Source organism: Streptomyces sp. NPDC031064 (assembly GCF_055570965.1).
On sequence record NZ_JBVIGF010000001.1, the window covers coordinates 1,148,838 to 1,206,508 of the forward strand.

The 57,671-nt window shown below is 72.1% G+C and carries 45 protein-coding genes (2 of these 45 cut by a window edge); 21 read left to right on the top strand and 24 right to left on the bottom strand.

The window, feature by feature from the left end; all coding sequences use genetic code 11:
• A protein-coding gene (locus tag ACZ46W_RS04910) for an NAD-binding protein (protein WP_468331360.1) crosses the window boundary here: on the bottom strand, window positions 1–1,542 show its 5' portion. The gene continues 417 nt to the left of window position 1, outside the view; only the first 1,542 of its 1,959 coding nucleotides appear in the window; the start codon lies at window positions 1,540–1,542; its stop codon lies beyond the left edge, outside the window.
• A gap of 121 nt (window positions 1,543–1,663) precedes the next feature.
• A complete protein-coding gene (locus tag ACZ46W_RS04915) occupies window positions 1,664–2,854 on the bottom strand; it encodes a PucR family transcriptional regulator (RefSeq protein WP_468331363.1) in 1,191 nt (396 codons plus the stop codon).
• A 350-nt stretch (window positions 2,855–3,204) separates the two neighbouring features.
• Between ACZ46W_RS04915 and nhaA the strand changes: the two genes are divergently transcribed.
• Complete coding sequence (nhaA, locus tag ACZ46W_RS04920; RefSeq protein WP_468331366.1) at window positions 3,205–4,464, top strand: Na+/H+ antiporter NhaA; 1,260 nt, start codon at window positions 3,205–3,207, stop codon at window positions 4,462–4,464.
• A gap of 99 nt (window positions 4,465–4,563) precedes the next feature.
• On the opposite strand, the gene ACZ46W_RS04925 is transcribed toward nhaA, so the two are convergent.
• Both ACZ46W_RS04925 and ACZ46W_RS04930 read right to left on the bottom strand, forming a co-directional pair.
• Window positions 4,564–5,106 carry an SMI1/KNR4 family protein gene (locus ACZ46W_RS04925; protein ID WP_468331369.1) on the bottom strand — a complete coding sequence of 181 codons (543 nt, stop codon included), beginning with the start codon at window positions 5,104–5,106 and terminating at the stop codon, window positions 4,564–4,566.
• A 34-nt stretch (window positions 5,107–5,140) separates the two neighbouring features.
• Window positions 5,141–13,774, bottom strand: a complete 8,634-nt coding sequence (locus tag ACZ46W_RS04930) for a golvesin C-terminal-like domain-containing protein (protein WP_468331372.1) — start codon at window positions 13,772–13,774, stop codon at window positions 5,141–5,143.
• Between the two features lie 502 nt (window positions 13,775–14,276).
• Between ACZ46W_RS04930 and ACZ46W_RS04935 the strand changes: the two genes are divergently transcribed.
• Window positions 14,277–14,495 carry a hypothetical protein gene (locus tag ACZ46W_RS04935; protein WP_468331374.1) on the top strand — a complete coding sequence of 73 codons (219 nt, stop codon included), beginning with the start codon at window positions 14,277–14,279 and terminating at the stop codon, window positions 14,493–14,495.
• A gap of 36 nt (window positions 14,496–14,531) precedes the next feature.
• Here the strand turns inward: ACZ46W_RS04935 and ACZ46W_RS04940 are convergent, their stop codons facing one another.
• Complete coding sequence (locus tag ACZ46W_RS04940) at window positions 14,532–15,197, bottom strand: response regulator (RefSeq protein ID WP_468332455.1); 666 nt, start codon at window positions 15,195–15,197, stop codon at window positions 14,532–14,534.
• The gene (locus ACZ46W_RS04945) at window positions 15,182–17,110 is read right to left on the bottom strand and encodes a sensor histidine kinase (RefSeq protein WP_468331377.1); all 1,929 of its coding nucleotides are present in this window, start codon (window positions 17,108–17,110) and stop codon (window positions 15,182–15,184) included. Before ACZ46W_RS04945 ends, ACZ46W_RS04940 begins: the two co-directional genes overlap by 16 nt.
• Window positions 17,111–17,216: 106 nt before the next feature.
• On the opposite strand from ACZ46W_RS04945, the gene ACZ46W_RS04950 reads away from it, so the two are divergent.
• Window positions 17,217–18,206 (top strand): lysostaphin resistance A-like protein, encoded by a 990-nt coding sequence (locus ACZ46W_RS04950; protein ID WP_468331380.1) that lies wholly within the window; start codon window positions 17,217–17,219, stop codon window positions 18,204–18,206.
• Here ACZ46W_RS04950 and ACZ46W_RS04955 read toward each other — a convergent pair.
• A complete protein-coding gene (locus ACZ46W_RS04955) occupies window positions 18,200–18,850 on the bottom strand; it encodes an NADPH-dependent FMN reductase (RefSeq protein ID WP_468331382.1) in 651 nt (216 codons plus the stop codon). The genes ACZ46W_RS04950 and ACZ46W_RS04955 overlap by 7 nt on opposite strands.
• A 193-nt stretch (window positions 18,851–19,043) precedes the next feature.
• On the opposite strand from ACZ46W_RS04955, the gene ACZ46W_RS04960 reads away from it, so the two are divergent.
• Window positions 19,044–20,069, top strand: coding sequence for an AraC family transcriptional regulator ligand-binding domain-containing protein (locus ACZ46W_RS04960; RefSeq protein WP_468331385.1), 1,026 nt, complete (start codon window positions 19,044–19,046; stop codon window positions 20,067–20,069).
• Between the two features lie 37 nt (window positions 20,070–20,106).
• Here ACZ46W_RS04960 and msrB read toward each other — a convergent pair whose 3' ends face one another.
• The 4 genes from msrB to ACZ46W_RS04980 all read right to left on the bottom strand — a co-directional run bounded on the left by msrB (window position 20,107) and on the right by ACZ46W_RS04980 (window position 23,386).
• A complete protein-coding gene (gene msrB / locus ACZ46W_RS04965) occupies window positions 20,107–20,514 on the bottom strand; it encodes a peptide-methionine (R)-S-oxide reductase MsrB (protein ID WP_468331388.1) in 408 nt (135 codons plus the stop codon).
• Window positions 20,515–20,524: 10 nt separating this feature from the next.
• The gene (gene murC, locus ACZ46W_RS04970; RefSeq protein ID WP_468331391.1) at window positions 20,525–21,934 is read right to left on the bottom strand and encodes a UDP-N-acetylmuramate--L-alanine ligase; all 1,410 of its coding nucleotides are present in this window, start codon (window positions 21,932–21,934) and stop codon (window positions 20,525–20,527) included.
• Window positions 21,935–21,976: 42 nt separating this feature from the next.
• A complete protein-coding gene (locus tag ACZ46W_RS04975) occupies window positions 21,977–22,459 on the bottom strand; it encodes an indole-3-glycerol phosphate synthase (protein WP_468331393.1) in 483 nt (160 codons plus the stop codon).
• 144 nt (window positions 22,460–22,603) lie between these two features.
• A complete protein-coding gene (locus tag ACZ46W_RS04980; RefSeq protein WP_468331396.1) occupies window positions 22,604–23,386 on the bottom strand; it encodes a pyrimidine reductase family protein in 783 nt (260 codons plus the stop codon).
• A gap of 52 nt (window positions 23,387–23,438) precedes the next feature.
• Between ACZ46W_RS04980 and zapE the strand changes: the two genes are divergently transcribed.
• The 3 genes from zapE (at window position 23,439) to ACZ46W_RS04995 (ending at window position 26,444) form a co-directional block, all read left to right on the top strand.
• Window positions 23,439–24,494, top strand: coding sequence for a cell division protein ZapE (gene zapE, locus ACZ46W_RS04985; protein ID WP_468332458.1), 1,056 nt, complete (start codon window positions 23,439–23,441; stop codon window positions 24,492–24,494).
• 41 nt (window positions 24,495–24,535) lie between these two features.
• Window positions 24,536–24,961: an OsmC family protein gene (locus ACZ46W_RS04990; protein WP_468331399.1), complete on the top strand. Its 426-nt coding sequence runs from the start codon at window positions 24,536–24,538 to the stop codon at window positions 24,959–24,961.
• 124 nt (window positions 24,962–25,085) lie between these two features.
• Window positions 25,086–26,444, top strand: a complete 1,359-nt coding sequence (locus ACZ46W_RS04995) for an alkaline phosphatase PhoX (protein WP_468332461.1) — start codon at window positions 25,086–25,088, stop codon at window positions 26,442–26,444.
• 46 nt (window positions 26,445–26,490) lie between these two features.
• On the opposite strand, the gene ACZ46W_RS05000 is transcribed toward ACZ46W_RS04995, so the two are convergent.
• A complete protein-coding gene (locus tag ACZ46W_RS05000) occupies window positions 26,491–27,714 on the bottom strand; it encodes a cytochrome P450 (RefSeq protein WP_468331402.1) in 1,224 nt (407 codons plus the stop codon).
• Between the two features lie 122 nt (window positions 27,715–27,836).
• On the opposite strand from ACZ46W_RS05000, the gene ACZ46W_RS05005 reads away from it, so the two are divergent.
• Both ACZ46W_RS05005 and ACZ46W_RS05010 read left to right on the top strand, forming a co-directional pair.
• Window positions 27,837–28,691 (top strand): polysaccharide deacetylase family protein, encoded by an 855-nt coding sequence (locus ACZ46W_RS05005; RefSeq protein WP_468332464.1) that lies wholly within the window; start codon window positions 27,837–27,839, stop codon window positions 28,689–28,691.
• Window positions 28,692–28,779: 88 nt separating this feature from the next.
• Window positions 28,780–29,814 (top strand): aldo/keto reductase, encoded by a 1,035-nt coding sequence (locus ACZ46W_RS05010; protein ID WP_468331405.1) that lies wholly within the window; start codon window positions 28,780–28,782, stop codon window positions 29,812–29,814.
• Here the strand turns inward: ACZ46W_RS05010 and ACZ46W_RS05015 are convergent.
• The 4 genes from ACZ46W_RS05015 to ACZ46W_RS05030 are packed head-to-tail and all read right to left on the bottom strand — an operon-like array spanning window position 29,811 to window position 32,216.
• Window positions 29,811–30,014, bottom strand: a complete 204-nt coding sequence (locus tag ACZ46W_RS05015) for a hypothetical protein (RefSeq protein ID WP_468331408.1) — start codon at window positions 30,012–30,014, stop codon at window positions 29,811–29,813. The genes ACZ46W_RS05010 and ACZ46W_RS05015 overlap by 4 nt on opposite strands.
• Window positions 30,015–30,028: 14 nt before the next feature.
• On the bottom strand, window positions 30,029–30,697 hold the full coding sequence (locus ACZ46W_RS05020) for an ABC transporter (RefSeq protein WP_468331411.1): 669 nt from the start codon (window positions 30,695–30,697) through the stop codon (window positions 30,029–30,031).
• Window positions 30,694–31,494 (bottom strand): ATP-binding cassette domain-containing protein, encoded by an 801-nt coding sequence (locus tag ACZ46W_RS05025; protein WP_468331414.1) that lies wholly within the window; start codon window positions 31,492–31,494, stop codon window positions 30,694–30,696. The genes ACZ46W_RS05020 and ACZ46W_RS05025 overlap by 4 nt, the downstream gene beginning before the upstream one ends.
• 44 nt (window positions 31,495–31,538) lie before the next feature.
• Complete coding sequence (locus ACZ46W_RS05030) at window positions 31,539–32,216, bottom strand: AIM24 family protein (RefSeq protein WP_468331417.1); 678 nt, start codon at window positions 32,214–32,216, stop codon at window positions 31,539–31,541.
• Between ACZ46W_RS05030 and ACZ46W_RS05035 the strand changes: the two genes are divergently transcribed.
• From ACZ46W_RS05035 to ACZ46W_RS05055, 5 genes are all read left to right on the top strand, one after another.
• On the top strand, window positions 32,185–32,958 hold the full coding sequence (locus ACZ46W_RS05035) for a peptidyl-tRNA hydrolase (RefSeq protein ID WP_468331420.1): 774 nt from the start codon (window positions 32,185–32,187) through the stop codon (window positions 32,956–32,958). The two genes, ACZ46W_RS05030 and ACZ46W_RS05035, sit on opposite strands and share 32 nt — an antisense overlap.
• Before the next feature lie 65 nt (window positions 32,959–33,023).
• A complete protein-coding gene (locus ACZ46W_RS05040) occupies window positions 33,024–33,788 on the top strand; it encodes a DUF4142 domain-containing protein (RefSeq protein WP_468331423.1) in 765 nt (254 codons plus the stop codon).
• Between the two features lie 104 nt (window positions 33,789–33,892).
• Window positions 33,893–35,182: an MbnB/TglH/ChrH family RiPP precursor modification enzyme gene (locus ACZ46W_RS05045; RefSeq protein WP_468331426.1), complete on the top strand. Its 1,290-nt coding sequence runs from the start codon at window positions 33,893–33,895 to the stop codon at window positions 35,180–35,182.
• A 5-nt stretch (window positions 35,183–35,187) separates the two neighbouring features.
• Window positions 35,188–36,180, top strand: a complete 993-nt coding sequence (locus tag ACZ46W_RS05050) for a TIGR04222 domain-containing membrane protein (protein ID WP_468332467.1) — start codon at window positions 35,188–35,190, stop codon at window positions 36,178–36,180.
• 79 nt (window positions 36,181–36,259) lie between these two features.
• Window positions 36,260–37,015: a TIGR04222 domain-containing membrane protein gene (locus ACZ46W_RS05055; protein ID WP_468331429.1), complete on the top strand. Its 756-nt coding sequence runs from the start codon at window positions 36,260–36,262 to the stop codon at window positions 37,013–37,015.
• Between the two features lie 180 nt (window positions 37,016–37,195).
• Here ACZ46W_RS05055 and hemQ read toward each other — a convergent pair whose 3' ends face one another.
• Entirely contained in the window at window positions 37,196–37,909 is a 714-nt protein-coding gene (gene hemQ / locus ACZ46W_RS05060) for a hydrogen peroxide-dependent heme synthase (RefSeq protein WP_468331432.1), read from the bottom strand.
• A gap of 4 nt (window positions 37,910–37,913) precedes the next feature.
• Window positions 37,914–39,365: a protoporphyrinogen oxidase gene (gene hemG, locus ACZ46W_RS05065; protein WP_468331435.1), complete on the bottom strand. Its 1,452-nt coding sequence runs from the start codon at window positions 39,363–39,365 to the stop codon at window positions 37,914–37,916.
• A gap of 78 nt (window positions 39,366–39,443) precedes the next feature.
• Between hemG and ACZ46W_RS05070 the strand changes: the two genes are divergently transcribed.
• Window positions 39,444–40,838 carry an FAD-dependent oxidoreductase gene (locus tag ACZ46W_RS05070; RefSeq protein WP_468331438.1) on the top strand — a complete coding sequence of 465 codons (1,395 nt, stop codon included), beginning with the start codon at window positions 39,444–39,446 and terminating at the stop codon, window positions 40,836–40,838.
• Window positions 40,839–40,863: 25 nt separating this feature from the next.
• Window positions 40,864–41,553, top strand: a complete 690-nt coding sequence (locus tag ACZ46W_RS05075) for a DUF6882 domain-containing protein (RefSeq protein ID WP_468331441.1) — start codon at window positions 40,864–40,866, stop codon at window positions 41,551–41,553.
• A 6-nt stretch (window positions 41,554–41,559) separates the two neighbouring features.
• On the opposite strand, the gene hemE is transcribed toward ACZ46W_RS05075, so the two are convergent.
• Window positions 41,560–42,627, bottom strand: a complete 1,068-nt coding sequence (gene hemE / locus ACZ46W_RS05080; RefSeq protein ID WP_468331444.1) for a uroporphyrinogen decarboxylase — start codon at window positions 42,625–42,627, stop codon at window positions 41,560–41,562.
• Window positions 42,628–42,718: 91 nt separating this feature from the next.
• On the opposite strand from hemE, the gene ACZ46W_RS05085 reads away from it, so the two are divergent.
• From ACZ46W_RS05085 to ACZ46W_RS05095, 3 genes are all read left to right on the top strand, one after another.
• On the top strand, window positions 42,719–43,393 hold the full coding sequence (locus tag ACZ46W_RS05085; protein ID WP_468331447.1) for a DUF3000 domain-containing protein: 675 nt from the start codon (window positions 42,719–42,721) through the stop codon (window positions 43,391–43,393).
• Between the two features lie 666 nt (window positions 43,394–44,059).
• Window positions 44,060–44,722, top strand: a complete 663-nt coding sequence (locus tag ACZ46W_RS05090; protein WP_073755186.1) for a helix-turn-helix transcriptional regulator — start codon at window positions 44,060–44,062, stop codon at window positions 44,720–44,722.
• Between the two features lie 78 nt (window positions 44,723–44,800).
• Entirely contained in the window at window positions 44,801–46,096 is a 1,296-nt protein-coding gene (locus tag ACZ46W_RS05095; RefSeq protein WP_468331450.1) for an HRDC domain-containing protein, read from the top strand.
• 48 nt (window positions 46,097–46,144) lie between these two features.
• Here the strand turns inward: ACZ46W_RS05095 and ACZ46W_RS05100 are convergent, their stop codons facing one another.
• The gene (locus ACZ46W_RS05100; protein ID WP_468331453.1) at window positions 46,145–47,272 is read right to left on the bottom strand and encodes an alpha/beta fold hydrolase; all 1,128 of its coding nucleotides are present in this window, start codon (window positions 47,270–47,272) and stop codon (window positions 46,145–46,147) included.
• A 229-nt stretch (window positions 47,273–47,501) separates the two neighbouring features.
• Between ACZ46W_RS05100 and ACZ46W_RS05105 the strand changes: the two genes are divergently transcribed.
• Window positions 47,502–48,722 (top strand): thiolase family protein, encoded by a 1,221-nt coding sequence (locus tag ACZ46W_RS05105; RefSeq protein ID WP_468331456.1) that lies wholly within the window; start codon window positions 47,502–47,504, stop codon window positions 48,720–48,722.
• Window positions 48,719–50,848, top strand: a complete 2,130-nt coding sequence (locus tag ACZ46W_RS05110) for a 3-hydroxyacyl-CoA dehydrogenase NAD-binding domain-containing protein (protein ID WP_468331459.1) — start codon at window positions 48,719–48,721, stop codon at window positions 50,846–50,848. Before ACZ46W_RS05105 ends, ACZ46W_RS05110 begins: the two co-directional genes overlap by 4 nt.
• Before the next feature lie 458 nt (window positions 50,849–51,306).
• Here ACZ46W_RS05110 and recQ read toward each other — a convergent pair whose 3' ends face one another.
• The 4 genes from recQ to ACZ46W_RS05130 form a co-directional block, all read right to left on the bottom strand.
• The gene (recQ, locus tag ACZ46W_RS05115) at window positions 51,307–53,154 is read right to left on the bottom strand and encodes a DNA helicase RecQ (RefSeq protein WP_468331462.1); all 1,848 of its coding nucleotides are present in this window, start codon (window positions 53,152–53,154) and stop codon (window positions 51,307–51,309) included.
• 153 nt (window positions 53,155–53,307) lie between these two features.
• On the bottom strand, window positions 53,308–54,819 hold the full coding sequence (locus tag ACZ46W_RS05120; protein ID WP_468331465.1) for an amino acid permease: 1,512 nt from the start codon (window positions 54,817–54,819) through the stop codon (window positions 53,308–53,310).
• Between the two features lie 151 nt (window positions 54,820–54,970).
• Window positions 54,971–56,884 (bottom strand): 1-deoxy-D-xylulose-5-phosphate synthase, encoded by a 1,914-nt coding sequence (gene dxs, locus ACZ46W_RS05125; RefSeq protein WP_468331468.1) that lies wholly within the window; start codon window positions 56,882–56,884, stop codon window positions 54,971–54,973.
• A gap of 174 nt (window positions 56,885–57,058) precedes the next feature.
• Window positions 57,059–57,671: the final stretch of a sugar ABC transporter permease gene (locus ACZ46W_RS05130; RefSeq protein WP_468331471.1), read on the bottom strand. It continues 668 nt past the right edge of the window; 613 of the gene's 1,281 nt are visible here — the last part of the coding sequence; the start codon falls outside the window, past its right edge; it ends in the stop codon at window positions 57,059–57,061.

The following is a 57,671-nucleotide window of genomic DNA, read 5'->3' on the forward strand; positions in this document are numbered from 1 at the left end:
GTGGGCGGCGCGCAGGGTGCGGTACACGGCGGTGGCGAAGTCGTCGTCGTACAGCCGCAGGGCCACGCGCAGGTCCGCCTTGACCGTACGGGCGTAGAGCGCGGCCTCCAGGTTGGTGGTGTCCGAGCTGGTCACGGCGAGCAGGGCGTGGGCGCGGTGGATCTTGGCCGCCTCCAGGACGCCCTCCTGGGTGACGTCGCCGATCACGGTGGGCACCCGCAGGCGGCGGGCGAGCGCCACGCCGCGCGCCTCGGGGTCCTCCTCGACGCACACGACGGGGATGTCGAGGTCACGCAGCCTGGCCAGGACCCTGGTGCCGATCTTTCCGAGGCCGAGCAGCACGACGTGGCCGGACAGACCGCGCGGCGGGCGGCGCAGGGCGGAGGCGCTGCGGAACGCCCCCAGCGCCTCCAGCGCCCCGGCGATGAGGAGGGGCAGGAGCGCCAGTCCCACCAGTCCGGCCAGCAGTTGGAGCACCTGGCGTGCAGTGCTCTCGCCGACGGCGGGGTCGTTGATGGAGAACAGGTCCAGCAGCGTGACGTATGCGGCGTGCAGTGGATGGTCGCCCGTGGTCAGCCAGGAGGCGACGGCCAGGGCGAGCACGGCGAGCGCCGTGCCGGCGACGGCCCAGCGCAGCCGGCGGGAAAGGAGTTCGGAGAGCGGGACGCCCCGGCCGGCCAGGCGCCTGGCCGGCACCACGGGACCGGTGTGGGTGACGGCTTCGAGGACGATCGTGCCCCGCCCGGTGGTGGCGGTGACGGTGCGGGGGTCCGGCAGGAGTTGGGGCCCGGCCGTCCCGCTGCTGTCCGAACCCTCCTCGCCCGCCGGGTCGTTGGTGGTGGCCGACAGCAGGGCGAGGGTGCACAGCCCCTGATCGGTGACCTCGCCCCGGCCGGGCGGGGTGCGTTCCACGGCGCGCAGCAGCAGCCCGTCGGCGTGGACGACCTTGCTCGTGCCGGCGACCGCGGTGGCGGCCAGCGCCGGGGCGGCGGTGTCGGCGTCGGAGAGCACCGTGGTGGACGCGTCGATCGCGGCCGGGTCGAGGTCGGGCATGGCCACCCTCGCCGCCTGGTCGAGCAACTGCTCCAGGTGCTGGCCGAGCTTGCGGTTGTAGAGGCGGACCACCAGCCGGAGACCGGGGTTGAGGCGCCGGGCGGCGAGCGCGGCACGGATGTTGGTCTCGTCGTCCTCGTACACGAGCGCCAGCGCCGCGGCCCCGGTCACCCCGGCCGTCTCCAGCACCGCGTCGGTCGGCTCGGGCGCTTCGAGTACGGCGGTGGGGGCGTCGATGTCGGCGGCCGACGGGGCGGCCCGGATCATCGCCGCGGACACCCTGCCGAGCAACGCGGCGGACAGTCGTGGTCGGGGAACGGCCAGTCGCGGCCCGTGCGCCGGTCCGCCGCCGGGGCTCACCAGCGTGACGCGCTCGCGGTAGACGTCGCGGAGTTCGGCGGCGAGCCGGTGGGCGAGGGCGTCGTCACCGCACACGATCATGTGCCCGGCAGTGTCGCTCACGTGGGGCGGCATGGAGGGAAAGGACATGCCCGTAGCGTGCCTTGTCCCTCGTGCGGTCGGCACCCCGGCCACCCTTCCGCAACGGCTTGGGCCCTGCGGCGGGTTGGGGCTGCACGGAGCCTCCCCCCTCCGCATCACAGCGCGTCGATCAGTCAGCGTGCTGGAGGGGTCGGGAGGGCCAGCCGAGGAGGCGCGCTCCGAGTACGGCGGTCTGCAGGGTGTAGCGCTGGTCCGCGTCCGTGGGGTCGTAGCCGGTGAGTTGCCGGATGCGGGCGAGCCGGTAGGTGACCGCGCGGACGCTCAGTCCGAGCCGGCGGGCCGTCGCGGTGTTCACGCATCCGCTGTCGAAGTAGGTGGTGAGCGTTTCGAGCAGGGGCTGGGGGTTGCGGCGTGTGTGTTCCAGCGCCCCGAGCACGGTGGCGACGAGGTCGGTGATGGCGGCCCGGTCGCGGCCGAGCACGTGGAAGACCAGGAGATCGGAGGCGCCGACCACGGGGATGCGCAGACCGAGCTGTGCGGCCAGGCCGAGATTGCCGCGGGCCTCCTGGTAGGAGCGGACGATTCCGCTCGGTCCGGGCCGGGGCCGGCTGACGGCCACCTGGTGGTCCTCGCGGACCGCGTTGCCCACCTGCGTGGCGAAGTAGCCCGGCACCCGGTCCTCCGTGCCGGGCGACACGCAGACCAGCAGGCCGTCCTTGGTGGTGATCAGCACGTCGCGTACGCCGAATCTGGCAGTGAGCGCCTCCTCGACGTAGCGGGTGGCCCGGTCGCCGGCGCCGAAGGGGCGTCCCGCCCGCGCCACGGCGACGGTGTGCGGACCGATGAGGTGCAGGCCGAAGCGTTCCGCCCGCTCGGCGAGCCTGCCGAGGTCGGTGCGGCCCTCCAGGAGGTCGTCGACGAACTCGCGCCGCGCGGCCTCCTCACGGCGGATGGCCGCTCGGTGGGCGGTCTCGTAGCCCTCGGTCAGCGCCACTGTCGCATCACCGACGGCTCGGATGAGGGCCGACGTGACCTCCCGCAGACCCGCGACGTCATGGGCTTGGCACGTCCCGGGGAACTCCGTCCAGGCGCGGCACGTCCGGGTCAGGTACTCGGCCACCAGAGCGCGCAGAGCGGTACCGCGATCGGCCGCGGCCGCGGCCAGCTCCCGGAGGCCGTCGAGGTCCTCGTCGCACAGCTCCAGCTTGCTGACGGAGATCTCGGCGAGGCGCTCCACATGGCCGTCCAGCTTGCGCGCGAGGGTGCGGGCGTCTGGGCCGGACGTCACCGGGCCGTGCCGGGCCGTGCCGGTCTCAGGCGCCCGACGCGGCCCCCTGCCGACCGGTGCGTGTCGTCCCATGCACCTATTTTTCCGTAGTCCGGCAATATCGGCGCGCCCAAAACAGCCGTCTCCGGTCCGGTCCCCGATCCCGCCACCCGCTCTGCAGGGGTACGTCGCCACTGTCAGGTCCTCCGGAACCCGGAGAGGAGCGATCATGAACGCAGGACTCCTCGGCGTCATCATCGGCGCGGCCGCCGTTACGCGTCGTCCCTGTCGTCGACCGCGTGGTGCGGGTCTCACCGCGTACGGTCGCGCTGGACCTCCCGCCCCAGGCCGTACCGCCACGCACACAGCCCGCTACACGGTGAAGGCCCAGGTGGGGCGGGTGAGCCCCGCGTCGGTGGCTGAAGGCTGAAGGTGGACGCCGCATGCCCGACCCCGGCCGCAGACCCCGTACGTTCCTCGGCCGTCTTCCGCTGCCGGAGCGCACGTTCGTCGCGGACGCCCTGCGCGCGGAGACCGTCGGTGGCATGGTGCTGCTCATCGCCGCGGCCGTGGCTCTGGTGTGGGCCAACACCCCCCTGAGCAGCGCCTACGAGGCCGTACGGGATTTCCGGTTCGGCATCGGGGCACTGGACCTGAACCTCTCCGTGGCCCACTGGACGTCCGACGGGCTGCTGACGGTCTTCTTCTTCGTGGCCGGCGCCGAGCTCAAACGCGAGCTGGTGGCCGGTGAGCTGCGCCACCCGGGCACCGCCGTGCTCCCCGTGGTCGCGGCGATCTCCGGCATGGCCGTGCCCGCACTGGTCTACGGGCTCGTCGCCACCTCCGGAGGAGGAACCTGGAAGGGCTGGGCGGTCCCCGTCGCCACCGACATCGCCTTCGCCCTCGGCGTGCTGGCCGTGATCGGCACCCATCTGCCTTCCGCGCTGCGTGCGTTCCTGCTGACCCTGGCCGTGGTCGACGACGTGGTGGCCATCGCCATCATCGCCGTCTTCTACACCTCGACGATCCACTTCCCCGCCCTCCTCGGTGCGGTGCTCGGGCTCGGCCTCTTCTTCCACCTGCACGATCGCAGGAGGGTGCACGGCTGGTACTGGTACGTGCCCCTGGCCCTGGTGATCTGGGGGCTGACGCACGCCAGCGGCGTACACGCCACCGTCGCCGGCGTCGCCATGGGCCTGCTGCTGCGGGTGGCCAGGGACGGCGAGAGGGGCCGGCGGCCGGCGGAACACATCGCGCACCTGGTGCGCCCGCTGTCCGCCGGAGTGGCGGTCCCGCTCTTCGCGCTGTTCGCGGCGGGCGTGAACGTCTCCGGCGAGTCCCTCGGAGCCGCCCTCGGCAGTGCCGAACCGCTGGGCGTGGCCCTGGGCCTGGCCGCCGGCAAGGTCCTCGGCATCTCCGGCGGCGCCTACCTCGCCGTACGCTTCACCCGCGCCCGGCTCAACCCCGAACTCGCGTGGGCCGACGTGACGGCGGTGGCCATGCCGGCGGGCATCGGCTTCACCGTGTCGCTGCTGATCGGTGAACTCGCCTACCCCGACCCCACGGAGCTCGCACACATCAAGACGGCCGTCCTGCTGGGCTCACTCGCCTCCGCGCTGCTGGCATGCGTCCTGCTGAGACTGCGGAACAACAAGCACCGCCGACTGTACGAGGCGGAGAACGACAACGGCCCGGACGCCTGACGAACCACCGCCGCCTTCCTGACGTATGAGGTGACCACGACAGAAGGCCCGGACCGTGACCGGTCCGGGCCTTTTGTTCACCGTTTCACGGACGGCGGGCTAGCCCAGCTTCTCGAAGGCCGCCTCCCCCCGCTCCCAGAGGGTGACGTCCCCCAGGGGGCACTTGGGGAAGCCGCCCCGGAGCAGCCGGGTGAGGAACTCCGCCATCCCGCAGTCGTAGCGGCTGAACCGGATCTCGCCGCGGTTGAACACCAGGACCGGCCACGCGGACGGGTCCTCCCCGGAGGCGTCCCAGCACATGATGTCGGCGCTGGCGGCGGCCCCCCAGGCGATCAGCCGGGGGGACGTGGCCTCCAGCTCGGGGGCCTTGTACGCGTCCGCCCAGGCGTCCTCGGCGTTCCCCGTCTCCTGGACCATCCCGTCCCAGCCCGCCTCGGAGAGCGGTGCCTTCGGCTGCGGCGCGACGACCACCAGGAAGTCCTGGACGACCCCGGCCCCGTACACCTCCATGAACCGCCGGTAGTCGGGCGGGAACGGCCGGCCCCAGGACTGTTCCATCCGGCCCCAGTCGACGGCCCTGCCGCCGTCTTGCGGCGGTGGCATCAGCCGCAGCAGGGCGTCCAGGTCGGCTGCCGTGCTCATCGCTTCTCCTTTCCGCGGACCGCCATGCTGCCGGTCATGGTGTCGCTCCTGTCGGGACGGGTGAGCCGCCCGAGGACTGCATACCCAGGTTGTGGCCCGTCTGAAGGGTGTTCGGGATGAAGGTGCTCAGGTTGATCCCGACCGTGCCGTCGGGGTACACACCGTACGCCGTCAGCGTGAAGCCGGTGGCGACGGTTCTGTTGCCGTCGTACTTGGGCGTCACCGTGTACATCACATGCTGGCCGGACATGACCGCGTCGTACACCTGCTTCTCGTAGCTGTACATGTGGTCGTCGCCCTGCTCGGAGCCCCGCTGCTTGGCGTTGGCGCCGCGCGAGCAGGTGGCCAGGTTCCGCGCGTCCGTGCCGGACCCGCTCAGCTTGTTGCCGAGCAGGTGGCAGTTGTTGATGTTGGTCTGCGGGACCAGGCCCTTGCTCTTGGCGAAGTCCTGCGCCCAGCGGTAGCCGGGCGGCAGCACGCTGCTGGTCGGGGTGCCCTTGTTGTTGTTCAGGTACTCCTTGGTCAGGCACGCCTCGACGCCCTGGGCACGGTTGCCGTTGGCCTTGTCCGTGTCCTGGTAGTTGACCCAGCCCTCGCCGCAGTTGCCCTTGCTCTCGTCCGTGTCCTCGGGCAGCGGGCGCGGGCGCGGCACGGGCTTGGGGTCCGGCCTGGGCTCGTCCGCGGTTGTGGTGCTCTCGTCCTCCCGGGCCTCCTCGATCCGCTCCCGGACCTGGGTGGCCACGTACTCGACCAGCGCGAGGACCGCGACCACCGCGACGGTGATCACCACTGCCGCGATCAGTGCCGCGGCGACGAACGGGATCGCGATGGCGATGTGCCCGTCGATCTCCACGTTGCTGATGGGGTTGCCGCCGGTGAAGGCGTAGCGGTTCCCGGTGAACGGGTCGCTGCCGAGGCCCATGTCGGCGAGGGCGCCGTTGTACATGTCCCGGGTGGTGAAGCGGTTCAGACCCGGGTCGTAGTCGCGGAAGCCCATGTCGTAGGTGCCGGAGTTGGTGTCCCACCGCTTCGCGTTGTAGCGGTACGGGTTGTACTCCTCCTTCTCCGGGTTGGCCGGATCCGGCTTGTCGATGCCCGTGAACTCGGACTTGTCGGCGTTGCCGTAGGCCGTGTAGCCGTACGTGGCCCTGGTGTTGCCCTTCTCGTCGGTCAGGGTCTCGACGTCGGTGTGGCTGTTGTAGCCGTAGTAGCCGTCCTCCTTCGTTCCGTCGGCGTTGTGCTTGACCTGCGACAGGCGCTCGCCCCACGGGCTGTACTGGTAGGACTTGGTGAGCTTGCCGGCGACCTCCTCGGTCAGCACCTCCTGGGACAGGCCCAGGTAGTGGTAGTCCGTGGTCTTCCCATCGGCGGTCTTCGAGGACGTGCGGTCGAGCGGGTCGAAGGTGTACTTCGTGGACTTCATGGCGCCGTCCGCGCCGCGCTGCTGGGACTCGATGACGTGGTCGAAGCCGTCGTAGATGCTCCGTGACTGGATCTGCCCGTCGCGGGTCACCGACTCCTGCCGGCCCAGCGGGTCGTAGTTGAAGGAGGTGACGGACCCGGCCGTGGTCGAGGTCTGGAGCCGGTTGCGGTCGTAGCGGAAGTCCGTCGTGACATCGGCCACCGTCTGCTTGATGACGTTGGCGTTGTCGTCGTGGACGTAGGTCTCCGTGGTCGCGCCGTTGCCGGTCTTGACCGACTTGGCGATCCGGTCCACCGGGTCGTAGGTGTACTCGGTGGTGGATTCGAGATACGCCGAGTTGTCGTCGGCGTTCATCTTCTTCGCCACGTCCTTCGCCTTGTTGCCGTTGGCGTCGTACGTGTACGTGTGCGAGGCGACCAGCGCCCCGTCGGCCTTCTTCTCGACGGAGGCCTTGAGCGCTCCGTCGTGGAAGTAGGTGTTGGTCAGGATGTTCCCGTTGTCCTTGGTCTCCTGCTGCACCTGACCGCGGTCGGTGTAGAGGTAGTCGGAGACCTTCGGGTCCGGGTCGGTGGGCGAGGTGCCCACGGAGACCGTCTTGACCTTCTCCCTGAGGTCGTAGGTGTACGTGGAGAACTGGTCCGGATGGGTGACCGTCTCCGGCTGGTCGTTGGCGTTGTAGGTGTAGGTGGTGGACGTCTTCTCCGCGCCGACGAGGGACTCGGTGATCCGGGACACCTTGTTCACGTCGGTGTAGGCGAGGGTGTACTTGTCGACCTCCGCGCCGGGCGACAGGTCGTCGATCAGCGACAGGTTGTCGTTGAGGTCGTAGGAGTAGCGGAAGTGGTGCTTCTCCGCGTCCACCTCACCGGACAGGTCGCGCACCAGCTTGACCCCGTCCGCGACGACCGCGCCGTCCGCGCTCTGGAACAGTTCCAGCTTGGCCGAGTTCCCCTCGCTGAAGTCGTACGAGCCGAGGTTCACCCAGGCGCCCGCGCCGGCGGACTGGTCGACGGTCTTCTCGACGCTCCCGCCGCCATGGGTCAGTTGGTACTTCGCCGTCCGGCTCGCCCCGCTGACCTGCGGGAACTTCACATAGGCGGTGTATTTCCCGCTCTTCGGGATGTTCAGCGTCCAGGTGAACGAGTCCGTGCCGCTGCCCGCGGCGTGGCTCCGGTAGTCGTAGCCCTGCTGGCCGGTCTGGCTGCCCGTGCTCCAGGTGCCGGTGGAGACGGTGTGCTGGACGTCGGAGTTGTCGACGAGCGGGACCGCGGTGCCCACGGGCACGCCGTCGTCGGTCTTCTCCCTCAGCTTGCCGTTCGGGTAGTAGCTCCAGCCCATGGTGCGGCTGACGTCGCCGTCGGCCGAGGTGAGCGTGCGGGACGTCTGGAGACCGACCTCGTTGTACGCGTAGCTGGTCCTGATGTCCCACGGATCGGTCGAGGTCTTCGCCCACCCGTTGTCGTAGTACGTGTTCTCGGTGACGTTGCGGACCGTCTGGCCCTCCGACGGCGGCAGCGAGGTCCTGACGACCCGGCCCGCCGCGTCGTACACGGTCTCCGTGTAGACGTTCGGGCTGTTGTACCGGCTGTCCGCCGGGTCGTACGGCAGGAACTGCTTGACCGGCCGGTTCAGCGCGTCGTACTCGGTCCGCGAGGCGAAGTCCCGCTCGTCGGCGGTCGCCGTGCCGCGCGGTGTGACGGTCCGGGTGAGGTTGCCCACCTGGTCGTACTCGTACCGCGTGGTCCGGTATTCGATGCCGGAGCCGGAGCCGTCGTGGGGGACCTTGACCTCGGTCCGCCTGCCCCGCTCGTCGTAGCTGAACAGGCTGGTGTTGCCCAGTTGGTCGGTCTCGGAGATGGCCAGCGAGTCCTTGTCGTAGGTGCGTGAGGTCGTCTTGCCGGCCGCGTCGATGACCTTGGTGACGCGGTGGTCGAGATCGAACTCCATCTTCGACGCGAAGTCGGCGGGGTCCGCCGTGCGGTTCTTCTTCGGGTCGATGACCTTGACGTTGTTGCCGACCGAGTCGTACTCGTACGAGATCTTCTCGCCGAGCGCGTTCACCACGTCCGTGACCTGGTAGATCTCGTCGTAGTGGTTGGTCGTGGTGAAGTCGTCCGGATCGGGGGTCAGCACGCCCTTCGGCTCGGTGGTCGTCTTCAGGTGGCCGGTCTTGTCGTAGGTGTACGTGGTCCTGCGCTCGGGTGCCGTGTCCGCGTCCTTCGGCGCGACGGCCTCGGTGATCTGGTCGGCCGCGTCGTACACCGCCGTGGACACCGCCCCGTTCGGCGCGGTGGCCCTGGTGACGTTGTCATTGGCGTCGTAGACCGGGGCCGGAGTCGTGATCAGGTCGCCCTTGGCCTGGTCCCTGGGCTCGGTGCGCACCAGCGGGCGGCCGAACGTGTCGTAGGTCTGGGTGGTCCGGTGGCCCAGCGGGTCGGTGACCTCCCTGACCTTGCCGCGCTCGTCGTAGACGTACCCCGTGGTGTTCTCCAGCGCGTCCGTGATCTTCGCCGGGTATCCGGTGGGACCGAACTCACTGTTCCGGGTGGCGTGGCCGTTGGCGTCCGTCGCCTTGGACAGCAGGCCGTGCGCGTCGTACTCGTACCGCGTGGTGTAGTCGCCGTCGTCCGGGGTGGAGACGCCCTTCGGGTCGACGACCTGGGTCAGGTTGCCGAAGGCGTCGTGGTGGAAGTGCCAGGTGCGGCCCTGCGGGGACGACTTGCGGAAGAGGTCGGCCGTGTAGCCGTCGAGCCGCTTGACGTACTCGAACTGCGTGGCGTTGACCGGGTACTTGCCGGGTGCGCAGTCGCTCTGCGGCGGGACCCCGCCCTGGTTGAACTCCGCGGTGCGCTTCCACAGCGGGTAGCCGGTGAGCGCGTCGTAGCAGTACGCGGTCCTGGCCCCGTTGGCCTCCTCCATGTACGTGACGTTGTTGTCCGCGTCCCAGGCGAGCTTGGTGGTCTGGTTCTTGGCGTTGGTGGACCGCACCGGGCGGCCGTAGTCGTCGGTCACGTACGTCGTGGGGTGGCCCTCGGCGTCGGTGACCTTCGTGGAGGTGTGGCGGGTGTTGGCCGGATCCGGCGCGTAGACGAAGTCCGTCCGGCCGCCGAGGCGGTCGGTCAGGGTCTGCGTCCACCAGTGGTACTTCGGGTTGTCGCCCTCACGCGGGTAGTAGTACGCCAGGCCGGTCGCGTGGTTCCGCGGGTCGGTGACCTTGACCAGCTTGACGTTCTTGTTGCCCTGGGTGGCGTCGTACTCGAAGGCGAACGCCTTCGGCTGGGTGGAGCCCGCGCCGTCGGTGAGCTTGGTCAGCAGGCCCTTGTCGGAGTACTCGAAGGCCAGTCGCCGGCCGGAGATGTCGGTCACCGACCTCAGGTGGTCGACGATCTTCGGGTTGGAGGTGTCGGACTTCGTGAAGTAGGTGGCGGTCAGCGTCTGCCGGCCCGCCGGGTCGGTGATGTACTTGAGGAACTTGGTCGGCTTGTTGTTGGACTTGCGCTCCTCGTACGTGAACGTCTGCGTGTTGCCGTTCTTGTCCACGCTCGACGTCAGGTAGCCGTCGCAGCCGAAGAGGAAGCGCGTGCCGTCGGGCTTGGTCAGGGTCCAGGCGTCGAGGATCGGGTCCTTGTTCGGGGTGCAGTCCAGGCCCGGCTTGGCGGAGAGCCGGAAGTGCACGCCCGCGGGAGCCTTCCACGTGCCGTCGTCCTGCTTGCGGAAGACGTGCGTGGTGCCGTCGCCGTCGGGTAGCCGGATCTCCGTCGGGCGGGGGTTCGGGTGGAAGTCCAGCGGGCTGCCGAGCCGGATCGGCCCGGACGCCTGCACGGACCAGCCCGCACCCGCCACCGTGTCGGAGGTGTCCAGCGAGTTGTAGGCCAGGCGGAAGAAGGTGTTGAGCCCACGGCCCGGGTTGTTGAAGACGTTGTACTGCCAGACGGTGTTGCCGGCGGCGGTGCTGTTCATCAGGGATGAGCCCGCGCCGGTGTTGACGCCGTTGTAGGAGTAGAACTTCTCCAGGCCGAGCTGGTCGGACGTCGGGTCCTCGACGGCGACGTTCTGCCGCAGCCCGGCGATGCCGTCCGTGCCGGAGACCCAGGTGCCGGCCGCGGTGTCGCGGACGTCCCAGATCAGGGCGTAATCGGTGCGCTTGTTGCCCGAGTCGGAGTTGATCGGGGTCTTCACCTTCGCCTGGAGGACGGTGGAGTCACCGGGCAGCAGGTCGGCGGGCAGTGCCGTCTGGACCTGGTTGCCGCCGGTGGTGACGTCCGTGCCGTCGGGCAGCTCCCACCGGTAGGTCAGCACGTGGGTGCCGGCCTTCCAGGTGGCCGTGGTGGTGTTGGTGAGCGTGAGCTCGACCGTGTGGTCGGAGTTCGGGGTCATCCGCGCCGGGGTCTGCGGGGCGTAGTACGTCGAGTCCGTGGTGGAGTCGATGTACGTGACCGCGAGCCGCGGCTTCAGCCTCGGTTCCATGCCCTCGGTGGAGACGAACAGGCTGCGCTCCTGCGCACCGGATTCGTCCGCGAGCTTGACCATGACGCCGTGCTGGTTCGCCGGGTTCCTGACCCAGCCCTGCACCATCGAGGCCACGTTCCACTCGCGCGCGACGGGGTCGTTGGTGAAGCCGCCGGTACTGGCGACCGCGGCACCGGCGTCGCCGCCCACGGTGGTCCACGCCGTTGTGGAGTCGGCCTTCTGCCAGGTGGCGGTGGCCTCGTCGAAGTCACGGGTCAGCGGGCGCAGTTCGTACTGGGCTCCGGCGGTACCGGTGATGGTGGTGAAGGACCACATCTTCACCTGGGCGTCCACCACGCGGGCGGTGGACGGGATGCCGAGGGCCGGGAAGCGGGCCACGGCGCGGCTGGTGCCGTAGGTGGCGGAGCTGTTGCCGACCATCAGCCACGGGTAGGGGACACCGGCGTCCGTGATGGTGTCGTGCGGCTGCGCCGGCTGGTTCGCGGTGAGCGTGGTGTCCTGGGACGCCTCCACCAGTCTGGTGGTCCGGCCCGCCTTGGGCAGCCGGACCAACTGGGTGGGCGCGGGGACCACCTGGCCGTCACGGGTCTTGACCGCGACCATGTAGTAGTAGGCCCGGCCCATGGGTTCCGGGTCGTCCGCGCGCGTCGGCACCGCTGAGGTGTCCGTGTACGCCGTCGTCCCCGGGGCCACCGGGGCGACCATGGTGGACTGCGACGGGGTGAAGTTCTGGAACACCGAGCGGTGCACCTGGTACTCGACGAGGTCGTCGCCCTGGTCGCCGGACGGGTCCTGGTACGCCGACCAGCTCAGGTCCGCGCCGGTGGCGTGGATGGTGGCCGACGGCGCCAGGTTCACGCCCTGCCGGCCGAAGGTCAGCACCAGGCGCGGGTAGTTGGCGTGCTCGCCGCCGTAGGCGTACTCGCTGCCCTCGTACCGGGGCCCGCCCTTGGGGCCGGTCGCGGACTCGTCACCGGCCTTGATGACGAAGCCGTAGTTGGGGTGGGTGCCGTTGATCCACTGCTGGACGGTCCTGGTCACGGGGAAGGAGTGCCAGGTGTTGGACTCCTCCGGCTTCTTGGTGACCACACCGCCCTTGGTGAACCGGACCGCGTCGGCGATCACCGACGTGGTCGTGGAGGCGGGGCCGTCACCGAGGACGACCTTGCCGAGGGTGCCCGCCTTGAAGGGGTGGGTGCCCAGTGTCTTCCACACGCCCGCCGAGCCGGCCTGCTGGTTGACGGTGTAGGTCTTGCTGCCGCCGTTGTAGGTGACGGTGTAGGGGGCGCTGGTGGCACGGTCCGAGGCGGGCACGTAGTGCGCCTCGACCTGGTAGTCGCCGTCCTCGGGGAGGCTGGGCTGCCAGGTGTACGTGTCACCCGCGACCGAGTCCTTGTTGTACAGGTAGTCCTTGTTGACCGCGTACTGCGTGTACGTCGTGTTCCCGGAGGCGGGCCAGGCGCCCTTGGCGGCCGTCGTGCCCGTGTCGCCGTCGTCGACGAGGACGGAGGTACCGGACAGCTCACCGGTGAGGGCGCCGGCACTGTTCCACGTCGCGGTGGACTCGCTCCAGTCGGCGGTGGCGCGGTGGGCCTCCAGCCGCACCTCACTGGAGCTGGTGGTGTGGGTCTGGTCGAAGTAGAGCTTCAGGTCGGCGGAGTCCAGTTTGGTGCCGGACGGGATTCCCGTGACGGGGAACTTCAGCAGCGCCCGCGAGGCGCCGGTGCTGGTGTTGCCGACCGACAGCCGCCAGCTCGTGTCGTAGTTGTCCCCCGGCGCGTCCGAGGAGATCATCACGTCCTGGGACTGGGATGGTGGCGGCGCGATGGCGATCGTCGGGTCGATGGTGACGGGGTACCGCCGCTCCTTGGCGGCCAGCCACTTACCGTCCGGGGTGACGGTCACCTTCCAGTTCTTGCCGTCGCGGCTGAGCCGCTGGCTGACGGACGTGCTGTAGGAGCTGCCGTACGGGGACTCGGCGTCCTTCCTCGCGTCCGTCATGAAGGCGGGCGGGAGCTCCAGCACCGGGGCGGCGCCCTCCCCGTACAGGAGGATCGACCCGTTCTTGCCCGGCTTGGGAGTCAGCCCGCCGGTGTCGAGGGTGAAGGTGAAGGCCACCGGCCCGGCGGGGCGTTCCCGCAGGACGATGTTCTCCTTCACCCGGCCCGGGCCGACCTCGTACACCAGGTCCGCGTTCTTGACCGCGTTCCGGTAGGTCACCACGTTGCCGTCGGCCTTCGGCGCGAGCTTCCCGGCGCCTTCCAGGCCGAGGGTGACGACGTGGCCGTCGGCGGTCTCGAAGCGCACCAGCCGCCGCGGCTCCGTACCGAAGTAGCTGCGGCCGGTGTTGGTGGTGTTGGCGAAGGCATAGCCCGGCTTGCCGGCCGCCTCGACGCCCGCGTCGATGGTCTTCCAGTTCTTGCCCGACCGGTAGGCGGTCGGCACGGCCGAGACCTCGGCCTGGACGCGCCCGTCGGACATCCGCCAGTAGCGGGCGTACGGCGTGCGCTTGCCGGTGAGTTCGGCGACTCGTTCGGCTTTGGGGGCCTTGGCCCCCTTGGGGAGCTTGTCGCGGCTCGGGAGGGTCGCATCCCCGCCGGTCCTCGGTTCCTCGGGCCGGTAGTCCCTGTCGTCGCCGTCGTCGTCGGAGAACCAGCCCTTGATGGTGTCGCCTATGCCTTCGCCGTCGGTGGTCGCCGACGAGGCGGCATAAGCGGCTTGCGGTAATACGGAGACGAGGACCGCAGATGTGACGGTCAAGGCTACTGCCCGCATCGTCCCCGATTGCCGTGTTCTATGTCTCACACCCATCCCCTTTTCGCCCGCGCGCGAGCGTCCACCGCGCGTGGAGCATTCCGGCACAAAAAAAGTTCGCGGCATTAGTCGCGAACTCTGCTGATTCGGTGCATCGCAGGGCATGGGGGGTGTGAGTGCTCCCCATATTGGGGAGTACTCGCCACTAGTGCGCCGATGACGGTGAAGATTGTCAGGGGAATGTGTTGTACATGTCAACCAGCCCCCACGTGCGGGTTCTTGACGGCAATTCAGCTCGGCCGCCGGCGGATGGGGGCGCAGGGTAAGGGGATTGCGTCAGGCCGAACAAGGCGGGTTCCGGCCGTACGACCGACCTGAGGATCCCGACGGCAATACCCCGGCGTCCCTGGCAGGCCGAGAAAGGCGTCCAACCCGTGAAAATCACCGACACGTTTACCGACGCGCTCACCGGGCCCAGCGGTCGGCCTGCTGACCGGCGACGGCGGGTCTTACGATCTTCCCCATGACGGAGACCCCGCAGCACTGGACCGTGCGCCATTTCTCGCAGGCCAACCCCTCTGGTCCGGGCTGCGACAGCGTTCCGGCCCTCATGCGACGACTGGCCGATTCCATCGAGGCCTTGGGCCCCGTTGAGATACAGGACGTGGTGATCCGGTCGGAGACCACCGCGCACGGCCTCTGGTGGTCGGGAACCGTCTACTTCCACCTGCCGGAGGACTGAGACGCGCTGACAGGCAGTGGGGGCAGCACCGGCCCGCTACTGCCGGGCGCGCCGCGGGCGGGTGAGACCCGTGTCGTAGGCGAGGATCGTCGCCTGGACCCGGTCGCGCAGGCCCAGCTTGCCGAGTACCGCGTTGACGTGGGACTTCACCGTACCCGTGGTCACTCCCAGCGCGTCGGCGATCTCCGCGTTCGTGAGACCCGTCGCGACCAGGGCGAGCACCTCGCGTTCGCGGGGGGTGAGCGCCTCCAGGGGGGTGGCGTCCGGTGGGGCCGGGGCCGTGTCGGCGAAGGCGTCGATCAGGCGGCGGGTGACCGTGGGGGCGAGCATGGCGTCACCCGAGGCCACGACGCGTATGCCCGCGAGGAGTTCCTCCGGCTGGGCGTCCTTGAGCAGGAAGCCGGAGGCGCCCGCGCGGAGCGCTTCGTGGACGTACGCGTCCTGGTCGAAGGTGGTCAGTACGAGGACGCGGGGCGCGTCGGTCCGCGCTGTGAGCAGGCGGGTGGCGGTCAGGCCGTCGATGCCGGGCATGCGGATGTCCATCAGCACGACGTCCGGCACGACCTGCCCGGCGAGCTCGACGGCGCGGGCGCCGTCCCCGGCCTCGGCGACGACGTCCAGATCGGGTTCGGCGTCGATGATGGCCACGAATCCGGCGCGGATCATGGCCTGGTCGTCGACGACCATCACTCGGACGCTGATGGGGACACCTCCTTGCGCAGCGCGGCCAGCAGGTGGCGCATCGCCGCCAGGCCGGCCCTGGCCTGTTCGGCGACGCCGTCGAGGTCGCGTTCCTCGGCGCGGGCCACCACCTTGGCCGCGTGGCCCAGCACCGCTCCGCGCAGCTCCGTGGCGATGCGCTGCCTCTCCTCGTACGCCTCCACGACCGCCGCCCGAACCGCGGCCGCGAGCGCGCTGTCGTCGCGGCCCATGGCGCCCTCCCGGCGTGCGCGCACGAAGACGCCCAGGCCCCAGACCGCGGCCGCCGGGAACATGAACACCACCCCGAGCAGGTAGACCATGAACACCGCGAACGCCCCGTCACCGCCCTCGGTCTCGAACGCCCCGTCCATGGCGGCCATGACGACCGTCGTGAGGCTCCAACCGGCCGCGACGGCCGCGATCGCGGGAAAGGTGACGCGGGCGGGCCCGGCGAAGACCGCCACCGCGTGCAGGGCGACGCATTCCGCGACGCCGCCTCCCACCACCAGGGCCCAGGCCACGGCCGGGGGCCACACCCCCGTCGCGAGAACGGCGGGACCGGTCCAGGCGGTGGCGAGGACCAGGGCGAGGACCGTCCAGGGCGCGTGCCGCCGCCACAGCAGCGGCAGGGCGTGGGCGACGGCGGGCAGGCAGCTCTGGAGGGTCAGGCCCGGCCGTTCGGCGAGCACGACGAAGACCGGGAGGGCGGCGACGGCGAAGACCAGGGCCACGTCGGGCAGTCCGGGCCGGCTCCGCCCCGGCCGGGCGGCCACGGTCGTGGTGAACGGCAGCCGGGCGCGTACGGACCAGCCCGCACCGTCCGTGCGGGGGCCCGCCTCCAGCGTGCCGCCGAGCGCGGCCGCGCGTTCGCGCATGCCGGTGGTGCCGCGCCCGGAGCCGAGCCGCTGCGGCGGGACCTCAAGCCGTCCAGCGGGGCCGTCGTCCCGGACGGCGACGTCCAGGGTTCCGTGGCGGTCCGCCACCGTGACGCGGACGGTGGCGCCGGGCGCGTAGCGCAGCGCGTTGGTGAGCGCCTCGCGCACGATGCCGAAGGCGGCCTCCGCCACCGGGCCGGTCAGCTCCACCGCCTCGGGGCCGACCTCCACGTGCACGCGCTGGCCCAGGCGGACGAACCCGGCGGCGAGCTCGGCGACGCGCTGCTCCAGGCCGCTGTCCTGGTCCGCCGCGGGCGCCTGCATCACCGCCACCAGGCGGTGGAGCGCCGTGACGGTCTCACGGCCGCCGTCGGCGGCCAACCGCAGCGCCTCGGCGACCAGTTCCGGCCTGCGGTCGCCGAGCCGGCGCGCGGCGTCCGCGGCGACCACCACGGAGGTGAGGTGGTGGGCGCTGACGTCGTGCAGTTCCCGCGCGAGCCGGTGTCGTTCGGTGACGGCCGCCGTGGTCCGCCGGGCCTCGGCCCGTGCCACCTCCTCGGCGGCGGCGCGGCGGGCGGTGAGCCAGCGGCGCCGGGTGCGGCCGAGGCCGATGACCGCGGCGTGGATCGCGCAGGTGACGAGCGCCTCGCCGGTGATGTCGGCCGCGGTGTCGAACACGGCGGCCGAGCGGAGCGCCACCGAGCCGGTGAGGGCGGACGCGACCAGGACGGTGGTCCGGCCCGGACAGCGCACGGCGACCGAGTACAGGGCGATGGCGTCGCCGAGCACGTACAACACCCAGAGCTGGTCCGGGGCGAGGAGCCCGGCGATCAGCGCGGCCTCGGTGATGAGCGCGGCGGGGACGGGGAAGCGCCGGCGTACGCCGAGGGCCGCGGTGACCGCCACGGTGACCGCGAGCGCCACGGCGAGCTGCCGAGCATCGACCGGGTCGCCGCGCAGCAGCGCGTACCCGGGCCAGACGGCCATCTGCTGGGCCGCCAACAGCCCGGGCAGTAGCCAGTTGCGTATGACCTCCATGATGGCGCTGATGATACGGAGCGGCCCGGTCTCTATCCCGGGTTGGAGGCGCCGATCGTGCCGGCGGCCGATGCCGGGGCACCGGGCCGCGGGGATGCTGGTGCACATGACGACGCACCCGACGCACCCGGCGTACCCGGCTTACCCCATGTACTGCACCGGCCAACCCGGCACCGCTGCGCCCGTGTTGCCGCCGCCCGAGCCCCTCCCCTACCACCGGCTCGCGCATACGACCGGACGGCACCGTTGGTGGCGGCCCCTGCTGGGGAGCGGCGTGGTGCTGGCCGGCGCGCTCGTGGTGATGCTCGGTCTGATCGTCGGCTCCGAGGTGGCCGGGTACCTGCTCGACCGTCCGGTCGACTCCGAAGGGCTGCGTACGTGGGGCGACATCGGCGACACGGCACTGGGACTGCTGTCCATAGCGCTCATGACCCCGGCCGTGCTGCTGGCCGCGTACTGGGTGCAGCGCCGTCCGGCGGGGACCTTGTCGTCGGTGACCGGGCGGTTGCGGTGGCGCTGGCTGGGGGTGTGCCTGGCGGTGGCGGGTCCGCTGGTCGCGGCGGCGATCGGCGTCTCCTTCCTGCTGCCCGAATCGGCGGGCGGTGGTGTGGCGGGCCTGGAGTGGGCGGGGCTCTCGACCTTCCTGCTGGGGCTGGCGATGGTGTGCGCCCTGGTGCCGTTCCAGGCGGCGGCGGAGGAGTACGTGTTCCGTGGCTGGCTCGTACAGGCGGTGGGCGCGTGGTGCCGCTCCCCGTGGGTGGCGGTCCTGCCGCAGGCGCTGCTCTTCGCGGCGGCCCACGGGTGGGGCACGGCGTGGGGCTTCGCCGACCTGGTGGTGTTCGGGCTGGTGGCGGGATGGCTGACGATCCGCACGGGCGGGCTGGAAGCCGCGATCGCGTTGCACGTCCTCAACAACCTGCTGGCGTTCGGCGTCGCGTCGGCGATCGCGGGTGCGCTGGCCTCCGAGGAGACGGCCGCCGACATGGGCTGGATGGCGGTGGCCGTCGACGTCCCCATGCTCCTGCTCTACGCGGCCGCCGTACTGCGCCTGGCCCGCAGGCACCGGCCGGCGGCGCTCAGCCGGGCGGATCAGTGAAGCGCGGCTCCCGAGGCGAGGAGGCGGGCCGGGGCCCGGCCGCTCGGGGGCTGGTGAGCGGCGCTCCGGCGGACCTTGTCGGCGAGGGCGGACAGCAGGGCGCGAAGGAGGTCGGCGGTGGCCTCGTCCGTGAGGTTCCCGTTGTCGTCGAAGCGCTCGTGGCTGCGCATGACGGTCACCTCGGGGCTGGTCACCACATCGGTCCTGGTGCCCAGGAGTACGTGTCGCAGCGCGAGTTGAGCACGGACCGAACCGAAGTGGGACGGTGAGGCGCCGAGCACCGCGGTCGGCTTGCCGCGCAGCGGCACCTCGCCGGTGCCGGTCCAGTCGGTGCTGGCCCAGTCCAGGGCGTTCTTGAGCACGCCCGGAACGCCGTAGTTGAACTCCGGAGTGGCGATCAGCAGGCCGTCGGCCTCCGTCACCCGACGGCGCAATTCCGCGACCGGGGCGGGCCGGAGGCCGGGGGCGTCGAGATCCATGTCGTATGCCGGAATGGCGCGCAGCCCGTCGTAGATCTCGATGTCCAGGCCGCCCGTCTGCATCTTCTGCGCGGCGCGCAGCAGCGCGGTGTTGTGGGAGGCCGCCCGCAGGCTGCCGGAGATCGCCAGGATCCTCAGGTCTCGTTCGTTTGTCGTGCCGCTCATGGCACATCCCCTCCGTTGTCGGTGTGCGTGCGTGGAGTGCTTCCCAACCTAGGAGGGCGTTCGGGGGCGCAGGAGGGACCCGATGTGCCACGCAGCGGACCGAACCCGCCAACCGGCCGTCCCGCCACCGCGGTCCGCACCCCCGCGATCACGTCCTCGACGCCGGCACGAGGGTGGCCTAGTCTTCGGCCCTGTGCTCGACGGAACGGTTTCCGCCTTCATGGGGCGCTACATGGTGGCCGCCGCGCTGCGCGCCGGCATGAGCGGGTCGAGGGTCCGCCGGCTGCCGGACGCCTGCCCGACGGCCCTCGCCGACGACCTCGCCCGGGTGTCGACCCCGACCGCGCTGCTGCTCTGGGAGCAGCTCGCGATGAGTGACCCGGGCTGCGGGGTCGGTGTCCTCGCCGTGGAGCACGCGCCCGCGGGAACCTTCGGCGTCTGGGACCACCTGTTCACCCACTGCGGCAGCCTCGCGGAGGCGGCCCGGCTCGGCGGCCAGTACGTGGGCGCCATCTCCGACCCCGGCGCCGAACGCATCGAAGCGGCCGACGACGGAGGCCTTTTCACCATCCGGTACTCGACGGGTCCCGCCGAGGAGGATGTGGTGGCCGCCGTCGAGCAGTTCGCCCTGGCGCTGCTGCTCACGCGGGCGCGCGAGGCGACCGGACGGCGCATGGTTCCGGCGCGCATCGCCTTCAGGCACCGCCCGCCACGCGACCTCGGCCCGCTGGTCGCGCTGGCCGGCACCCGCCGCATCGACTTCGACGCGCCCGCCAACGCGCTGACCTTCCTCGGCGGGGACGCACACGCGCCACTGCCGCGCGCGGAGCCGGGCCTGACCGGCGTCCTGCGCCGGCACGCGGACATGACGATGGCCGCGGCCCGGCCGGTACTCGACTGGCCGGAGAAGTTCCGCATGACCCTGAGGGCCACCCTGCGTGAGCGGCCCCTCTCCCTGGAGACCGTGGCCTTCCGCCTGGCGCTGAGCCCTCGCACCCTGCAACGCCGACTCGCCGAGCACGGCACCACCTGGCGCGCCGAGGTGGCCGCCGTCCGGGAGCAGACGGCCTTGGACCTGCTGCGCGACACCGACCTCACCCTCGGCGCGGTGGCCACCCGGGTCGGCTACAGCGACGTCCGCGCCCTGCGCCGCGCCGTACGCCGCTGGCAGGGCGCGGCCCCCGCCGACATCAGGCGGCGCGAAACCCCGCCCCGCTGACGGAACCCGGCGGCGGTTTCCGGAGCCTCAGCCCTGGTCAGCCCTCGTCCGGGGTCAGCCGCAGCGAGACCGAGTTGATGCAGTACCGCTGGTCCGTCGGGGTCGGGTAGCCCTCGCCCTCGAAGACGTGGCCCAGGTGGGAGCCGCAGCGGGCGCAGCGGACCTCGGTGCGGACCATGCCGTAGGAGCGGTCCTCGATCAGCTCGACCGCGTCGGAGTCCTTCGGGTCGTAGAAGGACGGCCAGCCGCAGTGGGACTCGAACTTGGTCGTGGACGTGAACAGTTCGGCGCCGCAGGCGCGGCAGGAGTAGACGCCCTTGGTCTTGGTGTCGGTGTACTCACCGGTGAAGGGGCGCTCCGTGCCGGCCTCGCGCAGGACGCGGTACTCCTCGGGGGACAGCTCCGCGCGCCACTGCTCGTCCGGCTTCTCGACCTCGTACGCCATGGGTTGCTCCTCAGCTCGACAGGCGGGCGAGGATCCTGGGACCGAGGTCCGTGACGTCGCCCGCGCCCATGGTGAGAACGAGATCGCCGGGCCTGGCCATTCCCGCGACGACGTCCGGCACGGTGTCCTTGTCGGACACGGCGGTGACGTCGGCGCCGGCGGCGCGGGCCGCGTCGATGATCAGGGCGCTGGTGACGCCGGGGATCGGGTCCTCGCGGGCCGGGTAGATGTCGAGGACGGCCGACGCGTCGGCGAGGGCGAGGGCCTGGCCCATCTCCTTGCCGAGCTCCTGGGTGCGGGAGAACAGGTGCGGCTGGAAGACGACGAGGAGGCGGCGCTCGGAGCCGGCGGCGGCGCGCATGGCCTCCAGGTCGGCGGTCATCTCGGTGGGGTGGTGCGCGTAGGAGTCGATGACCTGGACGCCGGCGGCCTCGCCCTTGAGCTGGAGGCGGCGGCCGACGCCGGTGTACGCGGTGAGGGCCTTGGCCAGGGCGGCGGGGTCGATGCCGACGCGGGCGCCGGCGGCGAGGGCGGCGGCGGCGTTGTGCGCGTAGTGGCGGCCGGGCACGGAGACGGTGAAGGTGTGCTCCGTGCCGTCGAGGGCGACGGTGACCTCGCTGGTCATGCCCTTGGGCGTGATGGCGAGGATACGGGCGTCGGAGTCGGCCGCCTCGCCGACGCGGATGATCGTCAGGTCGTCGCGGCCGGCGACCCGGCGGGCCAGCTCCCGGGCGCCGGCGTGCTCGCCGACGACCAGGGTGCCGCCGGGGCGGATCTTGGCGACGAACGCCTCGAAGGACTCGTAGATCTCGTCCATCGACGCGTAGTTGGCGTGGTGGTCCAGCTCGACGTTGAGGACGATCGCGACCTCGGGGTCGTACTTCTGGAAGCTGCGGTCGCTCTCGTCGGCCTCGGCGACGAAGATCTCGCCGTCGCCGTGCAGGGCGTTGGTGCCGGGCCCGGCGAGGTCGCCGCCGATGGCGTACGACGGGGAGAGGCCCAGTTCGGTGAGGGCGACGGCGAGCATCGAGGTGGTGGTGGTCTTGCCGTGCGTGCCGGCCACGGCGATGGCGCGCAGCCCGGTCATCAGGGCGGCCAGCGCGTCGGAGCGGTGGACGACGGGGATGCCCAGCTCGGTGGCGCGGGCCAGCTCGGGGTTGTCGGCGCGGATGGCGCTGGAGACGACGACGCTCGTGGTGTCGTCCGCCACGTGCCGCGCGGCGTGGCCGATGTGGACGGTCGCGCCGAGGGCCCGCAGGGACGCGGCGGTCTCGGACTCGCGCGCGTCACTGCCGGCGACCTCGGCCCCGCGCTGGGCGAGGATCTTGGCGATGCCCGACATTCCGGCGCCGCCGATGCCGATGAAGTGGGGCCGCTCCATGGCGGCGGGAATCATGGCGGCGGGAATGGCGGGTGCCATGTGTGTCTCTCCCCGGGGTGCGACGTACGTGAGGGGCCCAGCCTATGCGGTGTCGGGCTCGTCGTTGTGCGCGAAGAGCTTGAGCACCGGTACGCCGACCTTGTGGCGGGCGCGGGAGGCCCAGTCGCGGTGGAAGAACTCCTCGACGTAGTGGGGCTTGGTCAGCACGATCACCTCGTCGGCGCCGGACTCGTCCACGACGGCCTTCAGCTTGTCCAGCGGGTGGTCCTCGACGACCTGGCCGACGGCGTCGCAGCCGGCCCCGCGCAGGGCGCGCAGCGAGAGCTCCAGGCCCTGCTGGGCGGTGAGCCCGGCGGCCTGGCCCGGGTGCTCCTCGCCCTCCTTGACGGCCTCCTTCAGCTCGCCCAGGGCGACGTCGTCGATGGCCCGCAGCAGCACGACCTGGTCGCCGCGCGGCTGCATCAGCACGATGAAGGACATCCTCTCGTCACCGTGGAGGGTGGTGACGAACTCCACGTCCACGGACGACAGCGGCTTCTCGATCATCAGAACGCTTGTGAACACCTGGGAGCCCTTCTGCGGAAACCATCCTTCCCCGTGTCCGCACGGGGACTGCGAGAGTAAGTCTGCCCACCGGAAGCTAACCGGAACGGATTATTCCGCTAATTGGTCGGCTCCGGGAGTATTGGTCGGCTCCGGGTGTATTGGTCAGCTCCGGGTGTAACGGGTGAAAAGGAATCCTTCCTCCTCCAGCAGGGAGGCGAGCGAGTACCGCTCGGGCACCGCCACGGACGGCCCGCCCGTGATCCGCTGCGCGGCCCCGGCGGTCAGCAGGGGCGACACCGTCAGGCACAGCTCGTCCAGCACTCCGGCCGCCACGAGCTGCCCGAGCAGGCGCGGCCCGCCCTCCGTGAGCTGGCGGGTCAGCCCGCGCCCGGCCAGCGCCGCCAGCGCCCGCTCGGGCTCCACGCCGGGCCCGTCGCCCGCGACGATCACCTCCGCGCCCGCCTCCTCGGCCGCGCGGACCCGGTCCGGCGGCGCCGCCGCGCCGGTCAGCAGCAGCGTCGGCACGAGCGGGGCGGTGAACAGCGGGGCGGAGAAGTCCAGGTCCAGCGAGGCGCTGACCACCGCGATCGCGGGCGCCGGGGCCTGACCGGCCGCCGCCCGCCGCTCGGCGAAGGCCTCACGCGCGCGTGCCGGGCGGTAGCCCTCCAGCCGTACCGTTTCGGCGCCGACGATCACCACATCGGCCAGCCCGCGCAGGGTGCCGAAGATCCGCATGTCCGTGTCGGACGAGATGGGCTGCGACCGCCCCTCGTGCTGGGCGGCCCCGTCCAGGGACGACACCATGTTGGCGCGCAGCCAGCGGCTGCCCGGGCCCGGAGGACCGGGGTACGCGTAGGCCTCGGCCAGCTCGTCGAGGGACCACTCCCGGTCTTCGAGGGAGAGTGTGGAGCGTGTCGGGTCGGTCACAGGGAACAGGCGTCGCATGCCGTGCAGTCTGGCACGGCGATTAGAGTGAGTAACTGTGTCGACCAGTGCCATGACCCAAGCGGCCCCGCTGTCCCTGTGCGCCCGCGAGCCGCACGTCCCGGCAGACCGTCTGGTCGCCGAGATGGTGCCGCCGCCGCGCTTCGACTCGGTGCGCTTCGACACGTACATCCCGGACCCGAACCAGCCGAGCCAGACGCAGGCGGTCGAAGTGCTCAGCTCTTTCGCGGCCGGGCTCGGCGGCGCGCACGCGACCGGGGCCGGCCGCCGCCGCTGGTTCCAGAGGAAGCCCGCCGCGCCCGCCGCGCCGCGCGGGGTGTACCTGGACGGCGGGTACGGCGTCGGCAAGACCCATCTGCTGGCCTCCCTGTGGCACGCCACGCCCGCCGAGCCGGCCCTGAAGGCGTTCGGCACCTTCGTGGAGCTGACCAACCTGGTGGGCGCCCTCGGCTTCCAGCAGACGGTGGCCACCCTCAGCGGGCACCGGCTGCTGTGCATCGACGAATTCGAGCTGGACGACCCGGGCGACACCGTCCTGGTGTCGACGCTGCTCGGCAAGCTGGTCGACGCGGGCGTGGCCCTGGCCGCCACGTCCAACACCCTGCCCGGCAAGCTGGGCGAGGGCCGGTTCGCCGCCGCCGACTTCCTCCGCGAGATCCAGGGCCTGTCCGCCCACTTCCGGCCGCTGCGCATCGACGGTGAGGACTACCGCCACCGGGGCCTGCCCGAGGCCCCGGCGCCGTTCTCGGACGAGCAGGTGACCAAGGCGGCGTACGCCACGCCGGGCGCGTCGCTCGACGACTTCCCGCACCTGCTGGAGCACCTGGCCCGGGTCCACCCGAGCCGGTACGGCGCGCTGACCGACGACGTCCGGGCGGTCTGCCTCACCGACGTACGGCCCGTGCCCGACCAGTCGACCGCGCTGCGCCTGGTGGTGCTGGCCGACCGGCTGTACGACCGGGAGGTACCGGTGCTCGCCTCGGGGCTGCCGTTCGACAGGCTCTTCAGTGACGAGATGCTGAACGGCGGGTACCGGAAGAAGTACTTCCGGGCGATCTCACGGCTCACCGCGCTGGCGCGCGACGCGAAGGGGCTGGTGGAGCAGTAGGTTTGGGCCAGTTGGGTCCACACCGTACGAAGGGAACCACCATGGCCACCACGCGTCAGGCACACAACGTCTGGGAGGGCGACCTCCTCCAGGGCAAGGGCGTCGTGACCTTCGACTCCTCCGGCATCGGCGAGTACCCGGTGTCCTGGCCGGCGCGCGCCGAGCAGCCCGACGGCAAGACCAGCCCGGAGGAGCTGATCGCGGCCGCTCACTCGAGCTGCTTCAACATGGCCTTCTCGGGCGCGCTCGCCAAGGCCGGCAACGCGCCCACCCGGCTGAACACCAAGGCGGAGGTGACGTTCCAGCCGGGCACCGGCATCACGGGCATCCACCTCACGGTGGAGGGTGAGGTTCCGGGCATGGACGCCGAGAGCTTCGCCTCGGCCGCCGAGGACGCGAAGAAGAACTGCCCCGTCAGCCAGGCGCTCACGGGCACGACGATCACGCTCACCGCCAAGCTCGTCTGACACCGGGCGCGACACGAGGCGACGTGGCCCGCAGTGTTCACGTGTCACCACATCGCGTGGTACACACGTGCGGGTCACGTCACGCCTGTCCCCAACAGGAAGTTGTTGCCTCGTGTCCGATCGACTGTCCGCAACACGACGTCAAGTCCTTGCCGGTACCGGCGCGTCCGTCGCCGGAATCGCCTTCACCGGGGCCTTCTCCGAGCTGTTCGCCGGCACCGCCGCCGCACGCGGCCACGCCGGTTACGGCCCCCTGATACCCGACCCGGCCGGTCTGCTGGACCTGCCCAGAGGGTTCCGGTACAAGGTCCTCTCCCGCGAGGGTGACCCCCTCCGCTCCGGTGAGGGCACGGTGCCCGGCAACCACGACGGCATGGGTGCCTTCGCCGGCCGCCGCGGCCGCGTCCACCTCGTCCGCAACCACGAGAACCGCGCCTCCGCCCGCCTCGGCGTACCGACCGTGCGGGGCCTGACCTACGACCCGGCGGCCAAGGGCGGCTGTACGGCGCTCGAACTGGACGGCCGCAACAACGTGCTCGGCGAGCGCGTCGCCATCGCCGGCACCGCGGTCAACTGCTCCGGCGGGCTCACCCCCTGGGGCACCTGGCTCACGTGCGAGGAGACCGAGGACAAGGCCGGGACCAACGGCTACACCAAGGACCACGGCTTCATCTTCGAGGTCCACCCCGCCGACCCGCTGCGCACCGGGGCCGTACCGCTGACCGCGATGGGCCGCTTCCAGCACGAGGCGATAGCCGTCGACCCGCGCACCGGGATCGTGTACGAGACCGAGGACGCCTTCCAGAGGCCGTTCGGGCTCTTCTACCGCTTCCTGCCCAACAAGCCGCTCGGCGGCACCGGTTCGCTGCGCGCGGGCGGCGCGCTGGAGGCGATGCGCGTGCCCGGCGTGCCGGACCTGTCGGCCGTCCAGGAGACGGGCGCGGTGTTCGAGGGCGTGGAGTGGGTCCCCGTACCCGACAGCCAGGCCAAGCAAACGCCCATCCGGCTCCAGGACTTCGGGCCCAAGGGCATCACGCACGCCCAGAAGCTGGAGGGGTGCTACTGGGGCGGGCGCTCCGTCTACTTCGTCTCCAGCTTCGCCCGCGCCGCCGAGGGCTCGGCCGCCGACCACTACGGCCAGGTGTGGAAGTACGAGCCGCACCGGCGGCGGCTGACGCTGGTCATCGTGTTCGGGCCGAGCAGCGACATCCAACTGCCGGGCGAGTCCCCCGACAACATCTGCCTGGCGCCCAGCGGGGGCCTGATGGTGTGCGAGGACGGCAACGGGGCGCAGCACGTGTACGGGCTGACCAAGCGGGGCGAGGTGTACGAGATGGCGCGCGGCGCGCAGAACATCGGTACGCCCCAGGAGCCGGAGTGGGGCGAGTTCGCCGGTGTCGCGTTCTCCCCGGACGGCGAGACGATGTACGTCAACTGCTACACGCCGGGGACGACGTTCGCGGTGACCGGGCCGTGGCACTGAGGTAGGTCGTGGACGGCGGCGTCGCCCGTGAGCGGCGCCGCCGCGCTCACCAGGTGACGGGCAGCGCCTCCGGGCCGCGGATCAGCGTGCCGCGCCGCCAGGGGACCTCCTCGGGCCGGACCGCGAGGCGCAGCCCCGGCAGGCGGTCGACCAGGGTGTCGACCAGCAGTTCGGCCAGCGTCCGCGCGAGCGGGCCGCCCATGCAGTGGTGCGGCCCGTGTCCGAAGGCGAGGTGCGGGTTGGGGGTGCGGTCGAAGTCGATCCGCTCCGGGTCGGGGAAGACCTCGGGGTCGCGGTTGGCGGCGAGGTAGGAGACGTAGACGGCCTCTCCCGCGCTGATCCGCACCCCGTGCAGGTCCACGTCCTCCTGGGCGATCCGGGCCAGGCCGACGGAACTGCGGTGCGGGATGTGGCGCAGCAGTTCGTCGATGGCGCGGGGGCGGACGTCCGGGTCGGTGCGGAGCCGTTCGAGGAGCGGGGGGCGGGTCAGCAGGAGGAAGAACATCTGGCCGGTGTTGGCGGTGACGGCTCCCCCGCCGGTCTGCAGCGGGCCCGCGAGCCCGATGGCCTCCTCCTCGCCGATGTCGCCCCGCCCCACCGCGGCGCCCAGCAGGGAGATGACGTCCTCCTCGGTGCTGCCGTAGCGCGACCGGATCGTTTCCGCGAACCAGCCGTACATGCTCTCCTCGGCCCGTACGCGTGCGGCGGAGCCGCCCGGCGACGAGACGATCTGCCGGGTCCAGGCACGCATCCGTTCGCGGTCGGCGGCGGGCACGCCCATGACGTCGCAGAGCACGGTGAGGGGGAAGGGCTCCAGGACCCGCTCGGTGAGATCCGCCGGGGGACCGTCGGCGAGCAGTTCGTCCACCATCTCGTCCAGGGTGTCCCGCGCGCGTGAGCGAAGCCGTTCCACAGCGCGCCGGCTGAACGCGGGTGCCACCGCGCCGCGCAGCCGGCCGTGGTCGGGCTGGTCGGCGAAGCCCGGCGATCCCCGCTGGGGCCGGACGTGCGGCGCGAGCCGCGTGACCTCGCGACCGACGACCGGCGCACGGGTGAAGCGCGGGTCGTTCGTGATCATCCTGACGTCGTCGTGGCGGGTCACCAGCCACGCCCAGCCCTCGCCGTGCGGGAGCTGGATACGGCTGATCGGCCCTTCCCTCATCAGCTCCGCGAGCACCGGGTCGAACTCGGTTCCGGCGATGTCCAGCGCGGGCCAGTGCCGTACGGGCGGCGGACCCAGGATGGGCCGTGTCACGGTGTCCTCCATCATGCGTCCACGATCACCCGGGCGGGGCGGGACATCGCGCTGGACTACTCCGGACGGAAGCGTTCCGGACGCCCGCCATCACGATGATCATATATTTTCCGTGCGTGACTACTCTGGTACGGAATGTGTCGCTCCTGGCTGTTTTGTGCACCGCGCTCGTGAGCTGCGGCACCGCCTCCGAGACACGCCCCGCCGCACCCCGGCACCCCGCGGCCCGGCAACCGTCCGCCGTGGCGAGCCCCTCCCCCGCCAGGATGCCGCCGACCATGGCCCCCGGTCCGGGCGGCCTCACGCCTGTCTTCGAGCGGGCGCCCACGACGACGGACCGGGCGGGCGGCAAGACGGTGGCGCTCACCTTCGACGCCGACATGACGGCCGATCAGGGCCCCCGGGCGGCGCGCGGCGAGCGGTTCGACAACCCCGCCCTGATCGACACCCTCCGGCGCCTGAAGGTCGACGCGACCGTCTTCATGACCGGCCGCTGGGCGGAGGAGTACCCCGACCAGGCCAGGGCCATCGGCAACGACCCGCGCTTCGAGGTCGCCAACCACTCCTACAGCCACCACGCCTTCAAGGCCCCCTGCTACGGGCTTCCCGCGCTGGCGCCCGGCGACATGGCCGCCGACGTACGCCGCGCCTTCGACGCGTTCCGCGCGGCCGGCGCGCGCAACGTCGTGCCGTACTTCCGCTTCCCCGGCGGCTGTTACGACGACGAGGCGCTGCGCGCGCTGGCCTCGGCCGAGGTGACGGCCGTGCAGTGGGACGTGGTCAGCGGCGACGCCTTCGCCACCGACGCCGACGCGGTCGCCGAGCAGGTCCTGGCGGGCGTACGGCCGGGCTCGCTGGTCGTGATGCACTGCACCCGCAGCGCCGCCCCCGTCACCGAGCGGGCGATCCGCCGCATCGTCCCCGAACTGCGCCGGCGCGGCTACCGCTTCGTCAAGGTCTCCGAGCTGATGGCCGCCGCCCGCGGTGCCTGAGCGGACACGTGAACACCCTTGCCTTGGAGCGCGCTCCAGCGCCTAACGTCACGTGTACGACCTGACGCGGTACACGAGGGGACACATCGTGCGGTACACACTGTTCGGCCGGACCGGTCTGCGCGTGAGCGAGCTCGCCCTGGGCGCCATGACGATGGGGGGCGACGGCGACGAGGACGTGAACCGGCAGATCCTCGACACGTACGCGGACGCGGGCGGCAACTTCGTCGACACGGCCGACATCTACGGCGGCGGCGCCTCGGAGACCGTCCTCGGCAGGCTGCTCGACGGCCGCCGGGACCGGTTCGTGCTGGCCTCCAAGTACACCTGCGCCACCCGCCAGGGGGATCCGAACTCCGGCGGCAACCACCGCAAGAACCTCGTGCAGTCGGTGGAGGCCAGCCTCGCCCGGCTGCGCACCGACCGCCTCGACGTGCTGTGGGTGCACGCGCGGGACGTCTTCACCCCGGTCGAGGAGGTCATGCGCGCCCTGGACGACCTCGTACGCGCCGGAAAGGTGCTCTACCTGGGCGTGTCCGACTGGCCCGCCTGGGAGATCGCCCAGGCGAACACCCTCGCCGAGCTGCGCGGCTGGAGCTGCTTCGCCGGGTCGCAGCTCCGCTACAACCTGCTGGAGCGGGCCCCCGAGCGCGAGCTGCTGCCGCAGGCCCTGGCCTTCGACCAGACCGTCATGGCATGGGCCCCGCTGGCCGCCGGCAAGCTCACCGGCAAGTACCGCCGCGGCGAGACGGGCCGGCTCTCCGACGGGGCGGAGGAGGACGAGCGGCAGGCGGAGGTGATCACCGCCGTCCTGGAGATCGCCAAGGAGGGCGGCTGGACCCCGGCCCAGGTGGCGCTGGCCTGGCTGCGCGGCCGCCCCGGCAACATCGTCCCCCTCGTCGGCGCCAGCCGGCCCGGCCAGCTCGCCGACAACCTGGCGTCGCTCGGCGTGGAGCTGGACGCCGAGGCCGTCGAGCGGCTCGACCGGGTGAGCGCGGTGCCGCTCGGCTTCCCGCACGACTTCCTGGCGGAACCCGGCGTCGTGCGCAACGTCTACGGCGACCGCCACGCGGACATCGACGCCCGGCGCACCTGGCGCGCGTCCCGAGCCGAGCGCGGCTAACCCGAACAGGCGGTGCGCTCCGCCTCGCGCCACTCGCAGACCGGGCACAGCGTGATGCCCTTGGTGGACTCGGGGTACTCGGTCGGCTCCTGGCACAGGACACACGCGGCGTACGGCGGCCCGCCCTGGGAGCGGGCGTCCTGGGAAGCCGGGGTCTCGCCGTACGAATCGACCCTGTACGCATCGCCCTTGTCGTCCATGTATACGAGCGTACTCACTCCCGCACGGCGGTGAGCCGGCAGGCGAGGGCCGTCGCCGCCGCCGCGAGGACCGCCGCCGCTGCCAGCGGGAGCAGCGGCAGCGGGACCACCCCGGTGCGGTTGCCCGTGACCAGGGCGGTGAGGGCGTGGTTGACGGGCGAGCCGGTGGTCACCAGTGCCAGGAGCACGGCCGCCATGACGGCGGCGATCGACCAGGCGCGGCCCGGCAGCAGCGGGCGGGTCAGCAGGGCGCCGACGGCCGCGCCGAGCAGGACGCAGACGCCCGCGGTGGCCAGGCCCGCGAGGGCGGCGGGCGGCAGCGGGACGCCGGTGCGGCCGTCGGCGGCGACCGGCGCGCTCGCCACCGTGATCACCAGCACGGCCGCCGCGCCGGGCACGGCCGCGCCGAGGGTGCCGGCGAGGATCGCCGCGAGGTGGAGCCGGGTCCGGCCGGCCGCGGCGGCGGCGACGTCGCGGGCGGCCGGGGGCTCCTGGTTCAGGCAGGTCCGTACGAGCCAGGCCGTGACCGGCAGCAGCGGCGCGGAGGCGTACCCGAGGGCGCCGAGGACCGGCTCGCCGTGGCGTATGCCGATGGCCAGGAACGCCACGTACAGCAGGATCGGCGGCAGCCAGCGCTGGGAGCGCAGCAGCAGGGCGGTCTGGTAGCGGAGGAGCGCGGTCATGAGGCTGCGACCACCCCGTGGATGTGCCAGGGCGGGTGGGCGGTCAGCAGCTCCCGCAGCAGCGCGTCGGAGTGGGCGGCGGGCACGGTGAACGTGACGGTGCCGTCCGCCCCGGCCTCGTACGCGGGCGAGCCGGGCAACGGCCGGCCGGGCAGCCGTCCGCCGGACGCCGTGACCGTGACCATGCCCGTGACCGTGACCATGCCCGGCCGCTCGGGTCCGGCGGCGTCGGGGGTACGGGTGCGCAGACGGCCGCCGTTCACCGCGTACACCGCGTCCGCCTCCCCCGCGAGGCGCCGTGGGTCGTGGTCGACGAAGACCACCGCCGCGCCCGCCGCGACCCGCTCCCGCACCGCCCGGTCCAGCTCCGCGCGGGCGGCCGCGTCCAGGCCGGTCCACGCCTCGTCCAGGACGAGCAGGTCCGGTTCGGCGAGCAGCGCCTGGGCCACGGCGACCTTCTGGCTGGTGCCCTTGGACAGCTCGGCCAGCGGGGTGCGGGAGTGCGCCTGGGCGCCGAACCGCTCCAGCCACTCGGCCGCCCGCGCCGCCGCCGTCCGCCGCCGAAGCCCCTGGATCCGCCCGAGGTGGACCAGGTAGCCGGTGGCGGTGAACGGCAGCGCGGCCGGGAAGCGTTCGGGCACATAGGCGGTGCGCGGCGGGCGGCCGGTGACGCGGCCCTCGGTCGGGGCGTCGATCCCGGCGGCCAGCCGCAGCAGGGTGGACTTGCCGCTGCCGTTGGCGCCCTCGATCCGGACCAGGGTGCGGGCGGGCACGTCGAGGTGGACGTCCCGCAGCACCCACGGTCCGGTCAGGCCGTAACGGCGGCCTATTCGCCGGAGGTTCAGCTCTGTGCCGCCTTCTGGGGAGTGAGCTCGCTGGGCCGTACGATCACGAAGCCCTCGCCCTGGAGCATGAGCTGCACGGCCTCGCCCGAGCCGCCGCGGATCATCGACCCGAGGGACTGCGAGCGGTGCAGCGAGGTGCTGAGCCGAGCGCTCCAGCCGACGACGGCGTCGGTGTCGACGTACACCGGCTGGTTGGTGGTGACCGGGATGACGACGGGGTTGCCGTCGCAGATCACCGCGAGCTTGCCGTAGCCGGTGAAGACGCTGTTGAAGAGCCCGCCGCCGGTCATCCCGGCACCCTTCACGGTCTTGATGTCGTAGGAGAGGGTGGCGTCGAAGCACAGGACGTTGCGGCCGTTGACGGTGAGCGCGTCGCCCTGCTCGATGTCGACGATGAAGCAGTTCTGTGCCTCGTGCGCGAACCACGCCTCGCCCTGGCCGCGGACGGCCATCAGCGGCAGGCCCTCGCCGGTGACGGCGCGCTTGAGCATGCCGCCCAGGCCCTGGCCCTTGCGCTCGAACTGGAGGTTGCCCCGGTAGGCGATCATCGATCCCTGCCGGGCGTGCATCTCGCCGTTGACGGCGTACTTGACCGACTTCGCGTTCTGGAGGGTCATGCCGGGGACGGTCGCCTGCTGCGCCATGTTCTCGGACGCGAAAAGATCGCTCTTCATGCGGGCATCGTGTCCCGGAACCACCCATTCCGCCAAGAAAGCCCCTCTGGGCGCCTGGCAGACTTACGGGGTGAACAGCAGTGACGACACCCCCGAGTACGTCCTCCCCCTCGTCGTACGGGTGGAGAAGACCGAGCCGCCCGCCCGGACCGACGCGCTGGAGACCGCCGCCCGCGCGGTGCTGGTGATGTTGTCGGACGACCGGTCGGTGGGAGACGGGGAGTGGGCGCGGGTCATGCGCGACTGGCAGGACGCGCGCATCCGCAAGGTGGTGCGCCGTGCGCGCGGCGCGGAGTGGCGCAAGGCCGCCCGGCTGCCGGGCATCACGATCATGGGCGCCACCGCGGAGGTACGGGTCTTCCCGCCCGTCCCCCTCGACGGCTGGCCCAAGGAGCTGGCCAAGCTCCAGGTGTCGGGCACGGAGCTGGACGACACCGGCGAGCCGGCGCCGCCCGCGCCCGGGCAGGCGCGGTTGTGGCTCAACCCGGAGCTGACCATGTCGACCGGCAAGGAGATGGCACAGGTCGGGCACGGCGCGCAGTTGCTGTGGTGGGCGATGGCGGACGCGGACCGCAAGGCGTGGCGGGAGGCCGGTTTCCCGCTCGCGGTACGCACCGCGCACCCCGCCCGGTGGGCCGAACTGGTCACCAGCGGGCTGCCGTTGGTGCGCGACGCGGGCTTCACGGAGATCGCTCCCGGGTCCTGCACGGTGGTCTCGGAGTTTCCCGTACAGGTGAACTGAACGCTCGCACGCCTGTATACGTACCTCCCAGTAATGCCATCAGTTCGGGAGGCACCACCTTGTTGTTGCGACGCATCAACGGCACGGCACTCATCATCGCGGCCCTCGTCGTCACGGTCGGCGCGCTGGCGTTCCCGGTCTGGTCGTACGCCGACCGCTCCGGCACCGGCCAGGCCAACCTCAACGCGTCGACCGTGGCGACCCAATGGGGCCCGCTGTCGGCGACGGACCGCGACTTCCTGGTGAAGGTCCGGCTGGCCGGCCTCTGGGAGCTGCCGGCCGGCCAGCAGGCGATCGAACGGGCGCCGAGCCAGGCCATCAAGGACGCGGGCGACCACCTCGTCGTCGGCCACACCGACCTGGACCAGCGGGCCCGCGACGTGGCGGCGAAGCTGGGCGTGGAGCTGCCGAACCAGCCGTCGGAGCAGCAGCAGGGGTGGCTGCGCGAGTTGTCGGCGGCGAGCGGCGAGGAGTACGAGCGCAAGTTCGCCAACCTGCTGCGCAACGCGCACGGCAAGGTCTTCGCGCTGGTCGCCCAGGTGCGGCACACCACGCGCAACACGCTGATACGGCAGCTCGCGAGCGACGCCAACCAGACGGTGCTGGACCACATCACGATGCTGGAGGCGACCGGCAAGGTCGACTTCGACGCGATCGCCAACGAGGCGGCGGGGCTGGCGACCGCGAGCCCGTCCGGTCCGCCGCCGCCCAACGGCAACCTGCCGCCGGCGCCGTCGCCGGCCGTGCCGACGGGGACGGACCAGTCGTTCACGTCCAGGCCCTCGACACAGCCCGGCCCGCCGACCGCGATCAACACGACCCGTCCGTGATCTCTGCCCGGAACCTCAAATGAAGCTCTGAACTGCGGCTCCTTCGGATTGAGGGTCCGCTCGCGGGGCCATTACCCCTCCGACCGACGCAGGAGGAGGGGGACATGACGGAACTGGGTATCGGCATCGGCTGGCGGCCCGAGATCGCGGACGCGGTGGAAGGGCTGGCCGGGCTGGACTGGGTGGAGGTGGTCGCGGAGAACATCTGCGCCGGCCACCTCCCCGACTCCCTGCTGCGGCTGCGCGAGCGGGGCGTCACGGTCGTCCCGCACGGCGTGTCCCTGGGGCTGGGCGGCGCGGACCGGCCGGACGAGGGGCGGCTCGCCGAACTGGCGGCGAAGGCCACGGACCTGGGGGCGCCACTGGTCACCGAGCACATCGCCTTCGTACGGGCCGGGGGGCCGCTCACGGCGTCACCCGCCCTGGAGGCGGGCCACCTGCTGCCGGTCCCGCGCACCTGGGACGCGCTGGACGTGCTGTGCGAGAACGTCCGCATCGCGCAGGACGCGCTGCCGGTGCCGCTGGCGCTGGAGAACATAGCCGCGCTGTTCTCCTGGCCCGGTGAGGAGCTGACGGAGGGGCAGTTCCTGGCCGAGCTGGTGGAGCGCACCGGCGTCCGCCTCCTGATCGACGTGGCGAACCTGCACACCAACCACGTCAACCGGGGCGAGGACCCGGCGAAGGCGCTGGCGGAGCTGCCGGTCGAGGCCATCGCCTACGTCCACGTGGCGGGCGGGATCGAACGGGACGGCGTCTGGCACGACTCCCACGCCCACCCGGTGCCGCCCGCGGTGCTCGGCATCCTGGCGGACCTCGCCTCCCGGGTCAGCCCGCCGGGCGTCCTGCTGGAACGGGACGACGACTTCCCCCCGGCGGGGGAACTGGCGGCCGAGCTGGCGTCGATCCGTGACACGGTACGGGGGGCGACGCCCCCGGTGACGGCCGCGCCCGTGGCGGCGCCGAAGCCGGTCACCGCCGTCGGACCCGGTGTGCGGGAGCGGGTGGGGATCGCGCAGGCCGCCCTGCTGTCGGCGCTGGTCGCCGGGACGCCCGCGCCCGAGGGGTTCGACCACGCGCGGCTGCGGGTGCAGAGCCGGGCGCTGGCCGGCAAGCGGGCCGGGGTGGTCGCCAAGGTCGCGCCCGAGCTGCCGGAGATCCTCGGCGGCGGTTACCGCGCCGCGTTCCTCTCCTACGCCGCCTCCCGCCCCATGCGCGGTGGCTACCGGCGCGACGCCCTCGACTTCGCCGAGCACCTGCTGATCGCCGGGCGGCCCGAGGACGACGCCGCCCGCCGGAGGCTCACCCTGTGGTGGCAGGAACGCGCCGGGGCGCGGCCGCCAGGCCGGGCCACCCGCCTGGTGCGCGCCGCCCGCGCCGCGCTGGTGGGGCGGTGAGCGCGATGAACACCCTCGCCGTCCTCCTGTACGTCGCCGTCGCCGTCTCCTCGGCCCTGCTCGTCAACGGGGTGGCCGCCTCCCGGCGCGGGCCGGGCGGTTCCCTCCACTACCGGGTCGAGGCCGCGTTCCTCAACGGCGGGCCCGCCCGGGTCGTCGACTCCGCGCTCGCCGCACTGCACGCGGACGGCCGCGTCGCGGTCGGCGGGCCGGGCATCGTGCGGGTCGTGCGCCCGGTCGGGCACGACCCGGTCGAGCACGCCGTGCTGCACGAGCTCGCGACCGCGCCCAGCGGAGCCCTGCACGTCGTACGGCTCGCCGCGATGCGCCACCCGGCCGTGCAGGAGATCGGCGACCGGCTCGCCGCCCGGGGGCTGATCGTGCCACGCGGCGCGAGCCGCACCTGGCGCCGGTGGAGCGCCGTCCAGGCGGCCGTCTGCGTCCTGCTCGTCCTCGGCTCCGTCGTGGTGACCGTCGCCGAGTACGCCACGGCCGAGTCCGGTGAGCACCCGTTCCCCTTCGTCGTCAAGGTGCTGCCCGCCCTGTTCGCCGGTCTGGTGACCGCGATGGTCTGCGGCGCCGTCACCGGCCGGCGGCTCACCGGGGCGGGCCGGCGGGCCCTCGCCGCGTACCGCCGGGCCCATGCCCACTTGATCGAGCCGGGGGACCTGGTGGCACTGCACGGGCTGCGCGCACTGCCCGACCCGGTGCTCCGCGACCAACTGACGGCGGCTGCGCGGATGTACGCCCGGAGGAGCGGCGGCGGGGGCGGGGGCGGGGGCGGGCACAACGACGAGCTCGCGACCACGACGGTCATCGTGTGGTGCGCGAGCGCCGACACGGGCGGGTCGAGCTGCGGAGGCGGCTGCGGGGGCGGCGGAGGCGGCAGCTCCGCGTGCAGCGGCGGGTCGAGCTGCGGCAGCGGCGGGGGCGGGTCGAGCTGCGGAGGCGGAGGCGGGTCGAGCTGCGGGGGCGGCGGAGGCGGGGGCGGTGACTGACCGGGCCCGCCCCCGCCCGAAAGTCCACATCGTGAAAACCCTGTGGCGCCGCGCCCGCCGTCTCGCGTAGAACTCCGGCATGTTCTGGGTCCCGTTCCTGCTGGTGACGTGGGCCGCGGCGGCCGTGAGCTGCGCGCGGCTGTGCCTGGCCGCCGTCGAGGCCGCCCAGCCGGTCAACGCCACCGCCCCTGACCGTGACCGTGAACTGAACCTGTACGAGGCCGCGTTCCTGGCCGGCGGCCCCGGGCGGGTCACCGACCTGACCCTGGTGTCGATGCACCGGCGGCGGCGGTTGCTGCTCGCCCACACCGGCTGGGCGACGGTCGTCGACCCGGAGGGCGCGGACGACCTGGAGCGGTCCGTGATCGGCGCGATAGGGCCCGAGGGGCAGTCGCGGATAGCGGCGGTACGCGCCACGGCGTCGGCCGCCGACGCGGTACGGGCGCTGGCCGACCGGCTCGTCGCCGCGGGGCTCGCGGTGCCCGACACCGCCCGGTCCTCCGTCGTCGCGGCGCTGCGGGGAGTACGCCGCTCGACGGCCCTCACCGTCGCCCTCGCGGCGGCCGCACTGCTGCTGCTCCCCGCCGAACACGCGCCGGACGCCCGGGGGATGGCCTGGTTCGCGCTCCCGCTCGTCCTCACGCTCGGGTGCCTCGTCATCGCGCGGATCGAGGTCCGCCCGTACACGCGCTGGGCCTCCCCCGCCGGGCAGAGCCTGCTGACGAAGGTCAGCCCGCGCGACCCGCTCGCCGCCGTCGCCATCGGCGGGATCCACGCGCTGGACGACCCGGCGCTGCGGGCGGCCCTGGCGCCGGGGGCGCACCGCCCCCGTTAGTGCCGGAAAAGACGCCGGTGCGGCGCGCATGACGCGCGCCGCACCCGGAGCCGGACCCGGTGTCGCTGGAGCGGCGGGCGCGCGGGCCCGCCGTCTGATCTTCCGGGTCGGTGGGTGACGCGCGGGCGGGCGTCCAGGACACCGCGCCCGACCGTCACCAGGTCGGTCAGGTCAGGGCCCTCAGGCGAGACCCGCGACCAGATCCGCGACCGACTTGCGCCGGCCGGTGTAGAACGGGACCTCCTCGCGCACGTGCATCCGCGCCTCGGAGGCGCGCAGGTGACGCATCAGGTCCACGATCCGGTACAGCTCGTCCGCCTCGAAGGCGAGGATCCACTCGTAGTCGCCGAGCGAGAACGAGGCGACCGTGTTGGCGCGCACGTCCGGGAAGCCACGGGCCATCTTGCCGTGGTCGGCGAGCATCCGGCGCCGGTCCTCGTCGGGCAGCAGGTACCAGTCGTAGGAGCGCACGAAGGGGTACACCGAGACGTAGTCGCGCGGGGTCTCGTCGGCGAGGAACGCCGGGATGTGCGACCGGTTGAACTCGGCCGGGCGGTGCAGCGCCATGTTGGACCACACCGGCTGAAGCGCGCGGCCCAGCCGGGTGCGGCGGAAGAGGTTGTACGCCTCCTGGAGCGCGTCCGAGGTCTCGGCGTGCCACCAGATCATGAGGTCGGCGTCGGCGCGCAGGCCGGACACGTCGTACGTGCCGCGTACGGTGATGTCCTTGGCGGTGAGCTGGTCGAACAGCTCCTGGACCTCGTCGGCGTAGCCGGTCCGGTCCTCGGGCAGGACGTCGCGCAGTTTGAAGACGGACCACAGGGTGTAGCGGATGACCTCGTTGAGGTCCTTCGCCTTCTTACCGGCGTTCGGGATCTTTTCGGGCGCACTCATGGGGCTATTCTCGCTCGTCGCTCAGGGTGCCGTGCGCCAGGGTCGGCGTGGCGGGCATCGCGGCCAGGATCTCGTCCGCCGCGCGCCGCGCGCTCGCGATGGTCGCGGGGATGCCGACGCCGTCGTACACCGCCCCGCAGACCCGGAGGGCGGGCACCTTGGCGACGGCGTCGCGGATGCGGGCGACCCGCGCGAGGTGGCCGACCGGGTACTGCGGCAGGCCGCCGATCCAGCGGGTGACCTCGGTGGCGACGGGCCGGGCGGCCAGCCCGGTGGCGTCGGCGAGGTCCTTCAGGGATACGGAGACGAGGTCGGCGTCCTCGCGGTGCAGGTGCTCCTCCTCGCCGTACCGGCCCACCGAGGTGCGCAGCAGCACCAGGTCCTTCGAGCCCTCGTCGGTCCACTTCCACTTCTGGGAGGAGAAGGTGGACGCCTTGATGGTGCGGCCGTCGACGGGCGGGACGAGGAAGCCGGAGCCCGCGGGCAGCACCCCCGCCACGTCGGTGCGCCGGAAGGCGAGGGTGACCAGGGCCATGGAGGCGTACTCGACGGCGGCCAGCTCGGCGGCCGCGGCCGGGGACTCGGCGGCGAGCAGCTCGGCGGCGGACCAGGCGGGGGTGGCGACGACGACGGCGTCGGCGTGCAGGACGCGTTCGCCGGTACGGACGTCCCAGCCCCCGGCCGCCGCGCGGGTGAGGGCGTGGACGGGCGTGTCGGTGCGGATCTCGCCGCCCCGGGCGGTGATGGCGTCGGCGACGGCGCCGGGCAGGGTGCCGATGCCGCCCTCGATGCCCATGAAGGCCGGCCCCGTCTGCTGCTGCCCGGCCTGCTGGAGGGCGCGTACGGCGTCGGTGAGCGTGCCGTGGGTGCGGGCGGCGTCGAAGAGCTTGGGGACGGCGGCGCGCATCGAGATCCGGTAGGCGTCGCCCGCGTAGACGCCGCCGAGGAGCGGCTCGACGAGGCGGTCGACGACCTCGCGGCCCATGCGGTCCGCGACGTAGCGGCCGACCGCGATGTCCTCGCCGAGGTCGGCGGCCGGGAGCTCGCGGTCCTGGCCGATCCGTCGCAGGCCCTCGTCGGAGAGCAGGTCGCCGAGCGCGGCCGCGTCGGCGGGGACGCCCATGACGTGCCCCTTGGGCATCGGCCGGAGCGCGCCCCGGGTCCAGACGGCGGCACTGGCGGTGGCGGGTGGCTGGAGCCGGTCACCGAGGCCGACGGCACGGGCGAGGTCGATCGCCTCCGGGCGGCGGGCGAGCATCGACTCGGCGCCCAGATCGACGGGGGCGCCCTCGATCTCGCCGGCCTGGAGCTTGCCGCCGAGCCGCGTGGTGGCCTCCAGCAGGGTCACGCGCCGACCGGCGGTGACCAGCCGGTGGGCGGCGGCGAGGCCCGCGATGCCGCCGCCGATGACGACGACGTGGCCCTTCCTGGATGTGTCCCCGGTGTCCGCGTTCATGACCCCACTCTCTCAAACGCCGTCCCCCGCCCCGACGGTGACCGGTCGTGGCGGCGTTCAGGCCGTAGCGTGTCCGGCATGGGAGAGCTGGGACGAGAACGACTGGTGATCATCGGTGGGGACGCGGCCGGCATGTCCGCCGCCTCGCAGGCCCGCCGGCTGAAGGGCCCCGACGAGCTGGAGATCGTCGCCTTCGAGCGGGGGCACTTCACCTCCTACTCGGCGTGCGGGATTCCGTACTGGGTCGGCGGCGACGTCGACGGACCGGACCGGCTCATCGCGCGTACGCCCGAGGCGCACCGGGAGCGCGGCATCGACTTGCGACTGCGGACGGAGGTGACCGAACTCGACCTGGACGGCGGGCGGGTGCGGGTACGGGACGCCGAGTCGGGCGCCGAGTCGTGGGAGGGCTACGACAAGCTCGTGATCGCGACCGGCGCCCGCCCGGTGCGGCCGCCGCTGCCGGGCATCGACGCGGCGGGCGTGCACGGGGTGCAGACGCTGGACGACGGGCAGGCGCTACTGACCACGCTGACCACGCTGAACGGTACGGCGGGGCGGCGCGCGGTGGTCGTGGGCGCCGGGTACATCGGCGTGGAGATGGCGGAGGCGCTGCTGAACCGCGGCTACGAGGTGACCGTCCTCAACCGGGGCGAGCAGCCGATGTCGACGCTCGACCCGGACATGGGCAGGCTGGTGCACGAGGCGATGGACGGCCTCGGCATCACGACCGTCGGCGGCGCGGAGGTCACCAAGATCCTCACCGGTGACGACGGGCGGGTGCGGGCGGTGGCGACCGAGGACGCCGAGTACCCCGCCGATGTGGTCGTGCTGGGCATGGGCGTGGCGCCGGAGACGACCCTGGCCCGCGAGGCGGGGCTGCCGCTGGGCGAGTACGGCGGGCTGCTCACCGACCTGTCGATGCGGGTGCGCGGCCGGGAGGACATCTGGGCGGGCGGCGACTGCGTCGAGGTCCTGGACCTGGTCTCGGGCCGCGAGCGGCACATACCGCTGGGCACGCACGCCAACAAGCACGGCCAGGTCATCGGCGCCAACGTGGCCGGCGGGTACGGCACGTTCCCGGGCGTCGTGGGTACGGCGGTCAGCAAGGTGTGCTCCCTGGAGATCGCCCGCACGGGCCTGCGTGAGCGGGACGCTCTCGCCGTGGGACTCCGTTTCGTCACGGTGACGGTCGAGTCGACGAGCCGGGCCGGTTACTACCCGGGGGCGGCGCCGATGACGGTCAAGATGCTCGCCGAGCGCCGCACGGGCAAACTGCTGGGCTGCCAGATCGTGGGGCGCGAGGGGGCCGCGAAGCGGGTGGACATCGCGGCGGTGGCGCTCACCGCCGGCATGACCGTGGAGAATGTCACGGCCCTCGACCTGGGCTACGCACCGCCGTTCTCGCCGGTGTGGGACCCCGTGCAGGTGGCGGCCCGCAAGGCGGTGACGGCGGTGCGGGAGGCGGGGTGACGGACGGAGGCTAGGGTCGGGCGTCATGATCACTTCATTCAGCGACGCCTTCGTCCGTGCGACCGAGCCCCATGCCGCCTGGGCGTGGGAGCAGCTCGAAACGTTCACCGCGTTCATGCCCTCCGGCCCCTGGACGGCCGACCTCGGTCAGTGCCTGTACCAGCAGGGCGGCCGTGAACTGCGGGTCTCCGTGCTCGGGACGTTCGACGAGTCCGACGGCTCGTGGCTGTGGGGCTGGGCCAACCCGGGGTTCGGCGACATGCCGGTGGTGGGCGCTTCGGCGGAGGTGCGCCGGCGCGGTGAGCGGGCCGGGGTGCCGGAGTTCACCGAGGCGGGCCTGGACCTGTCCGCGTTCCCGGACCCGCGCATGGCGGTGGAACACCTGGCGTTCGGCGCCATGGGCGTGCTCGCCGCCGCCGGGTACCTGGGGGTGGAGGCCGCGCCCGGGACGCGGCTCTACCTGGTCCCGGACGACCCGTCGGTGCCGCGCACCGCGCCGGACGCGGTCACCCTGCCGCGGGTGCTGCTGACCGGGGCGGGCGCCGTCGAGGGCGCGGTGCCGCGCGCGGTGGTGGGCGGGTACTTCGCCCACCACGGGCTCGCCCAGCGCCCGTCGCCGACCGCGATCGGCGCCGACCTGCCGAACGGTTCACCGGTCATGGTGTCGTTCGACGAGGCGGGCCGGATCGCGTCGGTGAACGTCACCGCCCTGTAGGGAGGGTCAGCGGGCGGTCCGCGTGTGGACGTACTCCACGAGGCGGGTCAGGGCGTCCGGGTCGGTGGTCGGCAGGACGCCGTGGCCGAGGTTGAAGACGTGGCCCTCCAGCCCGGCGGCGGCGTCCAGGACCTCGCGGGTCTTGGCCTCGACCGCCTCGGGGGTGGAGAACAGGACCGCCGGGTCGAGGTTGCCCTGGAGCGCCTTGCCGGGGCCGACCCGGCGGGCCGCCTCGTCCAGCGGGACGCGCCAGTCGACGCCGACGACATCGGCGCCCGCCTCGCCCATGAGGCCGAGCAGCTCGCCCGTGCCGACGCCGAAGTGGATGCGCGGTACGCCGTACTCCTCGACCGCCCGGAACACCTTCGCGGAGGCGGGCATGACCGAGCGGCGGTAGTCGGCGGGGGCGAGGGCGCCGACCCAGGAGTCGAAGAGCTGGATCGCGGAGGCGCCGGCCTCGATCTGGACCTTCAGGAAGGCGGCGGTGATCTCGGCGAGGCGGTCCAGCAGGTCGGCCCACAGCTCGGGGTCGCCGTACATCAGGGCCTTGGTGTGCTCGTGGTTGCGGGACGGGCCGCCCTCGACGAGGTAGCTCGCGAGGGTGAACGGCGCGCCGGCGAAACCGATGAGCGGGGTGGAGCCGAGCTCGCCGGTGAGCATCCCGATGGCCTCGGTGACGTACCGGACGTCGTCGGGCGTGAGGTCACGCAGCCGCTCCAGATCCTGCCGACGGCGGATCGGTTCGGCGACGACCGGGCCGACACCGGGCTTGATGTCGAGGTCGACACCAATGGCCTTCAACGGCACCACGATGTCGCTGAAGAAGATCGCGGCGTCGACCTTGTGCCGCCGTACCGGCTGGAGGGTGATCTCGGTGACCAGCTCGGGCCGCATGCACGACTCCAGCATGGGGATGCCTTCGCGGACCTTCAGGTACTCGGGCAGCGACCGTCCCGCCTGCCGCATGAACCACACGGGCGTGTGCGGTACGGGCTCGCGCCTGCACGCCTTGAGGAACGCGGAGTCGTAGGTCTTCGTCTGCTGGGCGCCCGAAGCGCTGTCGTTGGCACTCACGCCCCGAATCTTCGCATGTGCGGCCAAGCGGCTCGCGTGGTGAGGGTGTCCCTCCCTGCGCGAGGCCGTCCTTCCGCCTACTCTTCCCCGCATGGCTGCGGCTCAGGGACAGTTCTCCGATCACTCCGACAATGCCGAAGGAACGGACGACAGGGAGGGTACGCCCGTCCCGCCCGCCTTCCGGCTGGCGGTCGAGGCCCTGCGCGGGGCGCGGCTGCGGCCGGAGATCGAGGTGGACCCCTCCCGCCCGCCGCAGCGGCTGGCCCCGTACGCGTACGCCCTGGAGGCGGCGGTCGTCGAGGGCGAGGAGGACCTGGCGGACGGCCGCCTCGTGCTGCTGCACGACCCGGCCGGGCACGAGGCCTGGCAGGGCACCTTCCGGCTGGTGACGCTGGTGCGGGCGGAGCTGGAGCCGGAGATGGCGGCCGACCCCCTGCTGCCGGAGGTGTCCTGGTCGTGGCTGACGGGCGCGCTGGAGGCGCGGGGCCTGTCGTACGAGGAGGCCTCGGGCACCGTCACCCGTGCGGGGTCTCACTACTTCGGTGGACTCGCGGAGCGGCGCCCGGCGACGCAGATCGAGATCAGGGCGTCCTGGACGCCGCGCGAGGGCCGCGGCGGGGTACCGGACACGGCGGCGCACCTGGCGGCCTGGTGCGACCTGCTGTGCCAGATCGCGGGCCTGCCGCCCTCGGGCCCGGGCCCGGTGGACCCCGGCTCGGCCGCCGTGGTGTCCCTCCCCCAGCGCCGAGGCCCCCAGCACCCGTAGGGCTCCGCCCTCCGGGCCACCCGCGGACCGCACCGGAAGCCCCGTTGTGGGCAGTCGTTCCGCAGGGCGGTGGGGCTCCCCCCTGCTCGAGCGAAGCCGAGAGCTTGGGGGAGGGTGGGCACAACGGACCGGGGCGGTGCCCTTTCTGCGGTGCCCCCTGGGGCGGTGCCTGCCGGCGGGTGGGGGGCGGGGCCCCTCCGGGCTCACCTCCTCGAGGCCGGCGGCCTTGGGCACCGGTACGGGAGCCGTTCGGTTGCCGCCAGCCTCTGCGGGGGCGACCCTGCACGGCCCCACCCCGGGCGGTACGCCGTCTGCCGGCCGGTGGGGCGTCAACGCCGCGCCTCGCCGCTCACCGGGCGGGCCGGGACGGGGGGCCGAGCGCGTAGGCTGCGGCGCCTGTCGCGTCCGGGGGCGGGCACCGTTGCCGGGGCCGTACCCGCGCCCGGGGGCGCGGCCCCGCCGGGACGGCGGGCGCCCCGCGTGGGACAGGGCGCTCGTAGGATGATCGATCGCCCGTCCGAATTGCCCCAATTGTTACTCACTAAATCGTGATCTTCCCCTAAAGGCGGACGCCAGGGCTGCCGAAGAGGTCTGTGACCCTTCAAACACGGTTCGCCCGGCTTCTTCCCCGAGCCGGCTGTGTCCCGCACCTTCCCAGGAGGCCTGGTGTCCGTTCTCCTCGAGCAGCCCGCAAGCCTGGTCGCCTACCGCCCGAACAAGCCGACGGCCATGGTCGTCGTGGCCGACCCGCGCGTCCGCTCCACCGTCACCCGCCACCTGTGGGCCCTCGGAGTGCGTGACGTCATCGAGGCGTCGTCCATCGCGGAGGCTCGTCCCCGCGTCGGCAGCCCGCGCGACATCTGCGTTGCCGACGTCCACCTGCCCGATGGCTCCGGGCTCACCCTGCTGTCCGAGACCCGTGCCGCCGGCTGGCCCAACGGGCTCGCCCTGTCGGCGGCCGACGACATCGGTGCCGTACGCAACGCGCTCGCCGGCGGCGTCAAGGGCTACGTCGTCACCGGCACCCGCACGAACATCGGCCACCCGACCCGCCCCGGCGCCGCCCCCATCGGTGCCGCCGCCGCCCGGCTGCACCGCCGTCCCCCCGGCGCCCCGAGCCACCCGGGCGGCTACCGCGAGCTCTCCGGCCGCGAGGTCGAGGTGCTCCGGCTGGTCGCCGAGGGCCAGTCGAACAAGGCCATCGGCGTATCGATGGGCCTGTCCGCGCTGACCGTCAAGAGCCACCTGGCCCGCATCGCCCGCAAGCTCGGCACCGGCGACCGGGCCGGAATGGTCGCCGTGGCACTTCGTACGGGAATCATCCACTGACCGGTTTACATCACACCCGCGCCCGTCGACGGAACGTTCCGTCGACGGGCGCTTGCCGTTCACAGATACCCTTGACAGGTGACCGACGCCCAAGAGACCGCAGCAGAGACAGCACTGCGAACCACCGGGGGCGGCCCTCCGGACGACGGCGTCGCAGCCGGCGTAGTCAACGGGACGCCGATCCCCTTGCTGGAGCCCCGCGAGGGCATCCCGCCCGTGGTGGCCGACGAGCATGCCCTCGCCGAGGTGATCGCCGCCTTCGCCCGCGGCACCGGCCCCGTCGCCGTCGACGCCGAGCGCGCGTCGGGCTACCGATACGGCCAGCGCGCCTACCTCGTCCAGCTCCGCCGCGAGGGCGCGGGCAGCGCGCTGATCGACCCCGTCGGCTGCCCGGACCTGTCCGGGCTCGGCGAGGCCTTGGACGGCGCCGAGTGGATCCTGCACGCCGCCAGCCAGGACCTGCCGTGCCTGCGCGAAATAGGCATGGTGCCCACCCGGCTCTTCGACACCGAGCTGGCCGGCCGGCTCGCGGGGTTCCCGCGCGTCGGCCTCGGGGCGATGGTCGAGTCGGTGCTGGGGTACGCCCTGGAGAAGGGCCACTCCGCCGTGGACTGGTCCACCCGCCCGCTGCCCGAGCCGTGGCTCCGGTACGCCGCGCTGGACGTCGAGCTGCTCGTCGACCTGCGTGACGCACTGGAGAAGGAGCTCGACCGGCAGGGCAAGCTGGAGTGGGCGTACCAGGAGTTCGACGCCATCGCCTCCGCCCCGCCGCCCCCGCCCCGCAAGGACCCCTGGCGCCGGACGTCCGGCATGCACAAGGTCCGCCGGCGCCGCCAGATGGCGGTCGTACGGGAGCTGTGGACCGCCCGTGACCGGATCGCCCAGCGGCGTGACGTGTCGCCCGGCAAGGTGCTCAGCGACGCGGCGATCGTGGAGGCCGCCCTCGCCCTGCCGCCCAACGTGCAGGCGCTGACCGCGCTGCCCGGGTTCGGGCACCGCATGGGGCGCCGCCAGCTCGAACAGTGGCAGGCGGCGGTGGACCGCGCCAAGGCGCTGCCGGACATGGAGCTGCCGCAGCCCGGCCAGCCGGTGCAGGGCCCGCCCCCGCCGCGCGCGTGGGCGGAGAAGGACCCGGCGGCCGCCGCGCGGCTCTCGGCGGCCCGGTCGGCCGTCTCCGCGCTCGCCGAGTCGCTGAACCTGCCGCCGGAGAACCTGATCACGCCCGACACGGTGCGCCGGGTGTGCTGGGAGCCGCCCGCCGAGGTCACGCCGGAGTCGGTCGCGGGCGCACTCGCCGGCTACGGGGCGCGGACCTGGCAGATCGAGCAGGTCACGCCGGTGCTGGTGACGGCGCTGACGAGCGCCAAGGGCTGAGGCCCGATCCGGGAGCCCCCGGCCGTACACGGCCGGGGGCTTCGCCCTTCACGGGGCGGGACTGATGTCGCCGTTGGTGTCCATGTCGAAGACGCCCTGCGTCTTGCCGTCGACCTTCAGGTGCTTGAGCCAGTGCTTGGAGAGGTTGTGCACGTTCTTGTGCTGCATCTCCCACACCACCGAATGCCCGGCGCAGGCCAGCTTGACCATGACCTTGTGTGACCCGGTGATGGCGTTGTAGAGCGCCGGGACCGAGAAGTTGAGTTCCGGATCCGGATTCGGCGGCGACGTGTTCACCTGCCGGTCGTGCTCCCCGTACACGATGAGGACCGGCACACTTCCGCCGAGGACGCCGCCCTGGGCCGCGGTGGTCTCGTTCCAGCCCCACCGGAAGAAGTTCCTGATCCGGTTCAGGCCCTCCGGTGGCCCCCATGTGCTGCCGACGGGGTCGCTCTTCATGATCGCGCCCCAGACCACGTCCTTCATCTCCTCTTCACGCTGGCCCTCGCAGTGCACCTCGTTGCCCCAGCCGTTCCAGGTCCCGTCCTTCGTGCCGAGGAAGGTAGGGAAACCCGGCCGCGGCAGCGTGCTGGGGGCGTTCGACGTGCCCTTGGGCGGGAAGACCGGCGCCAGCAGGAACAGGCTCTCGACCTTGCCCGGATTGTTGACCGCGTACGGCCCCATCGTGAACGCGGCGGCGGACCAGCCGATGAAGGCGACCTTGTCCGCCTCGCACTCTTTGAGGATGAACTCCACGACGGTGTTCAGTTCGTCCCGGTCGCTGTACGAGTTGGTCAGCTGGAACTTGTAGTTCGGCGGGCCCGGCGTGAACCCGGGCGGTCGGGGTGTCAACAGGTTCTGCTGGGCGGGGTTGACGTTGCGCGGGTCGTCCATCTTGGGGCGCGGTGACAGTCCGGAGCCCTGGAGGTCCATCATGAACACGTCGTAGCCGGCCTTGGCCAGGTGCTCGGCCCAACTGTAGGACTTGTGCCGGAGGTCGAAGCCGGCGAGCACCGGGACGCTCCGGCCGTGCAGCATGAGGACGGGTTTGCGCGGCCCGCCCCCGCCCGCTGACGCGTCCCTCACCTCCCGCACGAAGAGCTCGACCATCTCGTTCTTGTTCGCGGGGACGGTGGACTGGTGGGAAACCTTGTGGTCGATGGTGACGATCGCCATGGGGGTCCGTCCTGTCGGCTCAGCCGAGACGCCACGCCCCGGCCAGGCCAGGCTCCGTGCGCCGGGCCACGGCCGCCACAGCACCGCGTCCGGCGGTGTGACCTTCACCGCTCCCGGTGGGGGGACTGTGCAGCCTGGTTACCCGCAAGTAGCATGGGGTGTGCAAGCGCGCGCTTAGCCGCGTGCCGCAGCAGTGCAGTGCCACCCCGCACCCTGGAGGAGAGCCATCGTGCCTCGTACCGTCAGGGACGTCGTCTTCGTCGACGGCGTCCGCACCCCGTTCGGCAAGGCGGGCCCGAAGGGCATCTACCACGAGACCCGCGCCGACGATCTCGTCGTGAAGGCCATCCGGGAGCTGCTGCGCCGCAACCCCGGCCTGGACCCCGCGAAGATCGACGAGGTCGCCATCGCCGCGACCACGCAGATCGGCGACCAGGGCCTGACCATCGGCCGCACCGCCGGCATCCTGGCGGGCCTGCCGCAGTCGGTGCCCGGCTACTCGATCGACCGTATGTGCGCCGGCGCCCTCACGGCCGTCACGAGCGTCGCCGGTTCGATCGCCTTCGGCGCGTACGACGCCGTCATCGCCGGTGGTGTCGAGCACATGGGCCGCCACCCGATGGGTGAGGGCGTCGACCCGAACCCGCGCTTCGTCAGCGAGAAGCTGGTCGACGAGTCGGCCCTGTTCATGGGCATGACGGCGGAGAACCTGCACGACCGCTACCCGCACATCACCAAGCAGCGCGCCGACGAGTACGCCGTGCGCAGCCAGGAGAAGGCCGCCAAGGCGTACGCCAACGGCAAGATCCAGGCCGACCTGGTGCCGATCTCGGTGCGCCGCACCAACGCCGAGGCCGGCGAGACCGGCTGGGGCCTGGTCACCGCCGACGAGCCGATGCGCCCGGGCACCACCCTGGAGTCGCTGGCGGGCCTGAAGACGCCGTTCCGCGTTCACGGCAACGTCACGGCCGGTAACGCCGCGGGTCTGAACGACGGCGCCACCGCCTCGATCATCGCGTCCGAGGACTTCGCCCGCGAGAACAACCTGCCGGTCAAGATGCGCCTCGTCTCGTACGCCTTCGCCGGCGTCGAGCCGGAGGTCATGGGCTACGGCCCGATCCCGGCGACCGAGAAGGCCCTGGCCAAGGCCGGCCTGTCGATCGAGGACATCAACCTCTTCGAGATCAACGAGGCCTTCGCCGTCCAGGTCCTGGCCTTCCTCGACCACTACGGCATCGCCGACGACGACGCGCGCGTCAACCAGTACGGCGGCGCCATCGCCTTCGGTCACCCGCTGGCCTCCTCCGGCGTCCGTCTGATGACCCAGTTGGCTCGCCAGTTCGAGGAGCAGCCGGAGGTCCGTTACGGCCTCACCACCATGTGCGTCGGCTTCGGCATGGGCGCCACGGTCATCTGGGAGAACCCCCACTTCGACGGAGGCACCAAGTGAGCACCACCGCTGAGCTGTTGAAGGGTGCGGCCGAGCTGTTCCCGGACGAGGTCGTCACCAGCGCCCACGTACGCCACTTCGACCTGCCCTTCGGGGCGGGCCGGTTCGCGCTGATCACGCTGGACAACGGCTTCGACCACACCAAGCCGACCACCTTCGGCCCGCAGTCGCTGGCGAACCTCAACACCGCCATCGACCAGGTCGAGAAGGAGGCGGCCGAGGGCACGATCGTCGGTGTCGGCCTCACCGGCAAGCCGTTCATCTTCGCCGTCGGCGCCGACCTCAAGGGCGTCGAGCTGCTGAAGCGCCACGAGGACGCGCTCGCCATCGGCAAGGGCGGCCACGACGTCTTCAAGCGGCTGTCCTCCCTCGCCGTGCCGACCTTCGCGTACTACAACGGCGCGGCGATGGGCGGCGGTGTCGAGGTGGGTCTGCACTGCACCTACCGCACCGTGTCGAAGGCCCTGCCGGCCTTCTCGCTGCCCGAGGTCTTCCTGGGCCTGGTCCCGGGCTGGGGCGGCTGCACGATCCTGCCGAACCTGATCGGCGCGGACCGCGCGGTCTCGGTCATCATCGAGAACTCGCTCAACCAGAACAAGCAGCTCAAGGGCGCGCAGGTCTTCGAGCTCGGGATCGCCGACGCGATCTTCGAGGGCGCGGACTTCCTGGAGCAGTCGCTGCTCTGGACCGCCCAGGTCCTCAAGGGCGACATCACCGTCGAGCGCGCGGACGTCGACCGCGGCGAGGCCTGGGACGCGGCCGTCGCCCGTGGCCGGTTCATCGCGGACTCCAAGGTGCACGGCGCGGCCCCGGCCGCGTACCGCGCCCTGGACATCATCGAGGCGGCCAAGGACGGCGACCTCCAGAAGGGCTTCGACGCCGAGGACACCGCGCTCGCCGACCTGATCATGGGTGGCGAACTGCGGGCCGGCATCTACGCCTTCAACCTGGTCCAGAAGCGTGCCAAGCGCCCGGCCGGCGCGCCGGACAAGAGCCTGGCCCGCCCGGTCACCAAGGTCGGCGTCGTCGGCGCCGGTCTGATGGCCTCTCAGCTCGCGCTGCTGTTCCTGCGCCGCCTGGAGGTGCCGGTCGTCCTGACCGACATCGACCAGGAGCGCGTCGACAAGGGCGTGGGCTACGTCCACGGCGAGATCGACAAGCTGCTCGGCAAGGGCCGCATCAACCAGGACAAGGCCAACCGCCTCAAGGGTCTGGTCTCCGGCGTCCTGGACAAGGCCGAGGGCTTCGCGGACGCGGACTTCATCATCGAGGCCGTGTTCGAGGAGATGTCGGTCAAGCAGAAGGTGTTCGCGGAGGTCGAGGCGGTCGCCCCGGCGCACGCGATCCTCGCCACCAACACTTCCTCGCTGTCGGTGTCGGAGATGGCTTCCAAGCTCCAGCACCCGGAGCGCGTGGTCGGCTTCCACTTCTTCAACCCGGTCGCGATCCTCCCGCTGCTGGAGATCGTGCGCGGCGAGAAGACGGACGACGCGTCGCTCGCGACCGCCTTCGGTGTCGCCAAGAAGCTGAAGAAGACCGCGGTCCTCACCAAGGACGCCCCGGCGTTCGTCGTGAACCGCATCCTCACCCGCTTCATGGGCGAGATCCAGAACGTCATCGACGAGGGCACCCCCGTCGAGACCGCGGAGAAGGCCATCGAGCCGCTCGGTCTGCCGATGTCCCCGCTGGTCCTCCTGGAGCTGGTCGGCCCGGCGATCGGTCTGCACGTCTCGGAGACCCTCAACCGCGCCTTCCCGGACCGCTTCAAGGTCTCCCCGAACCTCAAGGCGGTCGTCGAGGCGGGCAAGCGCGGCTTCTACGTCTACGACTCGGGCAAGCCCGAGCTGGACCCCGAGGTCGCGGCGCTGCTGAAGCAGGGCGACACCGTCCTGACGGAGGAGCAGGTCCGCGCCCGCGTCCTGGACGCGGTGGCGCAGGAGATCGGCCTGATGCTCGACGAGGGCGTCGTCGCCGAGGCCCAGGACATCGACCTGTGCCTCATCACGGGCGCCGGCTGGCCCTTCCACCTGGGCGGCATCACGCCGTACCTGGACCGCGAGGGCGTCTCGGAGCGCGTGAACGGCAAGCGTTTCCTGGAGCAGGGCGTGGCGAGCGTCCCGGCGTAACCCACAACGCGACGGGCCGCGGGGGATGTCCCCTGCGGCCCGTCCGCCGTTTCCGCCCCCACCGGCCCGCAGACGGCCACCGACCGGGGTGGGGCCGTGCAGGGTCGCCCCCGCAGAGGTTGGCGGCGAGGCGTGGGCTCCCTTGCCCTGGCACCCAAGGCCGCCGGCCTCGAGGAGGCGAGCCCGGAGGGGCCCCGCCCCCCACGCACCGGCGGTGGCCGCCCCGGCCACCGACCCGCACCGGTGTCACCGGGAACAGGCACCGCCCCGGGGGGTACCGGGAAAGGGCACCGCCCCTGTCCCGTTGTGCCCACCCTCCCCCAAGCTCTCGGCTTCGCTCGAGCAGGGGGGACCCCCATCGCCCTGCGGGACGACTGCCCACAACGGGGGGAAGCCGCGCCCCGGCGGGACGACTGCCCACAACGGAAGCGAGACCGCGTCCCGCGGGACCGTGCCCGTCAGGCCTCGGGTTCCGCCAGCGCGGCGAGGAGCTGCTCGCCGTACTTGGCGAGCTTGTTCTCGCCGACGCCGCTGACGCCGCCCAGGTCGGCGAGGGTGGAGGGCGGGGCGGCGGCGATCTGGCGGAGGGTGGCGTCGTGGAAGATGACGTACGCGGGGACGCCCTGTTCCTTGGCGGTCGCGGCGCGCCAGGCGCGGAGGCGTTCGAAGACCGGGAGGGCCTCCTCGGGCAGGTCGGCGACCGCGGCGCGCTTGGCGGCGCCGCCGGACTTGGCGGCCCGTGCCGGGCGTTCCGGTTCGCTGCGGAGCAGGACCTCGCGGCGGCCGCCCAGGACGTCGGCGGACGTGTCGGTCAGGACGAGCGTGCCGTAGTCGCCCTCGACGGCGAGGAGGCCCTGGGCGAGGAGCTGGCGCACGACGCCGCGCCACTGCGACTCGTTCAGCTCCGTGCCGATGCCGAAGACGCTGAGGGCGTCGTGGTCGAACTGGATGACCTTGGCGGTCTTGCGGCCGAGCAGGATGTCGATGATCTGGCCCGCGCCGAACTTCTGGTTGCGCTCCCGCTTGAGCCGTACGACGGTCGACAGCAGCTTCTGGGCGGCGATGGTGCCGTCCCACGACTTGGGCGGCGACAGGCAGGTGTCGCAGTTGCCGCAGGCGGTGGACTCCTGGCCGAAGTACGCCAGCAGCCGCACCCGGCGGCACTCGACCGTCTCGCACAGGGCGAGCATGGCGTCGAGGTGCGCGGCCAGCCGGCGGCGGTGCTCGGCGTCGCCCTCCGAGCCGTCGATCATCTTGCGCTGCTGGACGACGTCCTGGAGCCCGTACGCCAGCCAGGCCGTGGAGGGCAGGCCGTCGCGCCCGGCGCGGCCGGTCTCCTGGTAGTAGCCCTCCACCGACTTGGGCAGGTCGAGGTGGGCGACGAAGCGTACGTCGGGCTTGTCGATGCCCATGCCGAACGCGATCGTGGCGACGACCACGAGCCCGTCCTCGCGGAGGAACCGGGCCTGGTTCTCGGCACGGGTCCGGGCGTCCAGGCCCGCGTGGTACGGGACGGCGTCGATGCCGTTCTCGACCAGGAACGCCGCCGTCTTCTCGACGGACGCCCGCGACAGGCAGTACACGATGCCCGCGTCGCCGGCGTGCTCGCCGCGGATCAGCTCCAGGAGCTGCCGCTTGGGCTCGTTCTTGGGCGCGATGCGGTACTGGATGTTGGGGCGGTCGAAGCTCGCCACGAAGTGCCGGGCGCCGGTGAGCTTCAGCCGGGTGGCGATCTCCGCGTGGGTGGCGCGGGTCGCGGTCGCCGTGAGGGCGATGCGCGGCACGTCGGGCCACCGCTCGTGGAGCGTGGAGAGCTGGAGGTAGTCGGGGCGGAAGTCGTGGCCCCACTGGGCGACGCAGTGCGCCTCGTCGATGGCGAACAGCGAGATGGTGCCGCGCTGGAGGAGCTGGAGCGTCGACTCGACGCGCAGCCGCTCCGGCGCCAGGTACAGCAGGTCCAGCTCACCGGCGGCGAACTCGGCCTCCACCAGTCGCCGCTCGTCGAGGTCCTGGGTGGAGTTGAGGAACCCGGCCCGCACGCCGAGCGCCCGCAGGGCGTCGACCTGGTCCTGCATGAGGGCGATCAGCGGCGAGATGACGACTCCGACGCCCCGGCGCACCAGCGCGGGGATCTGGTAGCACAGCGACTTGCCGCCACCGGTGGGCATCAGGACCAGGGCGTCGCCGCCGCCCACCACATGCTCGATGATCTCCCGCTGCTCGCCGCGGAAGGAGTCGTAACCGAAGACCTTGCCCAGCACGCGCAGGGCCTCGTCGGTCTCATGGGCGTCGCCGGGGGAAGTCATCCGGCGATTCTACGAGCGGCCGCCCCGAACGGCCCAAACGGCGAACGGGGCGGGCGGCACTCTGGTAGGACGACGGGTCACGGGCGACGGGCGACGGGCGACGGGCGACGGGCGACGGGCGACGGGCCACGGGCCACAGGCCGCGGCTGCCGGCTACGGGGCCTTGGTGCCCATCGGGTACTTGTGGCCGCCCAGGCGGCTGTGGGGGCGTCCGTACAGGAAGTACACGACGATGCCGGCGGCCATCCACACCGCGAAGCGGAACCACGTCTCGCCCGGCAGGTTGAGCATCAGCCACACCGACGCGGCGACGGAGAGGATCGGGATGAACGGCACCCACGGGGTGCGGAAGGCGCGGTGCAGGTCCGGGCGGGTGCGGCGCAGGATGATCACGCCGAGGGCGACGACGACGAACGCGAAGAGCGTGCCGATGTTCACCAGGGTCGCCAGCTCGTCGATGCTGGTGAAGCCCGCGATGATCGCGATGAGCACGCCGAGGAGGATGGTGGGTCGGTACGGGGTGCGGAACTTCGGGTGGGTGACGGAGAAGAACCGCGGCAGCAGGCCGTCCCGGCTCATCGCGAAGAACACCCGGGTCTGGCCGAGCAGCAGGATCATGCACACGGTGGTGAGGCCGACGGCGGCGCCGAAGCTGATGAAGCCCGCGTACCACGGGTGACCGGTGTCCTTGAAGGCTTCGGCGAGCGGGGCGTTGACGTCGAGCCGCGAGTAGTGCTGCATACCGGTGACCACGATCGACACGGCGACGTAGAGCACGGTGCAGATGAAGAGGGAGCCGAGGATGCCGCGCGGCATGTCCCGCTGCGGCACCTTGGTCTCCTCGGCGGCGGTGGCCACCACGTCGAAGCCGATGAAGGCGAAGAAGACGACGGACGCCGCGGTGAAGATGCCCATGACGCCGAAGTTCGTCGGTTCGTAGCCGAAGATCGTCTGCACGAGCGGCGCGTCCCAGCCGGACGAGGCCGGCGGGGTCACCGCGTCGGGGATGAACGGCGAGTAGTTGTCACCCACGATGAAGAACAGGCCGGCGATGATCACGGTCATGACCACGGTCACCTTGATGGCCACGACCAGCGCCGTGATGTTGGCGGACAGCTTCATGCCCAGCACCAGGATCACGGTCAGTACCAGCACCAGCAGGAAGGCGAGCAGGTCGAAGGTGCCGCCCGCCACGTCCGGCCCTTGCAGCGCGGCGGGCAGGTTCCAGCCGACGTTGTCCATCAGCGAACGCACGTACCCGGACCAGCCGACGGCGACGACGGCCGTGCCGAGGGCGAACTCCAGGACCAGGTCCCAGCCGATGATCCAGGCCGGCAGCTCGCCGAGGGAGGCGTACGCGAAGGTGTACGCCGACCCGGCCACCGGCACGGTGGAGGCGAACTCGGCGTAACAGAGGGCGGCCAGCGCGCAGACGATGCCTGCCGCGACGAAGGCGAGGGCGGTGGCCGGTCCGGCGGTCTCCTTGGCGACCTTTCCGGTCAGCACGAAGATGCCCGTGCCGATGATGACACCGACGCCGAAGATGGTCAGGTCCCATGCGGACAGGGACTTCCTCAGTGCGTGTTCGGGCTCCTCGGTGTCCTGGATCGACTGCTCGATGCTCTTTGTCCGGAACATCCCGGTGTCGCGTGACTGCTGGCCCATACTCACCGGCGTACCTCCGTAGCCATCGGCCTCTACCGCCCATGATCGAGAGGGCTGCGGGACCGCGCCCGCCCTGAGAGGCCCTTTCACACGAAAGGACCGGCCGGAAACCCCTCGGGTACTCCGACCGGCCCTATGCGGCCACGTGGCGTCAGTCGCGGGCGGCTTCGATCTCCTCGTCCTCGTACCGGCCGTCGAGCTTGGAGACCAGGCCGGTGACCTGGCGGGCGATGTCGGGGGCGGTGAGACCGATCTCGGCCATGACCTCCTTGCGGGAGGCGTGGTCCAGGAAGCGCGGCGGGATGCCGAAGTCGCGCAGCGGTACGTCGACGCCGGCGTCGCGCAGCGCCTGGGCGACCGCGCAGCCGACACCGCCGACGCGGCCGTTGTCCTCGACGGTGACGACGACGCGGTGGCGGTCGGCGAGCGGGGCCATGGCCTCGTCGACCGGCTTGACCCAGCGCGGGTCGACGACGGTGGTGGAGATGCCCTGCTTGTCGAGGAGGTCGGCGATCTCCAGGCACATGGGCGCGAGCGCGCCGACGGAGACCAGCAGCACGTCCGGCCGGTCCGTGCCCGCCTCGCGCAGCACGTCCATGCCGCCGACGCGGCCCACGGCCTCGACGGCCGGGCCGACGGCGCCCTTGGAGTAGCGCACGACGGTCGGCGCGTCGTCGACCTCAACGGCCTCGCGGAGCTGGGCGCGGACCTGGTCGGCGTCGCGCGGGGCGGCGATCCTCAGGCCCGGGACGACCTGGAGGATCGACATGTCCCACATGCCGTTGTGGGAGGCGCCGTCGGTGCCGGTGATGCCGGCCCGGTCGAGGACGAACGTCACGCCGCAGTTGTGCAGGGCGACGTCCATCAGGACCTGGTCGAAGGCGCGGTTGAGGAAGGTGGCGTACACCGCGAAGACCGGGTGGAGGCCGCCGGTGGCGAGGCCGGCCGCGGAGACGGCGCCGTGCTGTTCGGCGATGCCGACGTCGTACACCCGGTCCGGGAAGGCCTTGGCGAACTTGTCGAGGCCGACCGGCTGGAGCATGGCGGCGGTGATCGCGACGATGTCCTCGCGCTCGTGGCCGAGCTTGACCATCTCGTCGGCGAAGACGCCGGTCCAGTCGGCGCCGGAGGAGGAGATCGGCAGGCCCGTGTCCGGGTGGATCTTGCCGACGGCGTGGAAGCGGTCGGCCTCGTCCGCGAGGGCGGGCTGGTAGCCGCGGCCCTTCTCGGTGAGGCAGTGCACGATGACGGGGCCGCCGAACCGCTTGGCGCGGGTCAGCGCGGACTCCAGGGCCTCGATGTCGTGGCCGTCGATGGGGCCGACGTACTTCAGGCCGAGGTCCTCGAACATGCCCTGCGGGGCGATGAAGTCCTTCAGGCCCTTCTTGGCGCCGTGCAGCGTCTCGTACAGCGGCTTTCCGACGACCGGGGTGCGGTCGAGGATCTCCTTCGTACGGGCGAGGAAGCGCTCGTAGCCGTCGGTGGTGCGGAGCGTGGCGAGGTGGTTGGCGAGGCCGCCGATGGTGGGCGCGTAGGAGCGCTCGTTGTCGTTGACGACGATGACGAGCGGACGGTCCTTGGCCTCGGCGATGTTGTTGAGCGCCTCCCAGGCCATACCGCCGGTGAGCGCCCCGTCACCGATGACGGCGACGACGTGGTCGTCGCGCTCCAGGACCTCGTTGGCCTTGGCGAGGCCGTCGGCCCAGCCGAGGACGGTGGAGGCGTGGCTGTTCTCGATGATGTCGTGCTCGGACTCGGCCCGCGCGGGGTAGCCGGACAGGCCGCCCTTCATCTTCAGCTTGGAGAAGTCCTGGCGCCCGGTGAGCAGCTTGTGGACGTAGGACTGGTGGCCGGTGTCCCAGAGGATCTTGTCCTTGGGGGACTCGAAGACGCGGTGCAGGGCGATGGTCAGCTCGACCACGCCGAGGTTGGGGCCGAGGTGGCCGCCGGTCTTCGAGACGGCGTCCACCAGGAAGGACCGGATCTCCGCGGCCAACTGGACCAGCTCCTCCGGGGAGAGCCGGTCGAGATCGCGCGGGCCCGTGATACGGGTCAGCAGAGCCACCCGTGCCTCCTTGCGTGTTGAGCTGGTCGAGCTGCCGATTTTGTCGAGTCTAATGTTCCGCCTCCGACGATGGTCATCGGGCGGTGCGTAACGCGTCAGCCATTGGCTCAGACGCAGCAATGCCCGGCACCGGTTGTCGGCGCCGGGCATTGCGGTCGTCACATGGGGTTCACCCTATGCGCGACCTGCGGTCTTCTGCGTGCGGCGGGAGACCGAGTCGATCACGACGGCGGCGAGGAGCACCGCGCCGGTGATCATGTACTGGATCTCGGACGCCATGCCGAGCATGTTGAGGCCCTGCTGGATCGACTGGATCACGATCATGCCGAGCAGCGCGGACCAGACCTTGCCGCGGCCGCCGAAGAGGCTGGTGCCGCCGATGACGGCCGCCGCGATGACGAGCATCAGGGTGTTGCCGCCGCCGAGGCTCTTGGTGGCGCCGCCGGAGAGGCTGGCCACGAAGAGGCCGCCGAAGGCGGCGAGCAGGCCGGAGAGGCCGAAGACCAGGATGCGGACCCGGTCGACGTTGATACCGGCGCGGCGGGCCGCCTCGGCGTTGCCGCCGACCGCGAAGACCTGACGGCCGAAGGTGGTGCGGCGGGCGACGAAGTCGGCGACGACCAGGACACCGAGGAAGAGCACCAGGGCGAGCGGCAGGCCGCGGGCGCCGGAGGGCTCGTTCAGGACGTAGGCGACGGCGAAGCACAGGACGGCGACGACGCCGGCGCGCAGCACGATCTCGCTGGTGGGGCGGGCCGGCAGGGCGGCGGCCTTGCGGCGCTTGCTG

Coding starts and splice junctions, on each gene's coding strand:
- ACZ46W_RS04915 (WP_468331363.1), bottom strand. CDS start 2,854: ATGGGACGACACGCACCGGTCGGCAGGGGGCCGCGTCGGGCGCCTGAG.
- nhaA (WP_468331366.1), top strand. CDS start 3,205: ATGCCCGACCCCGGCCGCAGACCCCGTACGTTCCTCGGCCGTCTTCCG.
- ACZ46W_RS04925 (WP_468331369.1), bottom strand. CDS start 5,106: ATGAGCACGGCAGCCGACCTGGACGCCCTGCTGCGGCTGATGCCACCG.
- ACZ46W_RS04930 (WP_468331372.1), bottom strand. CDS start 13,774: ATGCGGGCAGTAGCCTTGACCGTCACATCTGCGGTCCTCGTCTCCGTA.
- ACZ46W_RS04935 (WP_468331374.1), top strand. CDS start 14,277: ATGACGGAGACCCCGCAGCACTGGACCGTGCGCCATTTCTCGCAGGCC.
- ACZ46W_RS04945 (WP_468331377.1), bottom strand. CDS start 17,110: ATGGAGGTCATACGCAACTGGCTACTGCCCGGGCTGTTGGCGGCCCAG.
- ACZ46W_RS04950 (WP_468331380.1), top strand. CDS start 17,217: ATGACGACGCACCCGACGCACCCGGCGTACCCGGCTTACCCCATGTAC.
- ACZ46W_RS04955 (WP_468331382.1), bottom strand. CDS start 18,850: ATGAGCGGCACGACAAACGAACGAGACCTGAGGATCCTGGCGATCTCC.
- msrB (WP_468331388.1), bottom strand. CDS start 20,514: ATGGCGTACGAGGTCGAGAAGCCGGACGAGCAGTGGCGCGCGGAGCTG.
- murC (WP_468331391.1), bottom strand. CDS start 21,934: ATGGCACCCGCCATTCCCGCCGCCATGATTCCCGCCGCCATGGAGCGG.
- ACZ46W_RS04980 (WP_468331396.1), bottom strand. CDS start 23,386: ATGCGACGCCTGTTCCCTGTGACCGACCCGACACGCTCCACACTCTCC.
- zapE (WP_468332458.1), top strand. CDS start 23,439: ATGACCCAAGCGGCCCCGCTGTCCCTGTGCGCCCGCGAGCCGCACGTC.
- ACZ46W_RS04990 (WP_468331399.1), top strand. CDS start 24,536: ATGGCCACCACGCGTCAGGCACACAACGTCTGGGAGGGCGACCTCCTC.
- ACZ46W_RS05000 (WP_468331402.1), bottom strand. CDS start 27,714: ATGATGGAGGACACCGTGACACGGCCCATCCTGGGTCCGCCGCCCGTA.
- ACZ46W_RS05015 (WP_468331408.1), bottom strand. CDS start 30,014: ATGGACGACAAGGGCGATGCGTACAGGGTCGATTCGTACGGCGAGACC.
- ACZ46W_RS05020 (WP_468331411.1), bottom strand. CDS start 30,697: ATGACCGCGCTCCTCCGCTACCAGACCGCCCTGCTGCTGCGCTCCCAG.
- ACZ46W_RS05035 (WP_468331420.1), top strand. CDS start 32,185: ATGTTCTCGGACGCGAAAAGATCGCTCTTCATGCGGGCATCGTGTCCC.
- ACZ46W_RS05030 (WP_468331417.1), bottom strand. CDS start 32,216: ATGAAGAGCGATCTTTTCGCGTCCGAGAACATGGCGCAGCAGGCGACC.
- ACZ46W_RS05045 (WP_468331426.1), top strand. CDS start 33,893: ATGACGGAACTGGGTATCGGCATCGGCTGGCGGCCCGAGATCGCGGAC.
- ACZ46W_RS05050 (WP_468332467.1), top strand. CDS start 35,188: ATGAACACCCTCGCCGTCCTCCTGTACGTCGCCGTCGCCGTCTCCTCG.
- ACZ46W_RS05055 (WP_468331429.1), top strand. CDS start 36,260: ATGTTCTGGGTCCCGTTCCTGCTGGTGACGTGGGCCGCGGCGGCCGTG.
- hemQ (WP_468331432.1), bottom strand. CDS start 37,909: ATGAGTGCGCCCGAAAAGATCCCGAACGCCGGTAAGAAGGCGAAGGAC.
- hemG (WP_468331435.1), bottom strand. CDS start 39,365: ATGAACGCGGACACCGGGGACACATCCAGGAAGGGCCACGTCGTCGTC.
- ACZ46W_RS05070 (WP_468331438.1), top strand. CDS start 39,444: ATGGGAGAGCTGGGACGAGAACGACTGGTGATCATCGGTGGGGACGCG.
- ACZ46W_RS05075 (WP_468331441.1), top strand. CDS start 40,864: ATGATCACTTCATTCAGCGACGCCTTCGTCCGTGCGACCGAGCCCCAT.
- ACZ46W_RS05085 (WP_468331447.1), top strand. CDS start 42,719: ATGGCTGCGGCTCAGGGACAGTTCTCCGATCACTCCGACAATGCCGAA.
- ACZ46W_RS05100 (WP_468331453.1), bottom strand. CDS start 47,272: ATGGCGATCGTCACCATCGACCACAAGGTTTCCCACCAGTCCACCGTC.
- recQ (WP_468331462.1), bottom strand. CDS start 53,154: ATGACTTCCCCCGGCGACGCCCATGAGACCGACGAGGCCCTGCGCGTG.
- ACZ46W_RS05120 (WP_468331465.1), bottom strand. CDS start 54,819: ATGGGCCAGCAGTCACGCGACACCGGGATGTTCCGGACAAAGAGCATC.